This window comes from Pseudomonas sp. NPDC077649 (assembly GCF_044542855.1).
Lineage (GTDB): Bacteria > Pseudomonadota > Gammaproteobacteria > Pseudomonadales > Pseudomonadaceae > Aquipseudomonas.
In genome coordinates this window covers 1,462,647-1,517,576 of the sequence record NZ_JBITVF010000001.1, presented here as the reverse complement: position 1 = coordinate 1,517,576, position 54,930 = coordinate 1,462,647, and the positions used below count along the sequence as shown (strand labels likewise).

Below are 54,930 nucleotides of genomic sequence, written 5' to 3'. Positions count from 1 at the left end.
CCACTGGCCATCGACGCTGCCAGCCGGTACCTTTCGTCCATACTGGTCGAGGCCGAAGTCCTCGGCGCAGCCAGCCAGCAGCAGACCGGCGCAGATACCTATAACAGCCTTGCAGACCATCCGGAGCCGTAAGCCCATGTATTCGATCCTCGTCCACCCGGGGTTGATATGACGCTGGATGCCCTGCGCCTGGAAGTACCCGACATCCGCGAAGACGGCGCCGCCGCGCCGGCAGAAATCGCCGAACAGCTCGCCGCCGCCCGCCACCTGGAGCCCGAACACGGCCTGCAACAGGTGCTCGGCCTGCTGTTCACGCTCAACCGCAGCGGCCTGACCTTACTGGAAAGGCAACGCGCGCTGCAAAATTTCAGCGACGAATACCGCCACTATGCCGCCCTGCTGGGCCGTGGCCACACGCCGAGCGCGCTGTTCGTGCGCCTGTGCGGCGAGCTGGCGATCGGCTTCAAGCGCCTGCTGCTGCAGATCCTCCAGGGTCGCCAGCCGTCGCGCCCGCACCTGGCCTGGTGCCTGTACATGGCCCAGCACTTCCTCGCCCAGCAGCTGCTGCGCCACTTCCAGCTGTACCAGGAACCGCCGGCCGCGCTGTGGCGCGACAGCCACCTGCTGTACTGGATCGGCGAACACCAGCAGTGCCTGGACGAACCGGTCGCCGCCGCCTTCCAGCCCAGGCCGGCCAGCACCCTGCGCGGCCTGTACCAGCAGATGCTGCTGCTGGCCCAGAGCAACCCCTTCCACCTGGCCGAAGGCGAGTGCGCCACCCTGTTCGCCGCCCTCGCCCCCCTGGCCGGCCTGGCACGCTTGCTGCCCTGGGACGAGGAGGACGAGGCCGAGGGCCCGATAGTCGATCTCAGCGAGTCGCAGGCCTGCCTGGCGTTCGAGCAGCGCATCGAGGGCGACAAGGCCTACCTGCGCCGCTTCGAGCTGGGCGCCCTGCTGATCGCCCTGCACGAGCCGGCACCGCTGCAGAGCCAGGCCGAGCGCCAGTTGCTCGAGCAAGTGCGCCAGCACTGGCTGGGGCGCCAGCAACGCCGCCACGAACGCGCCGAACTCGACGGCCAGTGCAGCCTGGTGATCGGCCTGCCGGCCATCCACGCCCAGTTGCTGGACAAGCTACCGCAGCGCACCGAAGCCCATATCCTCGACGCCAGCCCCGGCGGCGCGCGCCTGCTGTGCAATGCCAATGAGGGCGGTCAGCTGCAGGTCGGCCAACTGGTGCTGCTGCTCACCAACGGCACCCCGACCCTGGCCCTGGTGCGCTGGCGCCACCTCAACAGCGAGGGTCTGCACCTGGGCCTGCGCTATCTAAAGGGCCTGCCGCGCCCGGTCTGGCTACGCCGCGCGCCCAATGCCCAGACCCACCCCGGCGTGCTGCAGAGCACCCCGGCGCCGGGCAACGGCTGGCACCACGGGGTGTGGCTGCCCAACGGCCAGTTCGCCGCCGGCGAGCACCTCTGGCTGCAGCTGGCCAGCGTGCACAACCAGGCGATCCTGCCGCTGCCGGCAAGCAACCTGGAGACGCCCTCAGTCAGCCGTCATCCCTTGAAACTGGCCTGAAAACCAACGCAAAGCCTGCTGCGTTAAAACAGGCTCGGACTGCTTACTCGTAAAGTCGAGCGCGACTCCGAGCGGTTCTCGCCTGTTCTTGCGGGGCCGCCATCGGTATTGCATGCCTCTGGCTCGCGAGCCTCTGAGCAGGTTCCGATACGCGAAACTGCGAGGCCAGTCACGCCGCCTGTCTGCAGAGTGCACAGTTTCGGCCGTGGCGGCCTGCTTATAATTCCTGGCACTGGTGTTTCATTTAATTCGCTATCAGCCTGGAATCCCGTCATGTCCCAAGCACAAGACAAGCTGATCGGCTCCGTGCCCTCGCGCATCGTCGACGTCGCCCGCCTGCAGGTCACGCCCTACGAGGGCCGGGTGGCCGAATACAATGTCGCGGCCTGGCTGCAACTGCCGGGCCTGGCCAACCTGCCGGTGTCGCTGCTGGTCAGCTACCGCGACGGCGACAAGCGCCGCGAGGTCAACGTCGACCACGGCAAGGTCAGCGCCCAGGGCAAGATCCTGCTGTCGGGCATCGCCCGCATGCCGGTCAAGCAGAAGATCGAGGACATGCAGGTACGCCTGCGCTCGGCGGTGCCGGCACAGAGCCTGGTGGTCGAGGAGTTCTTCGTCCAGGCCGTGGAACTGGCCAGCAGCGAGAGCCGCCAGGCCATGGCCTGAGCGCCTGGCGAATGGCTGCCGAACCCCGCGCTCAGTCGCGGGGTTTTCGTTTCAACCGGAGGAAACCCCGGGGCTGGCCGGTAACGGCGGCGACGCCTCGGCCGGTGGCTGCGCATCCTGCTCGGCATGCGCCAGCAGCGACTCCGGCCAGCGCGCGAAGTGCAGCCCGGTGATGCGGTTGAGCCGCGTCAGCGCCCCCTGCGGGTCACGCCGATGCAGATGGATTACCTTGTCTTTGCGACCAGTCATTACTGCCAATACCCTTAGCGACCCCTGCCCTGCTGGCAGTTCGATAGCAACTGATACTGCCGTAGCCAGAAGCGTGCCAGCCCATCCGTAGCCCCATCGCCTGGCGTCCAGGCCATCGCCATGACAGCGCTGCGGAAGACGGACGCCGCAAACTGACGTTTTTTGTCACCCCGGCCCTGCCAGCCAGTCCGCCAGGCTGGCGCCGAACAGCTCGGCGCGCTCGGCCTGCAAGCGCTCCAGCGCCTGACGCAACGCCGGGAACCAGGGCTCGTCGAGCTGCGCCGGCAACTGCGCCAGGCGCGGCAGCGGCCAGGGGCTGCGCTCCAGCAGCTGCTGCAGGCTGAAGCGATGCAGGTCGCGGCACAGCACCCAACCGCCGCTGGCGCGACAGGCCAGTTGCTCGCGCTCGAGAAAATCCAGCACCTCGCCCCATTCGTCTTCCGGCAAGCTCCAGCCGGCGCGTTGCATGTCCGCATGGCGCAGCGCCTCGCCGCGTTGCTGGCGCTGCAGCAACAGGCGCAGCACGCCCAGCAGCACCAGCGTGCGCGGCAACGGCTGACGCCGCCAGTGGCGCGGCTGCGACAGCCCGTAGACCAGCTCGGCACCGAGCAGCACGATCAACCAGGACAGGTAGATCCACAGCAGAAACAGCGGCACCGTGGCGAAGGCGCCGTAGATCAGCTGGTAGCCGGGGAACAGGCTGACATAGAGGCCGAACAGCGACTTGGCCAGCTCGAACAGCAGCGCGCTGAACAATCCGCCGAGCAGGGCATGGCGCAGCGGCACGCGGGTGTTGGGCACCGCCGCATAGAGCAGGGTGAAGGCCGCCACGCTGGACAGCAGCGGCATGAAGCCGAGCAGTGTCTTGGCGCCGAGCAGCGCATCCGGCCCGGAGATCAGCGACAGCGAGGTGATGTAGGTGCTGACGGCGAACCCGGCGCCGAGCAGCAGCGGGCCCAGGCTGAGAATCGCCCAGTACAGCAGGAAGCTGGACATGCCGCGGCGCGGCTGGCGCACCCGCCAGATGTGGTTGAAGGTCTTCTCGATGGTCACCAGCATGAGGAAGGCGGTCACCGCCAGCAGCCCCACGCCGAGCCAGGTCAACTGCCGCGCCTGCACGGTGAACTCGCGCAGGTACTGCTGCACCGTCTCGCCGGTGGAGGGCACGAAGTTGCGGAAGATAAAGCCCTGAATATCCTCGCCGACGTTCTGAAAGGCCGGAACGGCGGAGAGCATGGCGAAGGTCACGGTCATCATCGGCACCACCGCGAACAGCGTGGTGTAGGTCAACGCCGCGGCGCTGCCGGCACCGCGATTCTGGACGAAACGCCGAGACAGGGTCAGCCAGAACTCCAGCCAATCCTTCACGCGATGGTGCATGCCCTCTCCTTAGCTAACCACAGCCAACCGACCCGGTTAGAATAGCCGCCACTTCAAGCCGGATGCGACCCACCATGACCGACCTGACCCTCTATCACAACCCGCGCTGCTCGAAATCCCGCGGTGCCCTGGAGCTGCTCGAAGCCCGCGGCCTGCAGCCGACCGTGGTGCGCTACCTGGAAACCCCGCCCAGTGCCGAGCAGCTCAAGAGCCTGCTGGGCAAGCTGGGCATCTCCGCGCGCGAGCTGCTGCGCAGCGGCGAGGACGAATACAAGACCCTGGGTCTGGCCGATGCCAGCCTCAGCGAGGCACAGCTGATCGAGGCCATGGTGCGCCATCCGAAACTGATCGAGCGGCCGATCCTGGTGGCCGGCGACAAGGCGGTGATCGGCCGTCCGCCGGAGAAGGTGCTGGAGCTGCTGGCATGAGCGCGCCCTATATCCTGGTGCTCTACTACAGCCGCCACGGCGCTACCGCGCAGATGGCCCGGCAGATCGCCCGCGGCGTCGAGCTGGCCGGCCTGGAGGCACGCCTGCGCACGGTGCCGGCGGTGTCCAGCGAATGCGAGGCGGTGGCCCCGGCCATTCCCGACGAGGGCGCGCCCTATGCGACCCTGGACGACCTGAGGCACTGCGCCGGCCTGGCCCTGGGCAGCCCGACCCGTTTCGGCAACATGGCCGCCCCGCTGAAGTACTTCCTCGACGGCACCAGCAGCCTGTGGCTGACCGGCGAACTGGTGGGCAAGCCCGCCGGCGTATTCACCTCCACCGCCAGCCTGCACGGCGGCCAGGAAACCACCCTGCTGTCGATGCTGCTGCCGCTGCTGCACCACGGCATGCTGGTCTGCGGCCTGCCCTACAGCGAGTCGGCGCTGCTCGATACCCGCGGCGGCGGCACCCCCTACGGCCCCAGCCACCACGCCGGCGGCGACGGCAAGCGGCCGCTGGACGAACACGAGATCGCCCTGTGCCGCGCACTCGGCCAACGCCTGGCGCAAACCGCCGGCAAACTGGAGAACTGATGTGGCCCGCGCGAAGAAACCGCTGCCCAGCCTCGACTGGCTGCAACCCCGGCTGAAGCTCAGCCGCGCCCTCAGCCTGCTGAGCTTTTTCGCCCTGCTGGCGCTGCTGCTGGTGTGGAACCTGGCCTTCGCCGACCTGCACGGCGCCCGCATCGGCGTGGTCCTGGCGATCCAGCTGCTGCCGCTGGCGCTGCTCGCCCCCGGCCTGCTGCTGGGCAACGCCCGCACCCACGCCTGGGCCTGCTTCGTGGTCAATCTCTACTTCATCCAGGGCGTGCTGGCCGCCATCGACCCGGCCCGCGCAGTGTTCGGCGCCCTGGAAGCGGTGATCAGCCTCGGCCTGTTCTGCAGCGCCCTGCTCTACACCCGCTGGCGCTTCCAGTACGACCGCAAGCTGGCCGGGGAATAGGCGCAACTCGAGGCGTAGCCCGGATGCAATCCGGGAATGACGGGGCCCTGGCCGCGGAATGCATCCGGGCCAGGGCGTCTACCAGCCCAGGGTTTCCTTGAGGAAGGGAATGGTCAGCTTGCGCTGGGCCTGCAGCGAGGCCTGGTCGAGGCGTTCGAGCAGCTCGAACAGCGCGCTCATGCTGCGCTCACCGCGGGTGAGGATGAAGCGCCCGACCTCGTCGCTCAGCTGCAGGCCACGGCGCGAGGCGCGCAGTTGCAGGGCGCGCAGCTTGTCCTCGTCGGCCAGCTCGTGCAGCTGGAATACCAGCGCCAGGGTCAGCCGCGACTTCAGGTCCGGCAGTAGCACCGGCAGCTCGCGCGGCGACACGGTGCCGGCCAGCAGCAGGCGCCTGCCGCTGTCGCGCAGGCGGTTGAACAGGTGGAACAGGCCCTCCTCCCAGTCGCTGCGCCCGGCCACCGCGTCGAGATCGTCGAGGCAGACCAGCTCGCACAGTTCCAGGTTGTCGAGCAGCTCGGGCCCGTGCTGCACCACCTCGCCCAGCGGCAGGTAGACCACCGCCTCGCCGCGCTGCTCGAAGCGCAGGCAGGCGGCCTGCAGCAGATGGCTGCGGCCGACGCCCTCGGCGCCCCAGAGGTAGATCAGGCTTTCCGTCCAGCCGGCGTCGGCCTCGCACAGCCGCTCGACATAGCCCAGCGCCGCGGCATTGGCGCCGGGGTAGTAGTTGGCAAAGGTGGCGTCGTCGCGCAGGCGTACGCCGAGGGGAAGCTGGATTGGTTTCATGCCGGGCTCGGCGGTTCGTCGGAACCGCTGTTGGACTCTCCGTAAAGGCCGGAAAGTTTATACAAATCATGGGCATGGCGCAGCAGAACCATGATCACCGCCGCCACCGGCAGGGCCAGCAGCACGCCGGTGAAGCCGAACAGCTGGCCGCCGGCGAGGATGGCGAAGATCACCGCCACCGGATGCAGGCCGATGCGGTCGCCCACCAGCAGCGGGGTCAGCAGCATGCCTTCGAGCAACTGGCCGACCATGAACACGGCGGCGATGCCCAGCAACGGATAGGGCTCCAGGCCGAACTGGAACAGTGCCGCGGTGACCGCCGCACCGATGCCGACGATAAAGCCCATATAGGGCACGATGCTGGCCAGACCGGCCAGCACGCCGATCAGCAGGCCCAGTTCCAGACCCACCAGCATCAGCCCGGCGGCGTAGATGACGCTCAGCGCCAGCATCACCAGCAACTGACCGCGCAGGAAGGCGCCGAGCACCTCGTGGCACTCGCCCACCAGCCTGACCACCAGCGCCTCGCGCTGGCGCGGCAGCAGGCGGCGCAGGCGCTCGACCAGCAGGTCCCAGTCGCGCATCAGGTAGAAGCTCACCACCGGAATCAGCAGCAGGTTGCCCAGCCAGGCCAGCAGCGCCAGGCCCGAGGACGTGGCCTGGGCCAGCACCGTCTTGAGCACGTCGGTGGTCTTGCCCAGGTGCTCGGAGAAGGCCGCCTTGAGCTGGTCGAACTGCCAGAAGTCGTCGTTCAGGCCGAAATGTGCCTGCGTCCAGGGCAAGGCGGTGCCCTGCAGCCAGTCGAGTATTTCCGGCGCCAGCTGGTACAGCCGCGCCAGCTGGCGGCCGAGCATGGGCACCAGCACCAGCAGCAGCACCAGCAGCGCCAGGCCGAACAGGGCGAACACCACCGTCACCCCGGCGGTGCGCGACAGGCGCTGCCGTTCGAGACGGTCGACCAGCGGATCGCCCAGGTAGGCCAGCAGGATGCCGATCAGAAAGGGCGAGAGAATCGGTTGCAGCAGGTACAGCAGCCAAGCGAGCAGGAACAGCCCAGCCATCCATAGCCAGCGGGTGGAATCGGTCATGCTCGCGTCCTCGATGCGAAACGGCGCCCGACCGGCGCCGCGGATGGGGCCCTGGCGCGGCACATGGCCAGGGCGCTGCAGTTTACCAGCGGAAACGCAGTTGGTTGCTGCGCGGCAGCACCTGCGGCGCCGCTTCCGTGCCGGCGTCGGCGCTGTCGACCGGTGCAGCGGCGCCCTGCGGCTCGGCGACCTCCTGCAACTGGCCCAGGGCCAGTTGCGCACGCAGTTGTTCCGGGCTGGCGTTGACCTGGTAGGTCAGGCGCTGCCCGTCGATCGCCTGCAGGCGCGCGGCGAACGGCTCGAGCAGGCGCTCCAGGGCGGCGAAACGGCTCAGGTCGGCGCCTTCGATCACCAGGGTCAGGCTCTCGGCCGCGCCCGGCTTGACCAGAAAACGCGGGGCCAGGCGCTGGCTGACCGCCAGCAGCACGGCATCGGCCAGCGCTGCCGGATCGGCGGCCTCGGCCTTGCCCTGCTCGCGCTCGTCGCCCAGCCACAGGCGCCAGGTCGCCTGCCAGGTGCCGCCGCTCTCGCTCGCCTGCACCGCCAGCAGGGCGTCGGCGGCGTAGCGTTCGGAGGCCTCGCGCAGCGCCTGCGGATCGTTGGCCGCCAGGGCCTCCGGCGTGGCCAGCAGCTGCTCGCTGAGATCCGCCAGCGGCAGGCGCAGCGGCAGGCCGCGGTGCTGGGCGGCGTCGCGCAGCATCGTCGCGGGGCCCTGGCTCTCGCCGATCAACTGGCTGCCCTCGGCCGACTCGGCGAGCCACCAGGTGAGAATCGCCGGGCGATTGGCCCCCCACAGGGCCAGCCCGGCCTGGCGCAGCTGGCGCTCGGTGCTGGCCGGGTCGAACTCCACCAGCAGCACATCGCCCTCGTAGCCGTACTGGCTGACGATCTGTTGCGGATCCTGGCGCAGGCCCTCCAGCTTGGCGCTCTGCAGCGCCTCGGCATCGCCGGTCAGGCGCTGCACCAGGGTCTGCAGGGCACGCTGCATGGCCGCGTCGCGGGTCTCCGGCTGCTGGTCGGCCACCGCCTCGCGCACCTGATACAGGCCGGCGACCGGCGCGGCCAGGGCCGGCAGGCACAGCAGCGACAGACAGAACAGGATCGGGCGGACGGACAGGCGCATGGCGGGCTCTCGCAGACGGGTGATGGCACGGAGTCCGTGCGCAAAGGCGTATACCTTAAACAGCCGCTCCAGCCCCGGCAACCTGAGCGCTTGCCCGCGACGAAGCGCATGCACGCGAGTGGCCGCTACCGGGCAAGCCTGATAAAATCGCGCGCCTTCGCCAGCCGGTGCATGCGCCGGGCCCCTGCACGGGCCCCGCCACATCGGCGCCTACACGAACTCCCCATCCAAAGGCCCGGATCTATGAGCAAGCAACCCTCCATCAGCTACAAGGACGCAGGCGTCGACATCGATGCCGGCGAGGCCCTGGTCGAACGCATCAAAGGCGTGGCCAAGCGCACCGCGCGTCCGGAAGTCATGGGGGGCCTGGGTGGCTTCGGCGCCCTGTGCGAGATCCCGGCCGGCTACAAGCAGCCGGTGCTGGTGTCCGGCACCGACGGCGTCGGCACCAAGCTGCGCCTGGCGCTGAACCTGAACAAGCACGACAGCATCGGCCAGGACCTGGTCGCCATGTGCGTCAACGACCTGGTGGTGTGCGGCGCCGAGCCGCTGTTCTTCCTCGACTACTACGCCACCGGCAAGCTCAACGTCGACGTGGCCGCCACCGTGGTCACCGGCATCGGCGCCGGCTGCGAGCTGGCCGGCTGCTCCCTGGTCGGTGGTGAAACCGCCGAGATGCCGGGCATGTACGAAGGCGAAGACTACGACCTGGCCGGCTTCTGCGTCGGCGTGGTGGAGAAGAGCGAGATCATCGACGGCTCCAAGGTGGTCGCCGGCGACGCGCTGATCGCCCTGCCCTCCTCCGGCCCGCACTCCAACGGCTACTCGCTGATCCGCAAGATCATCGAAGTCTCCGGTGCCGACATCGAACAGGTGCAACTGGACGGCAAGGCCCTGGCCGACCTGCTGATGGCGCCGACGCGCATCTACGTCAAGCCGCTGCTCAAGCTGATCAAGGACACCGGCGCGGTCAAGGCCATGGCCCACATCACCGGCGGCGGCCTGCTCGACAACATCCCGCGCGTACTGCCGCAAGGCGCCCAGGCCGTGGTCGACGTGGCCAGCTGGCAGCGCCCGGCGGTGTTCGACTGGCTGCAGCAGCAAGGCAATGTCGACGAGCACGAGATGCACCGCGTGCTCAACTGCGGCGTCGGCATGGTCATCTGCGTCGCCCAGGACCAGGTCGAGACCGCCCTGGCCAGCCTGCGCGCCAGCGGCGAAGCGCCCTGGGTGATCGGCCAGATCGCCGTGGCGGGCGAAGGCGCGGCCCAGGTTCAGCTGAACAACCTGAAAGCCCACTGATGCCCTGCAACGTCGTCGTCCTGATCTCCGGATCGGGCAGCAACCTGCAGGCGCTGATCGACAGCAGCGCCGATGACGGCAACCCGGCACGCATCGCCGCGGTGATCTCCAACCGCGCCGATGCCTACGGCCTGCGGCGCGCGCAGGCCGCCGGGATCGCCACCGCGGTGCTCGATCACAAGCAGTTCGACGGCCGCGAGGCGTTCGACGCGGCGCTGATCCAGGCCATCGACGCCCACCAGCCCGAGCTGGTGGTGCTGGCCGGTTTCATGCGCATCCTCACCCCGGGCTTCGTCCAGCACTACGCCGGCCGCCTGCTGAATATCCATCCCTCGCTGCTACCCAAACACAAGGGCCTGCACACCCATCAGCGGGCGCTGGAGGCCGGCGACACCGAGCACGGCTGCAGCGTGCACTTCGTCACCGAGGAACTCGATGGCGGCCCTCTGGTCGTACAAGCTGTGCTGCCGGTTGCCGCAGACGACAGCGCCGACAGCCTGGCCCAACGCGTGCACCGCCAGGAGCACCAGATCTATCCGCTGGCCGTGCGCTGGTTCGCCGAGGGCCGCTTGCGTCTTGGCGCCCAAGGCGCAATGCTGGATGGCCAGCCGCTGCCCGCCAGCGGCCACCTGATTCGAACCTAGGAGACTCTATGCGTCGTGCCCTGCTGTTCGCCCTGACCCTGCTCAGCCTGCCCGCCCTCGCCAGCGAGCTGCAACCCTTCTCCGCCAGCTACACCGCGGACTGGAAGCAGCTTCCGGTCAGCGGCAGCGCCGAGCGCAGCCTCAAGCGCGAGGACGACGGCCGCTGGACCCTCAATTTCGAGGCCTCGATGCTGGTCGCCAGCCTCACCGAGCAAAGCACCTTCCGCGTCGACAACCAGGCCCTGCTGCCGCTGACCTACCGCTTCAACCGCAGCGGCCTGGGCAAGGGCAAGACCGTCGAGCAGGACTTCGACTGGGAACAGAAGCAGGTGCTCGGCAACGACCGCGGCGACGCGGTACGCTTCCCGCTCAACCGCGGTCTGCAGGACAAGTCGACCTACCAACTCGCCCTGCAGCAGGACGTCGCCGCCGGCAAGCAGAGCATGAGTTACCAGGTGGTGGACGGCGACGAGATCGAGACCTACGACTTCCGCGTGCTCGGCGAGGAAGTGGTGCGCACCAAGGCCGGACTGATCGACGCGATCAAGGTCGAGCGGGTGCGCGACCCCACCCAGAGCGCGCGCAAGACCGTGCTGTGGTTCGCCAAGGACTGGGGCCACCTGCTGGTGCGCCTGCACCAGGTGGAGAAGGACGGCAAGGAATACCAGATCATGCTCAAGGAAGGCACGGTCGACGGCAAGCCGGTCGAAGGCCGCCGCGACTGACTTCGAGCGAAACACGAGAGCCGGGCGCCTGCCCGGCTTTTTTCTGTCCGCACGACGGGCGCGTCGGAGCGCATCGGGGACAGGCTTTTAGCGCGCCTCGATCCGCACGCACGACGCCGCCTGCGCATAGGGCAGCATTTCGCCCGGCAATGATGCCTGCGTTCTGCCACGCGCGGCCCTAGGCTGGAGGCCCGATCAGCCAACTCCGAGGCCTCCTCCATGCATCGCTATTTCTCCCTTGCCGGGCGTACCGCCCTGGTCACCGGCGGCACCCGCGGCATCGGCCTGATGATCGCCAAGGCCTTCGTCGAGGCCGGCGCCCAGGTCTATATCTGCGCCCGCGACGGCGAGGCCTGCGCGCAGACTGCCGCCGAGCTGTCGGCGTTCGGCCACTGCCAGGGCCTCGCCGCCAACCTGGCCAGCGAGGAAGGCGTGCAGGCGCTGGCCCGCGAGCTGGGCGAACGCATCGAGCGCCTGGACATCCTGGTCAACAACGCCGGCACCACCTGGGGCGCACCGCTGGAAAGCTACCCGGCCAAGGGCTGGGAAAAGGTCATGCAGCTCAACGTCACCTCGGTGTTCGGCTGCATCCAGCAGTTGCTGCCGCTGCTGCGCAAGGCCGGCTCGACCGACTGCCCGGCGCGGGTGATCAATATCGGCTCGGTGGCCGGCATCAGCGCCATGGGCGAGCAGGCCTATGCCTACGGCCCGAGCAAGGCGGCGCTGCACCAGCTGTCGCGGATGCTGGCCAAGGAGCTGGTGGGCGATCACATCAACGTCAACGTGATCGCCCCCGGCCGCTTCCCGAGCAAGATGACCCGCTTTATCGCCGAGGACGAGGCGGCGCTGGCCGCCGATACCGCGGTCATTCCCATGCAACGCTGGGGCCGCGAGGACGAGATGGCGGCGCTGGCCCTGAGTCTGGCCGGCAGCGCCGGGGCCTATATGACCGGCGCCATCATCCCCATCGACGGCGGTTTTCATCTGGGTTGAGCCCGCCGGGGTCGGCGCGCGGCGCACCCGGCCGCCGCGCCGTCAGCGTGACGGATTGAGCGCCAGCAGGTCGGCCTCGATGGCGTCCTGGCGTTCGATCAGCGGTTCGACCAGCGGCCGGCTGGCGAGAAAATGCGGCGTGCGCATATGCGCCTCGAAGGCCGCCTCGTCGACGTAGACCTCGTACAGCCAGACCAGATCCGGGTCGCTGCGGTCGCGCAGCACATCGAAGGTCAGGCAGCCGGGCTCGTCGCGCACCGAGGCGGCGGCGTTGACGCGCATGGCGTCCATGAAGGCAGCGAAGCTACCCGGCTTGAGCTGGGTCTTGAGCAGCAGGCAGTACACAGCGAACTCCTTTATGTCTTATATTGAAAGACAAATTGTATACATATTGGAGTGCCCGCACATGCTCGAACGTCCTTCCCGCCTCAATGGCCTGCGCCACCTGGCGCTCCTGGTGCCCAATCTGGAGGAATGCGAGCGCTTCTACGTCGAGGTGCTGGGCATGCAGGTACTGCACCGTGCCAACCAGGACCTGGTCTACCTGACCTGCGGCAACGACAACCTATCGCTCGGCCGCGCCTACGCCGAAAGCCATGGCGTGCCGCTGGTCGATCATTACGGTTTCATCGTCGACAGCGTCGAGGAGCTGGACGCCTGGTACCAGTACCTCAGGGCCCGCGGCGTGACCCTGCTGGATCGCCCCTTCGACCATGGCGACGGGGCGCGCAGCTTCCATCTGCTCGATCCGGCCGGCAACAAGGTGCAGCCGCTGTACCACCCGGCGCTGTCCGGGCAGCGTTTCAGCCAGCCGCAAGGCTAGGCTCAGGTGCGGAACTGCCGCACCAGTTCCTGCAGCTCCACGCCCAGGCGCGCCAGTTCGGCGCTGGAGGCGGCGGTCTGTTCACTGGCGGTGGCGCTCTGCTCGCCGATGTCGCGCACGCGGGTGACGCTCTCGTTGATCGCCTCGGCCACCGCGCTCTGCTCCTCGGCGGCGGCGGCGATCTGCTGGTTCATCTGCTCGATGGTGCTCACCGCCTGGGTGATGCGGCCGAGGGCGTCGCCCGCCTCTCCCGCCAGCTCGACGGTGCGCCGGGTCAGCTCGCGGCTGCTGTCCATCTGCTCCACGGCGCCCTTGGCCATGCGCTGCAGGCCGGCGATCAGGCTCTCGATTTCCTCGGTACTGTCCTGCGCGCGCTTGGCCAGCGCGCGCACCTCGTCGGCGACCACGGCGAAACCGCGGCCCTGCTCGCCGGCGCGGGCGGCTTCGATGGCGGCATTGAGCGCCAGCAGGTTGGTCTGCTCGGCGACGTTGCGGATCACCTCGAGCACGCTGCCGATGCGCGCGCTTTCCTGATTGAGCGCGGCAATGGCCTCGGCGGACTGCTCCACCTCGCTGGCCAGGCCGTCGATCTGATCCACTGCCTGCTGCACCACGCGGTTGCCCTGCTGCGCCTCCCGGTCGGCGTCGCGCGCCGCCAGCGAGGCCTGCTCGGCGTTCTGCGCGACTTCCTGCACGGTGGCGGCCATCTGGTGCATGGCGGTGGCGGTCTGCTCGGTCTCCAGCTTCTGCGTCTGCACCCCGGCGCTGGTCTGCGCGGTGATGGCCGAGAGCTGTTCGGCGGCGGCGGCGATCTGCCCCACCCCGCCGCCGATGCGGCCGACCAGGTTGCGCAGGCTGAGGGTCATGCCCTGCATGGCGGCGAACAGCTGGCCGACCTCGTCGCGGCGTTGCTGGGGAATGTCCTGGCTCAGGTCGCCCGCGGCGATACGCTGGGCGAAACCCACGCTCTGGCGCAGCGGCACGACGATCAGGCGGGTGATCAGCAGCGCGGCGCACAGCCCCAGCACCACCGCGGCGGCGCCCATGATGCCGAGCATCGTCAGCGCACGCTGGCTGTCGTCGATCATCTCTTGCTCCGCGGCAGCCTGGGCGGCATCGGCCAGGTCCACCACCGAGCGCGCACGCTCGATCATGGCGTTTTCCGTCGCCAGGTTCTGCTCGCGCAGTTGCTGGTAGTAGAGGAAGGAGCGCTGATACAGGGTCAGCGCCTGCAGCGCGGTCTCGATCGCCGCCTTCTGCTCGTCGTCGAGCCAGATCATCAGGCTGCGGGCCACGGTCTGCAGGTCTTCGCTGACGTACTCCCACTCCTCCAGCGCCTCGGCGGAGCCGTCGATGATGTACAGGCTCTCGTGGCCGCGCAGATCGAGCATGCGCTTGCTCAGACCTGAGGCGGTCTCGGCCAGGGTCAGCGGATCGCTGCCGCGCAGCTTGTCGCCCTGCAGGCGCAATTCGCGCACCGCGTCGTACATGTCCAGCTCGATCACCTCGAACTGATCGCGCGCCTCAGTGGCGGCGTTGCGCATGTCCTGCCGCGCTTCGCGCGCCCGATCCTGCTGCTCGACGTAGTTGTCGAACTGCTTGAGGTACTCGGCGACCGCCTGCTGCATGGTCTGCAGGCGCGTGCCCTCGACCGCGGCGGCCCCTTGCGCCAGGCGCTCCAGCATGCCCTGCACCTGGGTCAGGCTGGCGCGCACCCGCTCGGCGCTCTGCGGGCTCAGCTCGATGGCGAAGCTGCGCTCCAGACGCCGCGCCTGGAGAATCTCCTGATTGACCTGCGCCAGCTGGCCGACCTGAGCATGCCCCTGCAACACCGCTTGCACGGCGAGAAAGCCGCTGCCGGTCATCGCCGCGGTGAGCAACAGCACCAGACCGAAGCCGATGAGTAATTTCTTGCCGACGGCAAGGTTGGCGAACAGACGTGCGGCAGGCTCGAACATACAGGGCAACTCCAGGTTCTTCTTATTAGGGTCGCACCTCGTGAGCGCGACCTGGTCGATAGCCTAGGCAACCCTTGTGCCAGGCCTGTGACAGCACATCGGCCGACACGGGCAGAGGCTTGAGTGCTGGCAGTTGGCCAAGAGCGGATTGCCGAACGGAGCCTGCCGTCGGCGGGCGCTCCGCCGATTCGGCAAGGATCCGCTTATTGACGCCGGACTATTGGCGGATTTTCGCCAGGTATGGGTATGCAGCAATTAGCCCTGGCGTCGGTGCGCACGGCGCCCCCCACCGCTTTGGCCAGACGCAAAAAGGCGCAGCCCCTTGCGGAGCTGCGCCTGGATGTGCGCAGAGGACTCAGCGCCCGGCCAGCACCGGCATCACCCGCGGTCGCAGCACCTCGCCGGCCACCGCCAGCAGACCGATGGCGCCGGCGATCCAATACCACTGCGCCACCGGGTCGAACAGCAGCCAGCCCAGCGCATGCAGAAACACCACCAGGATCAGCACCGGGCTGACGTAGCGCACCATGAACAGCCACAGCGCGTAGCCGGCCGGCGGCAGGTTCAGCTCGTCGCGCATGATCTCGCCGCGCAGCACATAGCCGGCGAGGATCACCATGCAGATGCCGCCCAAGGGCATCATCCAGCGCGAGGTCAGGTAGTCCAGCCAGTCGAAGAGGTTCTTGCCCAGCGGCGTCCAGCCGGCCAGCAGGTTGAACGAGAGCATCGCCAGCAGGCTGATCAGCAGCAGCACCGCGCCGGAAACCACGGCGGCGCGCAGACGGCTGATGCCGTGCTTCTCGTTCAGGTAGGCGACGGTGGCCTCGATCATGGAAATCGCCGAGGTCAGCGCGGCGATCGACACCATGGCGAAGAACAGCACGCCGAAGGCGGTACCCAGCGGCATCTGCTGGAAGGCCAGCGGCAGGCTCATGAAGATCAGCCCCGGCCCTGCGCTCGGGCTCATGCCGTTGGCGAAGATGATCGGGAAGATCGCCAGGCCGGCGAGCAGCGCCACGCAGGTGTCGCAGATCGCCACCATAAAGGTGGTGCGGGCGATGGACTGGCCGTCGGGAATGTAGGAGCCGTAGGTGAGGATGGCGCCCGAGGCCAGGCTGAGGGTGAAGAAGGCGTGACCCAATGCGGCCAGCAGCGCCTCGCCGGTGATCTTCGAGGCGTCGAAATGGAACAGGAAGTCGAAACCGGCGCTGAAACTGCCGCTGGTGAAGGCGTAGCCGACCAGCACGATGAGCATCAGGGCCAGGCCCGGCATCATCCAGCGCACCGCGTTCTCGATGCCCTGCTGCACGCCCTTGGCCACGATCCACAGGGTCAGCAGTGCCACCAGCAGGCTCCAGCCGCCGAGCTGCCAGGGGTTGGCGTTGTGCGCCGCGAACACCCCGCCGAGCGCCTCGACGCTGCTGGCGGCCAGCGAGCCGTCGAGCATCTTCCAGGTGTAGGCGAAGGCCCAGCCGGCGACGACCACGTAGAAACACAGGATCATGAAACCGGCCAGCATGGCCATGCCGCCGACCGCCTTCCACAGCGGGTTGCCGCCGTTCTCGCGGACCACCCGGCCGATGGCGTCGATGGGGCTGCCGCGGCCGCGGCGGCCGAGGGCGATCTCGGTCATCATCACCGGAATGCCGATGGCCAGGATGCAGGCCAGGTACATCAGCACGAAGGCGCCGCCGCCGTATTCGCCGGTGATGTAGGGGAATTTCCAGATATTGCCCAGGCCTACGGCCGAGCCGGTTGCAGCGAGGATGAAACCCCAGCGCGAGAGCCAGAGGTTCTTCGGTTTTTCACGGGTCATGCGTCACCTGTTTGTTTTTATCTGTGACGGAATCGGACCCGCCGCGCTTGTGGCGCAGCGGAATGCAAGGCTTTTATCGAGCCGGGTTCGCCTGGGCACGGCAGGCAAGGCCAGCCGGGCTCACTGGGCGTCGGGCTGCGCCTCCGGTGCGGCCTGTTGGAAGGCCTGCAGGGGTTCGCAGCGCGCCGCCAGGGCGAGAATGCGTGGGTACGCGGCAAGGTCACAGTTAAAACGCCGCGCATTATACAGCTGCGGGATCAGGCAGGCTTCCAGATAACCGGGCCGCGCGCCGAGCGACAGGCGCCCGTCGAACGGCGCCAGGCCCTCCTCCACCGCCGCCAGCCCCAGCGCGACCCAGTGCTGGTACCAGGCGTTCTTCGCCTCATCGGAGGCGCCCAGCTCGGCGGACAGGTACTGCAGCACGCGCAGGTTGTTCAGCGGATGCAGATCGCAGGCGATATGCAGCGCCAGCGCCCGCACCTGCGCCCGCTCGGCGGGGTCGGCCGGCAGCAGTGCCGGCACCGGGAATATTTCCTCCAGGTACTCGAGAATCGCCAGCGACTGGGCGATGCGCACCCCGCCGTTCTCCTCGTCCACCAGCAGCGGCAGCAGCTGCTGCGGGTTCAGCGCGCGGTAGTCGGCGCCGTGCTGCTGACCGCCGTCCTTGACCAGGTGCACCGGCACCTGCTCATAGGCCAGGCCCTTGAGGTTCAGGGCGATGCGCACGCGGTAGGCGGCGCTGGAGCGCCAGTAGCCATAGAGCTTCAACATCTCGGATTCCTCTCGAAACGCTCCAAGGGATCAGCGGGCGTCGTACTGTTCCACCATCTGATCGATGGCGCCGAAGAGGCTCTGGCCGCTGGCGTCGAACATCTCGATACGCACTCGGTCGCCGAACTTGAGAAACGGCGTCTTGGCCTCGCCCGACTCGACGATTTCCAGCATGCGCTTTTCCGCCAGGCAGGAAGAACCCGCACTGCGGTCGTAGTTCGACACGGTGCCCGAGCCGATGATGGTGCCAGCGCCCAGCGGGCGGGTCTTGGCGGCGTGAGCGACCAGGGTGGGGAAGTTGAAGGTCATGTCCACGCCGGCATCCGGCTGGCCGAACAGCGCGCCGTTGATATGCGAGACCAGCGGCCGATGCACCTTGCCGTCCTTCCAGCTTTCGCCCAGCTCGTCCGGGGTGATCGCCACCGGCGAGAAGCTCGACGACGGCTTGCTCTGGTAAAAGCCGAAGCCCTTGGCCAGCTCGCCGGGGATCAGGTTGCGTAGCGATACGTCGTTGACCAGCATCAGCAAACGGATATGCCCGCCCGCCTCGGCCGGCGTGGCGCCCATCGGCACGTCGTCGGTGATCACCGCCAGCTCGGCTTCCAGGTCGATGCCCCAGGCCTCATCGGCCAGTCGGATCGGGCTGTGCGGCGGGATAAAGCTGTCAGCGCCGCCCTGGTACATCAGCGGGTCGTGCCAGAAGGATTCCGGCATCTCGGCGCCGCGCGCCTTGCGCACCAGCTCGACATGGTTGACGTAGGCGCTGCCGTCGGCCCAGTGATAGGCGCGCGGCAGCGGGCTGTGGCAGGCGGCCTGATCGAAGGCGAAGGCGCCCTGCTCCAGACCGTCGTTGAGGCGCTGGTAGACCGCCTCCAGCTTGGGCCGGGCCACGGCCCAGTCGTCCAGCGCGGCCTGCAGGGTAGCGGCGATCTGCGGCACGCGCACGGCGCGGGCCAGGTCGCGGGAAACCACGACGAGCACGCCGTCGCGGCCCTGGTTCAGTGATGCGAGTTTCATATGCGATTTCCGTTCTTGGCATAGGAGCCGGCTTGCCGACTCCTACAGGTTCAACCTTGGGTACCCGGCGCGCGCCAGGAGTTGACGTACTCGGCCACATCCACCGCAGCGGCGGCATCGGCCACTTCCAGGGCGCGACGGGTGTCGATCATCACCGCCACCTCGTCGATGAAGGTCGCCGGATCCTCCTGGCTCTTCTTCAGCGCCTTGGGATGCGGCCCGTGGGGGAAGCCGCAGGGGTGCAAGGTGACCATGCCGGCCTCGATGTTGTCGCGGCTGAAGAAGTTGCCGCGGTGGTAGAACAGCACCTCGTCGTAGTCGTCGTTGTTGTGGAAGAACGGCACCTTGAGCGCGCCCGGGTCGGACTCGACCGGGCGCGGCGTGAAGGTGCAGACCACGAAACCGTTGGCGACGAAGGTGGTGTGCGCCGAAGGCGGCAAGTGATAGCGATGGCTGAGCAGCGGGCGAATGTCGCGCCAGTTCAGCCGCACCACGGTGTTGTCGCCGTGCCAGCCGACCACGTCCAGCGGGTTGTAGGGGTAGGTCACGGTGCTGATCTGATTGCGCCGCTTGATCCTGATCTGCCAGGTGTTCTCGTCCTGCTGCGCCTTGAACGCCTCATCGATATGCGGGTGCTCCAGCACCGCCGGATCGAAGATCGCCTGCGGGCCGAGCAGGCCCTTGTCCGGCAGCTGGTAGGCGCCATCGCTGTTCTCGATCAGCAGGAAGTAGCTCGGCGTGCTGGCCTCGATGCGCCAGGCGGTGCCGCGCGGAATCAGCAGGTAGTCGCCGTCGCGATATTCCAGATGGCCGAAGTCGCAGTACAGGTGCCCCGCTCCCTCGTGGACGAACAGCAGCTCGTCGCCGTCGGCGTTGCGCACCAGATGGCGCATGGCGCCGTGGGTGCGCCAGACGCGCAGCTTCACATCGGCGTTGTGCAAGGTCAGCGGCGCCGCCAGCGGGCAGTCGCGCTCGCTGGGGATGTCGTTGAAGTTGAACGCGTGCGGGCGCAGCGGGCCTTCCCAGTCGATCCAGCCGGTGGGCGGATGCTTGTGGTGCAGGTGTGCGGTGGGGCCGAAGAAGCCTTCGCGGCCCATCTCGCGCTCGTAGGTGCCCTGCGGCAGGTCGCAGTGCGCCTGACGCGAGCACTCGCCCTCGCGCAGGGGAAAGCTGATCCATTTACGGCTCATGGCATCACTCCTCGGAGATCACGCCGCGACGCAGCTGGTCTTCCTCGATGGATTCGAACAGCGCCTTGAAGTTGCCCTCGCCGAAGCCCTGATTGCCCTTGCGCTGGATGATCTCGAAGAAGATCGGGCCGATCACCGTGTTGGTGAAGATCTGCAGCAGGATGCCGTCGTCGCCCGGCGCACCATCGATCAGGATATTCAGCTCGCGCAGCAACTCGGTCGGCTCGCCATGGCCGGCGACGCGGCTGTCGACCTTTTCATAATAGGTGTCCGGGGTGGTCATGAAGTCCACGCCGTTGGCGCGCAGCTGGCGCACGGTGGCGTAGATGTCGTCGGTGGACAGGGCGATGTGCTGGATGCCCTCGCCGTGGTACTCGCGGATGAATTCCTCGATCTGCGACTTGTCGTCGGCCGACTCGTTGATCGGGATGCGGATCTTGCCGCAGGGCGCGGTCATGGCGCGGGAGAACAGGCCGGTGAGCTTGCCTTCGATGTCGAAGTAGCGGATCTCGCGGAAGTTGGCGATGCGCTCGTAGAAGCCGGACCAGACGTCCATCTGCCCGCGTTTGACGTTATGGGTCAGGTGGTCGATCTGCTGCAGGCCGACGGCGTTGTCGTTGGGGCTGCGGCCTTCGATGTACTCGAAGTCGACGTCGTAGATGGTCTTGTCGCCGTAGCGGTCGACCAGATACAGCAGCGAGCCGCCGATGCCTTCCACGCAGGGGATGTTCAGCTCGCCAAAGTTGGCGTGGCTGCCGACCAGCTTGGCGCCCTGCTGCTCGACGTAGGCCGCGGCCTGGGCCGCGTTCTTCACCCGGAAGGCCATGGCGCAGGCGCTGGGGCCGTGCTTCTCGCCGAAGGCGCGGACGTGCCCGGTGGGGCTGCCGTTGAGGACGAAATTGATGTCGTTCTGCTGGAACAGCCAGACCTGCTTGGAGCGGTGCTTGGCGGTTTCGGTGAAGCCCATGGCGGTGAACAGCTGGCGCAGCTGGGCAATGCCTTCTTCGTTGGGCGCGGTGAACTCGACGAACTCGAAGCCGTCGGTACCGATGGGGTTGTGCTGCTCGATCTTGGCCACGGCGGTCATTTCGCCTCCTCGTTGTTGTTGTGGGCTGCGCCGTGAGGCGCGTTTGAATGAACCCATGACAACCCGATGGCAGACGGCGAACAAGGCGGCGCAACCGCCCGGTTGGGGCGATCTCAGCGAGGTATTGGCAAGTTTTCCTTACACCCTGAAAAACCAGGGGATGCGGCCTGGCAAGACCTGCAAATGCGTAAGGTTTTCTTGCCAGAGCGGTTCGCCAGGCTGCCAGACGAGCTGCCGCGGCGAGGCCGAGGAAGAGCATGCGTAGTGGATCGGGGCGCCGCGCCGAGGCTGAAGCGCGCAACGGTGGATGGGTAAAGCCTCGGCCACGCACCCCGATCCCCCTGAATCAGCTGTGCCCTGCCGGGCGGACAACGCGCCGGCGCCTCAGCGCTGCAGATGCCCGTAGAGCTTGGCGTACAGGCCGCCGTCGGCGATCAGCTGCTGGTGGTCGCCGTCCTCGGCGACGCTGCCGCCGTCGAACACCAGCACGCGGTCGGCCTGCTTCACCGCGCTCAGGCGGTGGGCGATGATCAGCGTGGTGCGCCCGTTGAGGAACTGCGCCAGCGCCTCGTGCAGGGCGTATTCGGTGGCGGCGTCGAGCGCCGAGGTGGCCTCGTCGAGGATCACCACCTTGGGCTCGGCCAATACCATGCGGGCAATCGCCAGGCGCTGACGCTGGCCGCCGGACAGGCGCACACCGCTGCGCCCGACCACGCTGTCCAGGCCCTGCGGCAACGCCTGGATGGTCGGCGCCAGCTGGGCGATCTCCAGTGCGCGCCAGCAGGCCTGGTCGCTGCGCTCGCGGCCCATGCACAGGTTGGCGCGCACCGTGTCGTTGAACAGCGCCGGGTGCTGCAGCACCACCGCGACGTTGTCGCGCACGCAGTCCAGGCCGATCTCCTCCTGGCTGCTGCCGCCGAAGCGGATGCTGCCGGCCTGTGGCGTGTAGAGCCCCAGCAGCAGCTGCACCAGGGTGCTCTTGCCGCCACCCGAGGCGCCGACTATGGCCACCTTCTCGCCGGGGGCGATGGACAAATCGAGGCGATCCAGTACCGGCTCCTCGCCGTAGGCGAAGGTCAGCCCGCGCACCTCGATGCCGACGGTGTCGCGACCCTTGAACGGATCGACGCAGCCCGGGTACTGCGGCTCGTCGCGCCGCGCCAGCAGCTCGTTGATCCGCGTCAGTGCGCCGCCGGCGGCGTAGAAGGCGTATTGCAGGCTGAGCAGCTGCTCCACCGGGCCGATCATGAACCACAGGTAGCTGAACACCGCGAGCATCTGGCCGATGGACAGGTCGGAGAACAGCACGGTGAGCATGGCGGCGGCGCGGAACACGTCGATGCCGAACTGGAACAGCAGGCCGCTGGCGCGGTTCGACGCATCGCTCTTCCACTGCGAGGCCACGGCAAAGTCGCGCACCTCGCGTGCCCGCCCACCGAGGCGGCCGAGGAAATAGCCCTGGCGGTTGCCGGCGCGCACCTCCTGGATGGCGTCGAGGGTCTCCGTCAGCGCCTGGGTGAAGCGGCCGGTGCTGTCGTTCTCGAGCTTCTTCAGGTGCTTGACCTGCTTGCCCAGCTGCACCGTGGCGTAGATCACCAGCGGGTTGAACAGCAGGATCAGCAGCGCCAGCTGCCAGTGCATCCAGATCAGGATGGCCGAGGTGCCGACCAGGGTCAGCACCGCCACCAAGAAGCGGCTGAGGGTCTCGCCGACGAACTTGTCCAGGGTGTCCAGGTCGGTGACCAGATGGGTGGTGACCGTGCCGCCGCCGAGGCTCTCGTACTCGCCGAGGGAAATACGCTTGAGCCGCTCGATCAAACGCATGCGGATGCGGTAGACGATGTCCTTCGACAGCCGCGCGAACAGGCGTGCCTGCAGCACGTTGAACACCAGCGCCGAGCCGCGCAGCAGCAGGGTCAGCAGCAGCATCAGGCCGATATAGCCGGCGGCGGTCTCCCAACTGGCCGGCAGGAAGTTGTCCATCACCTTGAGCGCGGCGTCGCCGTCGTGCAGCAGCACTTCGTCGACCAGCAGCGGCAGCAGCAGCGGAATCGGCACGCTGCACAGGGTGGCCAGCACCGCGACCAGGTTGGCGAGGATCAGCGCTTTCTTGTGCTGCAGGGCCAGGCGACGGATTTCTGCCCAGCTCAACCGATCAGGCATGGGCGGCGCGCTCCAGCCAGCGGCCGAGCAGCGGCGCCAGCACCTCCAGCGGTTGATAGCCGTTGGTCAGCAGCGCCAGCTGGCCGTCGCGCTCGGCCAGCAGGGTGGGAAAGCCGGCGATGCCCAGATCCTGCACCCAGCTGAAATCGGCGGCGGTGGCATCAACCATGGCCTGGCTGTCGAAGGCCTCGGCGAACTCGATGCGCGGAATGCCGGCCTGCTCGGCCAGTTGCACCAGCACGCCGGCCTGGGTGACGTCGACGCCCTCGGTGTAGAAGGCCTGCTGGATCAGCTTGAGCAGCGGCCAGGCGCTGGCCGCGTCGAGGCTGCGCGCGGTGACCAGGGCGCGGCAGGCCGGCTCGGTGTCGTAGACCAGGCCCTCGGGCAGGCCGCGCTCGAAGTCGAACAGCTGCCCGGTGCTGGCGTTGACCGCCTGCCAGTAGCCCAGGTAACGCACCCGCGCCGCGGCATCGATGGCCACCTGGTCGCGGCGCAGGCCGCCGACCACCAGCTGCAGCGGCACGCCGGCCGCCGCGGCCTGCTCGGCGAGGGCCTCGGCCACCGGGGCGAAGCCCCAGCACCAGGAACACATCGGGTCCATCACGTAGAGCAGGCGGCTTGCCATGGTCAGGCCTCGTTCAGTTGGCGGGGGTCGCGTCCCAGAGGATGCGGCTGGTTGCGCGCGCGCGCCAGCTCGATCTGCTTCTGCCGCTCGCGGGCGCCTTCACGGGTCTTCTCCGGCAGCGAGTCCCAGCAATGCGGGCAGCTGACGCCGGGGCTGTAGCGCTCGGACTGGCGGTCTGCCACGGAAATCGGCGTGCGGCAGGCGTGGCACTGGTCGTAGTCGCCCTCCGTCAGGTCGTGGCGCACGGTCACCCGGTTGTCGAAGACGAAGCAGTCGCCCTGCCACTTGGTCTCTTCCTGCGGCACTTCCTCCAGGTATTTGAGGATGCCGCCCTTGAGGTGATAGACCTCCTCGAAGCCCTCGCCGAGCATGTAGCTGGAGGCCTTCTCGCAACGGATGCCGCCGGTGCAGAACATCGCCACCTTCTTGTGCTGGCGCGGGTCGAAGTGGGCTTTGATGTACTCGGGAAATTCGCGGAACGACTTGGTCTTGGGGTCGATGGCGCCCTCGAAGGTGCCGATGGCCACCTCGTAGTCGTTGCGGGTATCGATCAACAGCACCTCGGGGTCGCTGATCAGGGCGTTCCAGTCCTGCGGCTCGACGTAGGTGCCGACGCGCTGGTTGGGGTCGACGCCCGGCACGCCGAGGGTGACGATTTCCTTCTTCAGCTTGACCTTGGTGCGATAGAACGGCTGCTCATCGCAGTAGGACTCCTTGTGGTCGATATCGGCCAGACGGGCGTCCTCGGCGAACCAGGCAAGCAACGCATCGATGCCGGCGCGGCTGCCGGAGACGGTGCCGTTGATGCCCTCTTCGGCGAGCAGCAGGGTGCCCTTGATGCCGTTATCGAGCAGGGTGTGCAGCAGGGGTTCGCGCAGCGCCTGGTAGTCCGGCAGGGAGACGAACTTGTACAGCGCCGCGACGACGATCTTGTCGGTCATGGAATGTCCTTCAGTAGTCGCCCACGTAAAGGGCGGACTGGGGCTCGATCGGCGCGAACTCGCCGGATCGAGAAGCCAAACGAAAGCGCCGGCGTGGGCCGGCGCGAGGCGGATTGTAACAAAGCCGCGAAGCGCCGGGGCGAGTTGGCGACAAGGCGCGACAGCCTGTCGCCTGGCCCGGCTGCAACGCTCCGCAGCGCGGGTCGAGCGCAGCGATAGCCGGGGAGGCCCCGGCGTTCATCCGGCCTGGGTCAATGACCGCCGCGGCAGGTCGGCGAGGCCGGCGCCACGCCCTGCGCCGCCCACTCCTCGGGGGTGTAGGTGTGCAGGGCCAGGGCATGGATCTGCGCCATCAGCTCGCCGACCGTGGCATAGACCTTCTGATGCCGCTTGACCGCATTCAGGCCGGCGAACGCCGGGCTGACGATCACCGCCTTGTAGTGGGTCTCCAGGCCGCGGCTGTGCATATGGCTCTCGTCCAGCACCTCGAGGTGCTCGGGCCGCAGATCGGCCAGCGCGGCGACGATCAGGTCTTGCTTGGACATCGTGGGCTCCATCAGGGTTGTTTCACGCCGAGCTCGTCGCTCATCTCGGCCAGCAGCTTGTTCACCTCCGGCACGGCGGTTTCCAGCTTACTCTGGGTGATCTGTGCGGACTGCGCGGTGAGGGTCGGCATCTTCTGCAGCACCTTCTGCCCCAGCGGCGACTCGTAGAAGGCGATCAGCTGCTTGAGCTCCTGCTCGTCGAAGTTGCTGGTGTAGAGCTTGACCATGTCGGGCTTGAGCTTGTCCCAACCCACCGCCTTGTCCAGCGCGGCATTGGCCTTGGCCTGATAGCTTTCCAGCAGCGCCTGCTTGCCGCCCGGCGCCTGGGCGAAGCGCTGGGCGAACATCTGCTGCACCTGGCCATACACCGGCACGGTCAGCTTGTCGGCATGTGCCAGCTTGAGGAAACGCTCGGCATCGGCGGCATGGCTGGCGGCATCGGCCAGGGCCAGGGACGCCGAGGCGCTGAGCAGAACGGCGGTGCACAGCTTGAATAGATGAGGCATGGGAAGGCTTCCGGGGGTGACGGGTGAGTCTGGGTAGACTGCGCTGGGGGCATTTTGTGCCCAAGCCCGGTTTACCTCAAGTCGGCCGCATCGTGCGCCAGCGCACAAAATCCCTGCGCACTGCCGCACCCGCTGGTCAGTTGCCAAAATGCCAGCACTTGCCCATGCTTGAACGTGCTCGGCATGCTGTGCGCCCCCGATTCGAATGGCGTGCGCACTCCTCGCCCCGGCAATTGATCGCCAGCCTGCGCACACACATGGACGTGCCCGATGACCAGTTTCGCCAGCCCCGCCGAATTTCCCCCCCAGCCGCTGTGCGACAGCAAGGGTCGGCTACTGGCCGAAGCCATCGGCTGGTCGAGCCGACCGCAGGTGCACTGCGCCCTGCGCGGCCACCTGGGCCGGCGCAAGCGCTGGAACCACTGGTGCATCACCACCCCGCAGTGGATGCTCGCGCTGACCCTGGCCGACCTCGATTACCTGGGCTACGGCGCCGCCTACTTCCTCGACCTGGACAGCGGCCAGGCCGTCGCCCACACCCAGCTGCGCCCCTTCGCCTTCGGCTGCCAGCTGCCCGACCTGCCGCTGGAAAGCCACGCCTTCAACCACCCGCGCCTGCAACTGCGCATCGACGAGCATCCCGGCCGCCTGCGCCTGACCGCCGCCGCCCCGGATATCGGCGGCCAGCCGCTGCAGGTGGCGCTGGACATCCAGCGCCCCGCCCACCTGCAATCGGTCAACCTGGTGGCGCCGCTGCAGGGCGGCGGCTTCCACGCCACCAGCCGCCAGCTCGGCCTACCCGCCGCCGGCAGCCTGCAGCTGGGACGCAAGCAGTACAGCTGCGCCCCCGGGCAGAGCTTCGCCGCCCTGGATTTCGGCCGCGGCGTGTGGCCGCTGAACAGCCACTGGCAACGCGCCGCCTTCGCCGCACCGGGCGGCATCGCCGGCAACTTCGGCTCCGGCTGGCTGGAACACAGCGGCCAGTCGGAGAACGCCCTGTGGTTCGGCGGCGAACTGCAGCGCCTGGACAGCCCCCTGAGCATCGAACAGAGCGCCCACGCGCCGCTGGCACCCTGGCGCCTGGACAGCGCGGACGAGCGCGTGGCGCTGCGTTTCAGCCCGCGCCAGCTGCACCGCGCCTGCCCCAAGCTGGGCCCCTTCCATGCCGACACCCAGCAGTGGTTCGGTCGCTACGACGGCGTGCTGCGCGGTCCCAAGGGCGAGCGGGTACCGGTGGACGGCGCCCTCGGCTGGCTCGGCGCGACCCATGCCCGCTGGTAATGGTCGCGATAGAAAATCCGCGGAACCAGTGCCCGACGCAACGGCCTAAACTGCCAGCCGTCCTACTCCCGGAGATCGCCATGAGCCGCACCGAAACCGACAGCATCGGCCCCATCGAAGTCCCCAACGAGGCCTATTGGGGCGCGCAGACGCAGCGCTCGCTGATCAACTTCGCCATCGGCACCGAGCGCATGCCGCTGGCAGTGCTGCACGCCCTGGCGCTGATCAAGAAGGCCGCGGCGCGGGTCAACAGCCGCAGCGGCGAGCTGCCGGCGGATATCGCCCGGCTGATCGAACAGGCCGCCGACGAGGTGCTGGGTGGCGACCACGATGCGCAGTTCCCCCTGGTGGTGTGGCAGACCGGCAGCGGCACGCAGAGCAACATGAACGTCAACGAGGTGATCGCCGGCCGTGCCAACGAACTGGCCGGCGGCACGCGCGGCGGCAAGAGCCCGGTGCATCCCAACGATCACGTCAACCGCGCGCAGAGCTCCAACGACTGCTTCCCCAGCGCCATGCACATCGCCGCGGCGCAGGCGGTCAGGCACAGCCTGCTGCCGGCCATCGCCGAGCTGCGCGACGGCCTGCAGGAGCAGGCGCAGCGCCACGCCCACCTGGTCAAGACCGGGCGCACCCATATGATGGACGCCACCCCCATCACCTTCGGCCAGGAGCTGTCGGCCTTCGTCGCCCAGCTCGGCTACGCCGAGGCGGCCATCCGCGCCGCCCTGCCGGCGGTATGCGAACTGGCCCAGGGCGGCACCGCGGTGGGCACCGGACTCAACGCCCCACCCGGCTTCGCCGAGGCCATCGCTGCCGAGCTGGCCGCGCTGAGTGGCCTGCCACTGACCAGCGCGCCGAACAAGTTCGCCGCCCTCGCCGGCCACGAGCCGCTGGTGCAGCTCTCCGGCGCGCTGAAGACCCTGGCCGTGGCGCTGATGAAGCTGGCCAACGACCTGCGCCTGCTCGGCTCCGGCCCGCGCGCCGGCCTGGCCGAGGTGCGCCTGCCGGCCAACGAGCCGGGCAGCTCGATCATGCCCGGCAAGGTCAACCCGACCCAGTGCGAGGCGCTGTCGATGCTCGCCTGCCAGGTGCTGGGCAACGACGCCACCATCGGCTTCGCCGCCAGCCAGGGCCACCTGCAGCTGAACGTGTTCAAGCCGGTGATCATCCACAACCTGCTGCAGTCGATCCGCCTGCTCGCCGACGGCTGCCGCAACTTCCAGCAGCACTGCATCGCCGAGCTGCAGCCGGATGCCGTGCAAATGGCCGCGCACCTGGAGAATGGCCTGATGCTGGTCACCGCGCTGAACCCGCATATCGGCTACGACAAGGCCGCCGAGATCGCCAAGAAGGCCTACGCCGAGGGCAGCACCCTGCGCCAGGCGGCGCTGCAGCTGGGCTACCTGAACGACGCCCAGTTCGACCAGTGGGTGCGGCCGCAGGACATGCTCGGAGCCGGCAAACATGACTGAGGGCAAGAGCGGCGCCACGCCGCTGGAAGGCGACGGCAAACGCATCCTGATGATCTTCGGCACGCCCAAGCGCGAAAGCCTGTGCCATGCCCTCGGCGCCGCCTACGCCCAGGGCGCGCGCGACCAGGGCCATGTGGTGCGCCAGCTGAAGCTGGGCGAGCTGCAGTTCGACCCGATCCTGCGCGACGGCTACGACCAGAGCCAGAACCTGGAACCCGACCTGCTCGAGGCCCAGCGCCTGATCCACTGGGCCGAGCACCTGGTGTTCGTCTACCCGGTCTGGTGGGGCGGCCTGCCAGCGCTGCTCAAGGGCTTCTTCGACCGGGTGTTCCTGCCCGGCTTCGCCTTCAAGTACCGCCACCGCTCGCAGCTGTGGGACAAGCTGCTGAGCGGGCGCAGCGCCGACCTGCTGGTGACCCTGGACACCCCGCCCTGGTACTTCCGCTGGGTCTACGGCGCGCCGGCACACCGGCAGATGGTGCGCACCATCCTCGGTTTCTGCGGGATCAAGACCCGCCGCCTGGCCGAATTCGCCCCGGTGCGACCGTCCAGCGAGGAGCAGCGCCAGGCCTGGCTGCGCAAGGCCGAGGCGCTGGGAGTCAAGGCCTAGGCAGCGCGTAGCGCTGGCCTGGATTGCCGGCTGCTGGGGCGCGCGGCGCCTCTACGCCCTGGCCAACCGCCTTGCCTTGCGCGCGCGCAGCCCGGCCAGCAGCGACGGCCCCAATGCGGTCAGCGCCGAGCCCAGCACCACCAGCAGGGCGCCGCCGTAGGCGATCCAGTTGACCTGCTCGGGCTGCACGTGATCCGGCCACCAGCTCGCCGCCACGGCCACCGAGGCGAAGGTCACCAGCGGGGTGATGGCCAGGGTGGCGCTGACCCGCGAGGCCTCCCAGTGTGCCAGCGCCTCGGCGAAGGCGCCGTAGGCCACCAGGGTGTTGAGGCAGCAGGCCAACAGCAGCCAGCCCTGCAACGGGCTCAGCTCGAGCGCCTGCAGCGGCTGCGCCCAGGGCGTCAGCAGCAGGGCGCAGGCCAGGTAGATCACCATCATCACCTGCACCGAGTTCCACAGGGTCAGCAGCTGCTTCTGCGCCAGGCCATAGAAGGTCCAGACGAAGGCCGCCGCCAGGACGATCAGCACGCCGGCGGTGTAGGCGGTGAGCGAGGTCAGCAGCTCGCCCAGGCGCTGATTGAAGAACAGCACGAAGCCCAGCAGCAGGATCGCCAGGCCGATGCCCTGGCCCAGGCTGAAACGCTCGCGGAAGACGAACAGGCTGCTGACCAGCAGCAGGATCGGCGCCACCTGGATCACCAGCTGCGTCGTGCCGGGGCTGAGCAGATTGAGGCCGACCAGGTACAGCACGTAGTTGGCGGTCAGTCCGGCGATCGCCAGCACCAGCAGCCAGGCGCCCTTGCGCCCCAGCGGGCGAAAGCGCGGCAGCCGGCGGGACGCGGCCAGGTAGGCGAGCAGCAGCGAGCCGGCCACCAGCAGGCGGTACCAGGTGACAGTGACCGGGTCCATCACCTGCAGCACTTCTTTCAGCTTGATCGGCAGGATGCCCCAGAGCACGGACGTGGTCAGGGCGAGCAGCAGGCCGTAGAGCCAACGGCCGGAGGAGATATGCATGGCGACCTCGAAACGGGCGACCCGGCAAGTCGCTCGGGCCGCAAAGCGCCATTCTAGGAGGCGGACCGCAACCGGCACAGTAACAGTTAGGTGGCGTTGCACGGCGCAACTGTACCGCCCTCACCCCTGGAAATGCCAGGCTTCCGGCGCCAAAATCTTGGAAAACTCGACAAAAAGCACCAATCAGGCCGACAACCTCGACCACTGGTCGCTTCGCTCGGCAGGGCGCAAGGCGCGCAGTAGACTCAAATCATCCAGCCTTTGTAGATGGAGAGCTTTTTTATGTTCGGTCAACGCAGCCTCGACGCCCAACCTGGGACGCATTACCGCAGCTCGCGCCTGAGCGCCGTCAACGGCCAATATTTCTTTTCGACCCGAGAAGGCACCCTGGAAGGGCCGTTCGCGTCCCGCCACGACGCCGAATTGGCTGTGGCCCGCTATATCGATCGGGTGAACATGGCCGACAAGCTGCTGCGCCACAGCAACGACCATATCGACAACCTGCAGCGCCGTACAGTCCAGCGGGATCAGGAACTCTGAGCGTCTCGACGCCTGCCCCCGCTTATCCGCACCCTTGTCCCTTCGAGCCTGCTTGCCGTTGATTTGGCTTGCCGGCGATTTCCCCACCGGCTACGCGAATCGCCTCCTCAAATCGTGCAAACGAGTGGAAACTCTCGCCGAACTTCAAAGCCTTGCCAGCCCCAGATCCTGCCGGTGCGCGGCCAGATGCGGCAGCACCGCGGCCAGCAGCGGCTCCTTGAATGCCTCCTGAAAGCGATGGGCCAGCCCCGGAATCAGCTTGAGTTCGGCCCCCCGGATATGCGCCGCCACGTGCACGCCGTGCATCACCGGCAGCAGCGGGTCGGCGGTGCCGTGCACCACCAGGGTCGGCACCCGCAGGCGCCCCAGCAGCGCCACCCGGCTCGGTTCGGCGAGGATCGCCAGCAGCTGACGCTGCACACCCTCGGGGTTGAAGGCGCGGTCGTAGGCCAGCTGCGCCTGCTGCAGCAACAGCGCACGGTCGTCGCGCACCGCCGGGCTGCCCAGTGCGGCGAGCAGGTCGGCCTGCTGCTGCAGCGCCGCCTCGCGACTGCCCGCCTCTCGCCGCGCCAGCAGGCGCAGCAGCGACTCGTCCGGTGCCGGCAGGCCCTGGGCGCCGGAGCTGGTCATCACCAGGGTCAGGCTGAGCACCCGCGCTGGCGCCAGGTCGGCCAGGTGCTGGGCGATCATGCCGCCCATGCTCGCCCCCAGCACATGGAAAGCCGCAACGCCCAGAGCGTCCATCAGACCCAGGGCGTCGCCGGCCATGTCGCGCAACCGGTAAGGCGCGCCCGGCGCCAGGCCGAGGCGGTAGCGCAGCACCTCGTAGCCCAGGTTGATGGCCGGCGCCGGCTGCCGCCAGCTGCTCAGGCCGACATCGCGGTTGTCGAAACGTATCACCCGAAAACCCTGCTGGCACAGGCGCTCGACCACCTCGTCGGGCCAGTGGATCAGTTGCCCGCCCAGGCCCATGACCAGCAGCAACGCCGGGTCGCGCTGACTGCCGATGCTCTGGTAGGCCAGGCGCACGTCGCCGACGTCCACGTAACGGGTCGGTTGCTCGAGCTCGCAGCGAGTCGCCGCCCAGGACGGCAGGCCGCACAGCAGCGCCGCCAGGAAAATAAATAGACGCATGAAAACACCGGAAACGCAGAACCCCACTGAACCGCGAGTCTGGTGATAGTCGTTCGTGAGCGCTGCCACACAACGATGACAATTTGATGAAGGAAGACGAGCGGTCGCCCTGCGGCTCCGCGTTGGGCTTCGCTGCGCTCAGCGCCAACCTACGTCCGTAGGTTGGGTTGAGGAGCCTGCGACGAAGCCCAACGCCCCTGGCTCCCATCGAACGGCAACGCAGGCAAACCGACAGGGCGAAGCGCCGATCAGGCCAGTTCGGCGCGCAACTGCCTGGCGGCGGCGACCATATTGACCAGCGCCGCCTCGGTCTCCGGCCAGGCGCGGGTCTTCAGGCCGCAGTCCGGATTGACCCACAGCCGCTCGACGGGGATGCGCGTGGCTGCCTTGCGCAGCAAGCCGGCCATCTCGGCGCTGTCCGGCACGCGCGGCGAGTGGATGTCGTAGACGCCCGGGCCGATCTCGTTGGGATAGGCGAAACGCTCGAAGGCCTCCAGCAGCTGCATGTCCGAACGCGAGGTCTCGATGGTGATGACGTCGGCATCCATGGCGGCGATGGACTCGATCACATCGTTGAACTCGCTGTAGCACATGTGGGTATGGATCTGCGTCTCGTCGCGCACGCCGCTGGCGGTCAGACGGAAGGCCTCGGTCGCCCAGTCCAGATAGCCCTGCCAAGCGGCCCGACGCAGCGGCAGGCCCTCGCGGAAGGCCGCCTCGTCGATCTGGATGATCTTGACGCCGGCCGCCTCCAGGTCCAGCACTTCGTCGCGGATGGCCAGGGCCAGCTGGCGCGCCTGCACCTCGCGCGGCACGTCCTCACGCGGGAAGGACCACATCAGCATGGTCACCGGCCCGGTCAGCATGCCCTTCATCGGCTTGGCGGTCAGGCCCTGGGCATAGCGAATCCAGTCCACCGTCATCGCCCGCGGACGGCTCAGGTCGCCGACTATCACCGCCGGTTTGACGCAGCGCGAGCCATAGCTCTGCACCCAGCCGAAACGGGTGAAGGCGTAGCCGTCGAGCTGCTCGGCGAAGTATTCGACCATGTCGTTGCGCTCGGCCTCGCCATGCACCAGCACATCCAGACCGAGGTTTTCCTGCACCTCGACGGCGTGGCGGATCTCGCTGTGCATGGCCTCGGTGTACTCGGCCGCGCTCAGCGTGCCGGCCTTGAATGCCTGGCGCGCCAGGCGAATGGCGGCGGTCTGCGGGAAGGAGCCGATGCTGGTGGTCGGCAACGGCGGCAGCTGCAGGTGCGCGCGCTGCCGCTCGCTACGCGCGGCGAAGGGCGACTGACGCTGGGCGTGACGCGGGCCGATCGCCGCCAGGCGCGCCTGCACCTTGGCCTTGTGGATGCGCTTTGATGCGGCGCGGGCGGCCTGCACCGCGCGGCTCTGCGCCAGCGCGGCCTGCACCTCGGCATCCTCCGGCGCCTCCAGCGCCTGGCCGAGCAACGCGACCTCGCGGCATTTCTGCACGGCAAAGGCCAGCCAGCTCTTAAGTTCGGCGTCCAGCTGATCCTCGCGTCCCAGGTCCACCGGACTGTGCAGCAGCGAGCAGGACGGCGCCACCCACAGGCGCTCGCCCAGGCGTTCGTGGGCATGGCGCAGCAGCGCCAGCGTCTGCTCCAGGTCGCAGCGCCAGACGTTGCGACCGTTGACCACGCCCAGCGACAGCACCTTGTAGGCCGGCAGGCGATCGAGGATGGTCGGGTACTGCTCCGGCGCGCGCACCAGGTCGATATGCAGGCCGTCCACCGGCAGATTGGCGGCCAGGCCGAGGTTGTCCTCCAGGCCGCCGAAGTAGGTGGCGATCAGCTTCTTGCCCGGCTCGCGCTGCAGCAGGTTGTAGGCACGCTCGAAAGCGTTCTTCCAGTCCTGCGGCAGGTCCAGCGCGAGGATCGGCTCGTCGATCTGCACCCATTCCACGCCCTGGGCAGTCAGACGCCGGAGCATCTCGCCGTAGACCGGCAGCAGGCGTTCGAGCAGCTCCAGCTTGTCGAAGTCGCTGCCCTTGGTCTTGCCCAACCACAGGTAGGTCAACGGGCCGATCAGCACCGGCTTGACGGCGCGACCGAGGGCATGGGCTTCGTCCACTTCCTCGAACAACTGTCCCCAGCTCAGGGCGAACTGCTGGTCGACGGCAAACTCAGGCACCAGGTAGTGGTAGTTGGTATCGAACCACTTGGTCAGCTCCTGGGCGTGGGCGCCGCCGCAGCAACTGTGGCCGCTCTGGTTACCAACGGCGCCACGGGCCATGGCGAACAGGGTATCGAGGCCCGGCTTGCCGGCGGCCGGACGAAAGCGCTCGGGGATCACGCCCAGCGCCAGGGAATGGCCGAGCACCTGGTCGTACCAGGCGAAGTCGCCGACCGGCAGCAGCTCGATGCCGGCGTCCTTCTGCAGCTGCCAGTGCTCGGCGCGCAGGCGCTGACCGACCGCACGCAGACCGGTCTCGTCGAGCGTGCCTTGCCAATGGGCTTCGAGGGCTTTCTTCAGTTCGCGGTCGCGACCGATACGGGGAAAACCGAGGGAATGGGACAGGGCCATGTCAGAACGCTCCATAGGGAAATCGGGATGGCGCTATTCTCGGCAGCTGCATCGAGTGAGACAAACTCAAGATATTTGTATTGAACTATAGAATTACTCATGTAGCCTGGATGAGGCTTTACCCATCCACCATCGAGCGGCGCGCGCCGGCGGTGGATACACACAGTGTCATCCACTCTAGGTTCCGTGAGTCCGCCATGCTCGAACTACGCCATCTGAAAACCCTGCACGCCCTGCGCGAAACCGACAGCCTGGTGGAGGCCGCCGAGCGCCTGCACCTGACCCAGTCGGCGCTGTCGCACCAGTTCAAGGAGCTGGAGGAACGCCTCGGCCTGCAGCTGTTCGTGCGCAAGACCAAGCCGGTGCGCTTCACCAGCGCCGGCCTGCGCCTGCTGCAGCTGGCCGACGCCACCCTGCCGCTGCTGCGCGGCGCCGAGCGCGACCTGGCGCGCCTGGCCGGTGGCACCGCGGGCCGCCTGCATATGGCCATCGAATGTCACAGCTGCTTCCAGTGGCTGATGCCGACCATCGACCAGTTCCGCGATGCCTGGCCGGAGGTGGAGCTGGACCTGGCCTCGGGCTTCTCCTTCGCCCCGCTGCCGGCGCTGGCGCGTGGCGACCTGGATCTGGTGGTGACCTCGGATCCCATCGAGCTGGCCGGCATCACCTACGTGCCGCTGTTCACCTACGAGGCCATGCTCGCCGTGGCCAACCAGCATCGCCTGGCGAGCAAGGCCTATATCCAGCCGGAAGACCTGGCCAGCGAAACCCTGATCACCTACCCGGTGGAGCGCGACCGCCTGGATATCTTTACCCGCTTCCTCGAACCGGCCGATGTGGAGCCGGCGCAGGTGCGCACCTCGGAGCTGACGGTGATGATGATGCAGCTGGTGGCCAGCGGCCGCGGCGTCTGCGGCCTGCCCAACTGGGCGCTGCACGAGTACAGCTCGCGCGGCTATGTCAGCGCCAAGCGCCTTGGGGAAAAGGGCCTGTTCGCCACGCTCTATGCGGCGATCCGCAGCGACATGCTGGATGCGCCCTTTATGCGCGATTTCCTGCTGACCGCCAAGGACACCTCCTTCGCCAGCCTGGAAGGGGTCAGCGTGGCGCGCTGACGGCCAGCGGCGACATTGATCTGGATCAAGGCGCCTCGCACTCGGCGGGTCTTTACTGACAATACCTTCACCCACCTGCGGCCCGCGCCATGATCCAAGCCCTGCGCCAGCGCCATTCGAGGTTTGCCGACCCCCTGGCGGTGCTGTGGCTCGTGCTGTTTCTCGGCTGCTCCCTCGTCCATGTCGGCAGCCACGTCCATCTGGATGGGCAGCTGGGCGAGGAGTCGGCCAGCGTTCTCAATCTCGAGGAAGCGACCACGTTCCTGCAGACCACCCACGGCCATGGCGCGGCTGAGGCCGGCGCGCTGGACGACAGCTGCAGCGCCCTGCAGACCATCCTTTTCAACCAACTGCTGTCGCTGCTGGCACTGGCCGCGCTGATCGCCATGCCCGGCCTGCTCGCCCTGCCCGACAGGCTGCGCGGCCGCCTGCTGCGTCTCGTCCCCTGCGCGCACGCGCCCGGTTTCCCGCCGCCCCTGCACCTGCAACTGCAGCGCTTCAACGAGTAACCCCGCCTCTTCCAGTGCAATGCGCAGCCTGCCCGCGCCGGTCATTCGCCGTGCCGGCAAGCTCCCTCCGATTACTGGAGAGTCCGTCATGTCTCACGATCTGCGTCCGGCCCCCGCGGCCACTACCTGGCGGTTCTGGCCGGCCCTGCTGCTGTTCGGCGCCATCGCCCTGTTCCTCCTCTGGGAGGAACACGAAGCCCATCTGCTCGGTGCCCTGCCCTACCTGGTCCTGCTGCTCTGCCCGCTGCTGCATCTGTTTATGCACCGTGGGCACGATCGTCACTGAGGCGGGAGGCTGCCGCATATGGAAACTACGACCTCGGCCTACGGCCTGTGGGGCCTGGTGATAGTCAACTCACTGGTGTTCATCCTGTTCGCCTTCAGCTTCTTCAAGCCCAGCAGCGCGCGGGACTGGCGTACCTTCGGCAGCTTCGCGGCCTTTATCATCGCGCTGTTCGTCGAGATGTACGGCGCGCCGCTGACCCTCTACCTGCTGGCCGGCTGGCTGCAGAGCCGCTACCCGCAGCTCGACCCGCTGTCCCACGAGGCCGGCCATCTGTGGCACAGCCTGCTGGGCCTAGAGGGCGATCCGCACTTCGGCGCGCTGCATATCCTCGGCAACCTGCTGATCGTCGCCGGTTTCTGGCTGCTGGCCAGCGCCTGGCGCGTGCTGTATCGCGCGCAGCAGGCCGGCGAGCTGGCCGACAGCGGCCCCTACGCGCGCGTTCGCCATCCGCAATACCTGGCCTTCGCCCTGATCATGCTGGGCTTCCTGCTGCAGTGGCCGACCCTGCTGACCCTGCTGATGTTCCCCGTCCTGCTGCTGATGTACGTGCAGCTGGCCAGGCGCGAGGAGCAGGAGATGCTCGTGCACTTCGGCGACACCTATCGCCGCTACCGCGACGCCACCCCGGCGTTCCTGCCCTGGCCAACGGCCCGTCCGCACGCCGCCGCGGACACGAGGAAGCAACCATGAACCACTTGCCCATGCCGCAGCCCACGGCAGCGCCCGATGGCCAGGAACAGGTGCTCGACCCGGTGTGCGGGATGGCGGTCACCCCTACCGCGGCCAGTGCCAGCGCCGAGTTCGCCGGTACCCGCTACTGGTTCTGCTCGGCGCATTGCCGCGAGGAGTTCCTGCGCGATGCGCCGCGCTACGTCGCCGGCAGCGCCGCCCAGCCCTGCCAGCACAGCCATGCGCCGGCTGCCGCCACGCCGGCGAGCGCAGGCCGACAACTGGCCAAGGACCCGATCTGCGGGATGATGGTGGACAAGGCCACCGCGCTGTCGCGTGAGCGCGGTGGGCGCACCTACTACTTCTGCAGCGACAGCTGCGTGCGCACCTTCGAGTCGCCGGAGGCCGAACTCAAAGCCATGCAGACCCGCGTGGCCATCGCCCTGACCGGGGTGCTGGCCCTGGCCTTGCTGCGCGCCGGCGCCTTTATCGGCCTGGCCACCGGCGCCATGCTGATGAGCTGGGTGCCGTTCGACGCGCTGCCGTTCTTCACCTGGGGCATGTGGCTGTTCCTGCTGGTGACGCCGGTGCAGTTCATCGGCGGCTGGAGCTTCTACAAGGGCGCGTGGAATGCCATTCGCACGCGCAATATCAACATGGATTTCCTTATCGCCATGGGCACCTCGGTGGCCTACTTCTACAGCGTCGCGGTGCTGTTCTTTCCCGAGGTGCTGCCGGTCAAGGTGGGCGAGCGCGAGGTCTATTTCGAGGTCTCGGCGGTGATCATCGCCTTCGTCCTGCTGGGCCGCTACATGGAGGAGATCATCAAGAAGAAATCCTCGGCGGCGGTGCGCCGCCTGCTCGACCTCAAGCCGGCCATCGCTCACGTGATCCGCGACGGCGAGGAAGTCGACCTGCCGGTGGAGAACGTCATGGTCGGCGAGATGCTGGTGGTCAAACCCGGCGAGAAGGTCCCCACCGACGGCGAGGTCAGCGAAGGCCAGACGAGCGTCGACGAGTCGATGCTGACCGGCGAATCGATGCCGGTGGACAAGCATCCGGGCAGCGCGGTGATCGGCGGCACCCTCAACCGCAGCGGAGTGTTCCGCTTCAAGGCCAGCCGGATCGGCGCCGACACGGCGCTGGCGCAGATCATCAAGATGGTCGAAGAGGCGCAGGGCAGCACCGCGCAGATCCAGCGCCTGGCCGACCAGGTCACCGCCTACTTCGTCCCGGCGGTGGTCGGCGTGGCCTTTCTGGCGCTGTTCGGCTGGTGGCTGGCCGGCAGTTTTCCCCAGGGGCTGATGGCCTTTATCGCGGTGCTGATCATCTCCTGCCCCTGCGCGCTCGGCGTGGCCACCCCCGCCGCGCTGATGGTGGGGGTCGGCAAGGGCGCCGATAACGGCATCCTGATCCGCGGCGGCGAAGTGCTGGAGCGGGCGGAGAAGCTCTCCACCGTGGTGTTCGACAAGACCGGCACCATCACCCGCGGCGAACCCGAGCTGACCGACCTGCTGGCCTTCGGCGGCGCCTCGCAGGACGAGGTGCTGCAACTGGCCGCCGCCGTGGAATCCGGCTCCGAACATCCGCTGGGCGCGGCCATCGTCCGTGCCGCCCGTCAGCGCGGCATGCACCTGCCGAAGGCCAGTGGGATAGAGGGCATCGCCGGCCATGGCATCGCCGGGACGGTCGAAGGGCGCACCGTCTGGCTGGGCAACCGGCGCCTGTTCGCCCGCGAGGGGATCGCCAGCGCAGAGGCCGAGGCGACTCTGGTCGCCCTGGAAGCCGATGGCAAGACCGCCATGCTGGTCGGCGTCGAGCAGCGCCTGCTCGGGGTGATCGCCGTGGCCGACACGGTCAAGCCGGAGGCGGCCGAAGCGGTCGCGGCGCTGCTCGCCGACGGCATCCAGGTGGTGCTACTGAGCGGCGACAACAGGCGCACCGCCGAGGCGGTGGCGCGCCAGGTCGGCATCGGCCGGGTGATCGCCGAGGTGCTGCCGGACGACAAGGTCGCGGTGATCCGCCAGCTACAGGGCAAGGGCCAGGTGGTGGCCATGGTCGGCGACGGGGTCAACGACGCCCCGGCCCTGGCCACGGCCGAGATCGGCATCGCCATCGGCTCGGGCTCCGACGTGGCCAAGGAGACCGGCAGCATCATCCTGATCCGCGACGACGTGCGCGACGTGGTGGCCGCGATTCAGCTGTCGCGCGCGACCATGCGCAAGATCAAGCAGAACCTGTTCTGGGCCTTCGTCTACAACAGCATCGGCATTCCCATCGCAGCCTTCGGCCTGCTCAACCCGATCCTGGCGGCGGCCGCCATGGCCCTGTCATCGCTGTCGGTGATCGTCAATTCCGCGCTGCTCAAGCGTGTACGCCTGGGCAGCCTTCGCCACACCCCGTAACCAACGCAGGAGCATCACCATGAACACCACTTCACGCAACGCACTGACCGCTCTGGCTCTGGCCGGCACCCTGCTCACCGCCTCGGCCTTCGCCGAGCAGGCCCATCATCCGGAGCAGCGGGCGCAGAACCAGCAAGGCATGCCCATGGGACAAGGCATGGGCCAGGGCATGATGATGGACTGGTCGCAGATGCAGGACATGATGCGGCAGATGCACGGCACCACCGACCCTCAGCAGCGGCAGAAAATCCGCAGCGAACACCGCCAGGCCATGCGTTCGCAGATGGGCATGATGAACCAGCGCATGCAGCAGAGCCAATGCCCGATGGCCAAGGATGCGCCCATGCAGCAGCAGTGCCTGAAAGACATGCACCAGAACATGCAGGACATGCTGCAGATGATGGAGCAGATGCTGGAAAACCAGTCGACGGCAAACGGGCAGTGAGCCGACGCGGCGCCGGTTGGCCAGCGGAGCCGCGTTGCCCTGGGGTGCGCCGCGCGCACCACCTTTCACCAGCGGCCCCGCCTAGCGCACCTCGCGCAGGCGCAACAGCTGGTAGGCCGCCGGCAGCACCAGCAGCGACAGCAAGGGCGCGCTGAGCATGCCGCCGACCATGGGCGCGGCGATGCGGCTCATGATCTCGCTGCCGCTGCCACTGCCCAGCAGGATCGGCAGCAGGCCGGCGATGATGGTCGCCACCGTCATCGCCTTGGGCCGCACCCGCTGCACCGCGCCCTCGCGAATCGCCTCGAGCAGGGCCGCCGGTGTGCCCTGCCCGGCCGCCTGGCGCTCGGCCCAGGCGTTGCGCAGGTACAGGAGCATGATCACGCCGAACTCCGCCGCCACCCCGGCCAGGGCGATAAAGCCCACGCCGGTGGCCACCGACAGGTTGTAGTCCAGCCAGTAGAGGAACCAGATGCCGCCGGTCAGGGCGAACGGCAGGGTGACCATGATCAGCAGCGCCTCGTCCAGGCGCGAGAAGCACAGGTAGAGCAGCACGAAGATGATCAGCAGGGTCGCCGGCACCACCAGCTTGAGCCGCGCATTGGCCCGCTCGAGAAACTCGAACTGGCCGGAAAAGCTCAGGCTCATGCCGGGTTGCAGGCGTACCTGCTCGGCGATGGCCTGGCGCAGGTCATTGACCACCGAGGCCATGTCGCGGCCGCGGGTGTCGATATAGACCCAGCCGGAGGGCCGCGCATTCTCGCTTCTGAGCATGGGCGGGCCGTCGCTGATGGCGATGCGCGCCACCGTGCCGAGGGTGATCTGGCTGCCCACCGGCGTATAGATCGGCAGCTCGCGCAGGCGGCTCAGCGAATCGCGCCACTCGCGCGGATAACGCAGGTTGATGGGAAAGCGCGCCAGACCCTCCACGGTTTCACCGACGTTCATCCCGCCGATGGCGCCGGCCACCAGCGCCTGCACCTCGGCGATATTCAGGCCATGGCGGGCCGCGGCCACCCGGTCGATATCCACATCGATATAGCGCCCGCCGGTGAGGCGCTCGGCCAGCGCCGAGCTGACCCCGGGCACGGTGCGCGCCACCCGCTCCACCGCCTGGGTCACCGCGTCGATCTGCGCCAGGTCGCTGCCGGCCACCTTGACCCCGATCGGGCTCTTGATGCCGGTGGCGAGCATGTCGATGCGGTTGCGGATCGGCGGGATCCAAAGGTTGGCCAAGCCCGGCACCTGTACCGCGCGGTCCAGCTCCTCCACCAGCTTTTCCGCGGTCATGCCGGGGCGCCATTGCTCGCGCGGCTTGAACGCGATGGTGGTCTCGAACATCTCCAGCGGCGCCGGGTCGGTGGCGCTGTCGGCGCGCCCGGCCTTGCCGAATACCCGCGCCACCTCGGGCACCGTCTTGATCATGCGATTGCTCTGTTGCAGCAGCTGCGCGGCCTTCTGCGCGGACAAGCCGGGCAGCGCCGTGGGCATATACAGCAGGTCGCCCTCGTCCAGCGGCGGCAGGAACTCGCCGCCCAGCTGGCTGGCCGGCCACAGCGCGCTGAGAAACACCAGCAGGGCCAGCACCAGGGTCGCCTTGGGAAAGCGCAGCACCCATTCCAGGGCCGGCTGGTACAGGCGAATCAGCCCGCGGTTGAGCGGGTTGCGCCGCTCGTCGGGGATGCGCCCGCGAATCCAGTAGCCCATCAGCACCGGCACCAGGGTCACCGACAGCCCGGCGGCAGCGGCCATGGCGTAGGTCTTGGTAAAGGCCAGGGGGCCGAACAGGCGGCCCTCCTGGGCCTGCAGGGCGAACACCGGGATAAACGACAGGGTGATGATCATCAGGCTGAAGAACAGCGCCGGGCCCACCTCCAGCGCCGCCTGGCCGATCACCTGCCAGTGCCGCTCGCCCTTGAGCTCCTCGCCCGGGTGCTCGGCATGCCAGTGTTCGAGCTTCTTGTGCGCGTTCTCGATCATCACCAGGGCCGCGTCGACCATGGCGCCGATGGCGATGGCGATGCCGCCGAGGGACATGATGTTGGCGTTGATGCCCTGCTGCTGCATGACGATAAAGGCGATCAGCACCCCCAGCGGCAGCGAGACGATGGCCACCAGCGAGGAGCGCAGGTGCCAGAGAAAGGCCAGGCAGACCAGGGCCACGACGATAAATTCTTCTACCAACTTTTCGCCCAGGTTGCGCACCGCGCGGTCGATCAGCTGGCTGCGGTCGTAGGTGGTGACGATCTCCACACCCTCGGGCAGGCTGGCCTGCAGCTCACTGAGCTTGGCCTTGACCGCGGCGATGGTGCTGCGCGCGTTCGCCCCGCTGCGCAGGATCACCACGCCGCCGACCACCTCGCCCTCGCCGTCCAGTTCGGCGATGCCGCGGCGCATCTCCGGGCCGAGCTGGATATGCGCCACCTCGCCCAGGGTCACCGGCACGCCGCCGGCATCCAGGCGCAGGGGAATGGCGCGAAAGTCCGCGAGGCTCTGCAGGTAGCCGGAGGCGCGCAGCATATATTCGGCCTCGGCCAACTCCAGCACGCTGCCGCCGCTTTCCTGGTTGGCCTCACCGATGGCCGCTGCCACCTGCTGCTGGGTGATACCGCGGCTGGCCAGCTTGATCGGGTCGAGCAGCACCTGGTACTGCTTGACCATGCCGCCGATGCTCGCCACCTCGGCGACGTTGGCCAGGGCCTTGAGCTCGAAGTTGAGGAACCAGTCCTGCAGGGCGCGCAGCTGCGCCAGGTCGTGCTGGCCACTGCGGTCGACCAGGGCGTACTGGTAGATCCAGCCGACCCCGGTGGCATCCGGCCCCAGCGCCGGTTTGGCCCCGGCCGGCAGGCGCTCCTGGATCTGGCTGAGGTACTCCAGCACCCGCGAGCGCGCCCAGTACAGGTCAGTGCCGTCCTCGAACAGGACATAGACGAAGCTGTCGCCGAAGAAGGAGAAGCCGCGCACCGCACTGGCCCCCGGCACCGAGAGCATGGCGCTGGCCAGTGGATAGGTGACCTGGTTCTCGACGATCTGCGGCGCCTGGCCGACATAGGGCGTGCGGATGATCACCTGGGTGTCGGACAGATCCGGCAGGGCATCGATGGCGCTGTTCTGCACCGCCCAGACGCCCCAGGCAGTGGCGAACAGGCTGGCCAGCAGCACCAGCAGGCGGTTGGCCAGGGACCAGCGAATCAGCGCGGCGATCACGGCTGCACCTCGTCATGGCCGTGGTCGCCATGCTCGGCGGGTGCCAGCGGCTGAATCCGTTCGATCAGCAGCCCCTCGTCGCTTTCGCGAACCGCCACGCGTACCCGCTGCCCGGGCTGCAGGCCCTGCAGCAGGGTGGCATCGGCCACCGGGAAGAACATGCTCATGCCCGGCATGCCCAGGGTCTTGAACGGGCCATGGGTGAGCAGCAGACCATCGGCCTCGATGGCGTCGATCTGCCCTTCGGCCTCGTGCAGGGCCGGCTGTAGCTTGACCTCGGCCGCCGGTTGGCCCAGCTCCTGGGCCAGCAGGCCACGCAGGCTGGCCTCGGAATCCAGCAGGAACTGCCCGGAAACCACCACCTGCTGGCCCTCGCTCAGGCCTTCGAGGACCTCGACCTGGTCGCCCTGCTCGCGGCCGATGCGGATTTCCAGCGGCCGGTAGCGGCCCTCGCCCTCGGCCAGCAGCACCAGGTTGCGCCGACCGCTGCGGATCACCGCCTCGCTGGGCAGCAGCAGGGTCTCGCTGCCCTGGCTGTGCTGCAGGCGCACCCGCGCGCTCATGCCCGGGCGCAGGCGCCCCGCGGGATTGTCCAGCACCACCCGCAGGCGCAGGGTGCGGCTGTCCAGGTTGGCCTCGGGCAGCAGTGCCTCGATACGCCCGCCGATACTCTCCCCCGGCAACGCCGGCAGCAGCACCTCGACCGGCTGGCCGGGCTCAATCCCGCTGGCTTGCGCCTCGGGCAGCGCCACCTCCAACCAGACTCGATCCAGGCCGTTGATCCGCGCCAGGCTCTGCCCGGCACCCAGGGTCATGCCCTCGCGCACTTGCAACTCCTGCACCACCCCGGCAATCGGGCTGGTCACCGTCCAGACCCGCTGCACCTGGCCACTGCGCTCCAGGCGCGCGATCAGCGCCGCCGGCATGCCCACCAGTTGCAGGCGCTGGCGCGCCGCGGCCAGCAGCGGCGGCTGGTCGAGATCGCGCAGGGCCAGGTATTCCTCCTGCGCCGCCAGCCAGTCGGGCACCAGCAGATCGACCAGCGGCGCGCCGGCCGCCAGCAGGTCCTCGGGCGCCAGCGGGTAGACCCGCTCGACGAAGGCGGCGCTGCGCGTCTGCACCAGGGCCACGTCGCGCTGGTCGAAGCCCAGGCTGCCGACCACCTCCAGCTCGCCCTGCAGCGGCCCGCGCACCACCGGGGCCAGGCGCATGCCGAGGTTCTGGGTCAGGCGCGGGTCGATCTGCATGGCCGTGCTCGGCGCATCGCCGGCCTGCGTATCGGCGTAGCGCGGCACCAGGTCCATATCCATAAAGGGCGACTTGCCCGGCTGTTCGAAACGCTGCTGCGGGTACATGGGGTCGTACCAGTAGAGCACCGGGCGCTCGCTGTCGGCCGCCACGGGCGGCTGTGCAGGTTCCTGGCGGCCAAGCCAGTAGCCGCTGGCCGCGCCGACGGCAATCAGGACGACGAGGCCCAGGGCCTGGATCGGTGAGGGGCTCATTGGTCACGCTCCTGCTGGTTGGCGTAGGCGAAATGCAGACGGGCAGCGACCAGCGCCCGCTGTTCGAGAAAATCCAAATGGCGCAACTGCGCCTCCACCCGCTCGCGGCGGGCGGCGATCAGCTCGCCCAGCTCGCCGCGCCCGGCCTGGTAGTCGGCCAGGCTCAGGCGTACCCGCTGCTCGGCCAGGGGCAGCAACTGCTCGTGGCTGCGCTCCACGGCGCGCTGCAGACGCCGATGCTCGGCCAGTTCCACGGCCAGCTGCAGGGCGTGCTCGCGCAGCAGCGCCTCGCGCTCGGCCTCCAGGGCCAGCAGCTCGGCGCGCTGGGCGGCGATCCGCGGGTTCTGCCGGCTGCCGGCGAACACCGGCAGGTCGATGCTCAGCTGCAGCGAGAGCATGTCGCCGAAGGCACGATCACGCTGCTGGTAGGCCAGCTCCCAGCTCCAGTCGGGGCGCCTGTCGGCTTCGGCCAGCTTGACCCGGGCCTCGGCCTCGCGGGTCTGCGGCACGAAGGCCTGCAGTTCGGGGTGCTGGGACAAGGCATGGCGGTAGCGCACCTCGTCCACCGGCCAGTCGGGCAAGGGGCCGCGCAGCGACTCGTCGGCCGCCGCGCCGACCCAGCGACGCAGCACGGCGCGGGCCTGGCTGCGCTGCTGCTGCAGTTCATCCTCGCGTTCGGCCAGGGCCAGGGCCTCCTGGCGCGGCGCCAGGCTGTCGGCGCTCGGTCCGCGGCCGCCGGCCAGGCGCGCCTGCACCGCCCGCTCGAGCAGGCGGTTCTCCGCATAGAACTCCTGGAACAGCTGCAGGCGCTGCTCCAGGGCCTGGGCGACTATCCAGGCCTGGGCGGTCTGCCGCTGCACCTGCAGGCGCTCGACCTGCTCCTGGGCCGCGGCCGAGTCGATGCCCGCCCGCGCCAGCTCGACCCGGGCACTGCGCTTGGCGCGGTTGGGCACCTCCTGCATGACGCCGAGCATGCGCATGGTCATCGGCTCGGCATCCAGGCGCCAGCGCTCCTGCCCTTCGATGGGCAGGTTCTGCAGGCCCAGCAGCAGCTTCGGATCGGGCAGCTCGCCGGCGGGCACGGCGGCCTGGCGCGCCGCCTCCAGTTCGGCGGCGCGCGCCATCAGGTTGGGCGCTTCACGCCCGGCCAGGAGCAGGGCCTGCTCCAGGGTCAGGGCCAGACTCGGCATGCTGGCGAGGCTGGCCAACACGGCGCCGGCCAGCAGCGGACCGAGGCGCGAATAGGCAATGGACATCGGTTGATTCCTGTCGAAAACCAGCGTCCGCGGGACGCACAGCCCCCCGCCGGCAGCCGGGCTGCACGGAGGGCATCGAGGTTGGCGAGGGAATCAGGCCCGGGGCGGACGCCAGGGCGCGAGCAAGGGTCGTGACAGGGGATCGGCGAGAGCCTGCCAGGCAAGCCGCGAGGGAGCGAGCAGCCCGTCCATCCGCGGCGGCTGGCTACCGATCAGCGAGGCTCCGGCGCTGGAGCACTGCGACATCTCGGCGCACAGCTGATCGCCAGCGGCCATCGCCTCGTCGTCGCAGCAGTCGCCCGGCTGGCCGCTGCCCTGGCTCATCGGACAGGGATCGCCCTGCGGCAGGAGGCCCGCCAGGGACTGCAGGGGCAGCACCAGCGTCAGCAGCAAGACCAGAGATAGAGGCGGGCCATGGCGTTCATGCCAGGCAGTCTAGTGCGCCGCCAGGTCGGCGGCAATTGACCGAGCTCAAGGCTGCCTCAGCCCTCTGCGCCCTGCGACAACCGCTGGCCGAACGCCGCCTCGGCCAAGCCCGGTTACAACTCTCGACTTGTTCGACGTGACCAGCAGTCATAGCATGACCACTGGTCACGACTCGCCGCGGACAGTCCATGCGCTACCAGGATCACCTCTTCCAGCAACGCGAAAACGCCCTGCTCGAAGCCGCCCGCCAGCTGTTCCAGGAGCAGTCCTGGGATCGCGTCACCATCGCCGAGGTGGCCCGCCAAGCCGGCATCGGCAAGGGCACGGTGTACAAGCACTTCCCCAGCAAGGAGGCGCTCTATGCGCGCCTGGTGCTGGATCGCTCGCGCCAGCATCTGGGCGAACTGCGCGCCGTCGCCCAGCAGGCGCCGGCGTCGCAGGCCATGCGCCGGGTGATTCGCCGCGCCTTCGAGCAGTTGCTGGCCGACCCGCTGCAGGCCGAGCTGTGCCTGCTGTGCGACCGTCCGGCCTTTCAGGAACGCCTGGAGCCGCCCTACCGCGAGCAGTTTCTCGAACTGGAGGGCCAGTACCTGGCGCTGTTCAACCAGTTGCTGCAGGCCAGCTTCGCCGAGCTCGAGCTGTCGCCGGCCGACTGCCAGCACCTGCTGTGGGGCGTCGAGGCCTGCGTCAACGGGGTGATGGCACGCATCGCCTCCGGCGGCTTCGCCCATTGGGCCGAGCCGATTGCCCTGGACGCCTACTTCGAGCGCGTCACCGATTTCATCATTGCCGGCCTGCAGGGTCAGGCCGCCGCGCTGCATCCAGCGCCAGCATTCAGCGAGTAACCCGCCATGTTCGCCCAACTCAGCAAACGTCCCTGGATCATCGCCGTCCTCATCATCCTGGTGCTGCTGCTCTGGCTGCTCAGCGGCGAGCGCTTCGCCGCCCGCGACGAGGCCACGGCCGACCAACCGGCCGCGGCCGCCGAACTGCCGCGGGTCGAGGTGCAGTGGCTGCAGGCCGAGCCGATGCAACGCCAGCACGTGGTGCAGGGGCAGATCGAGGCCTGGCGCCGGGTCGAGCTGCGCGCCCAGGTCAGCGGCAGCGTGCAGCGCCTGGATCAGGACAAGGGCAACCGCGTCGCCGCCGAACAATTGCTGCTGAGCCTGTCGCCGGACGACCGCCCGGCCCAGGTGGCGCGCAGCGAGGCCGACGTGCGCCAGCGCGAGAGCGACGTGAGCGCGGCCAAGCGCCTGCGCGAACGCAGCCTGATCTCGGCCAACGAGCTGATGCGCCTGGAGAGCGAGCTGGCCAAGGCCCGCGCCGAACTCGACAGCGCCCGCCTGCAGCTGCGCAACACGCGCATAGTCGCGCCCTTCGCCGGCATCTACGACCAGCGCCAGGTCGAGCTGGGCGATTTCGTCCAGCCCGGGCAGAGCCTGCTGACCCTGGTGGACATCGACCGCCTCAAGGTCAGCGCGCAGATCGCCCAGCAGCAGGTGACCCAGCTGCAGCTGGGCCAGCCGGTCAAGGTCGAGCTGCTCGATGGCCGCACACTGGAAGGTGAGCTGCACTTTATCGCCGCCGCCGCCGACCCCGGCTCGCGCAGTTTCCGCATCGAGGTCAAGGTGGACAACCCCGCCGGCCTGCGCCTGGCCGGCGCCAGCGCCACCCTGCATATCCAGACCGGCGAGGCCCTGGCCCATCGCCTGTCCCCGGCCCTGCTCAGCCTCGACCAGACCGGCCGCCACGGGGTCAAGTGGGTCAACCAGGAGCAGCGCGTGGAGTTCACCCAGGTGCAGCTGATCAGCGTCGACAACCAGGGCGCCTGGGTCAGCGGCCTGCCGCCGAAGGTGGCGCTGATCACCCTCGGCCAGGGCTTCGTCGAGCCGGGCCAGCAGGTACGCACGCAACTCGCCGCAGAGGGCAGCTGAGATGCACGCCCTGATCGCCGCGGCACTGGATCGCAGCCGCACCAGCCTGCTGTTTCTGGCCTTCCTGATCCTCGGCGGGCTGGCCGCCTATATCGCCATTCCCAAGGAGTCCAACCCGGACGTGGCGATCCCGATCATCTACGTCTCGGTGACCCTGGAAGGCATCAGCCCGGAAGACGGCGAACGCCTGCTGGTGCGTCCTCTGGAACAGGAGCTGCGCAGCCTCGAGGGCGTCAAGGAAATGCGCTCGGTATCCAGCGAGGGGCATGCCTCGGTGACCCTGGAGTTCGACGCCGGCTTCGACGCCAAGGTGGCCCTGGCCGACGTGCGCGAGAAGGTCGATACCGCGCGCAGCAAGCTGCCCGAGGAGGCCGACGAGCCGACCGTCAACGAGGTCAACGTGGCGCTGTTCCCGGTGCTCTCGGTGGGCTTGTCCGGCCCGATCGCCGAGACCGAGCTGGTGTACATCGCCCGGCGCCTGAAGGAGAACATCGAAGGCATCGCCGAGGTGCTGTCGGTGGAGATCGGCGGCGACCGCGAAGACCTGCTGGAAATCGTCGTCGACCCGCAGGTGCTGGACAGCTATGGCATCGACTACAACGAGCTGTTCAACCTGGTCAGCCGCAACAATCGCCTGGTTGCCGCCGGCAGCCTGGACACCGGTGCCGGACGCATGAGCATGAAGGTGCCGGGGGTGATCGAGAACCTCGAAGACGTCATGAGCATGCCGATCAAGGTGGTGGCGGGCAGCGTGGTCACCTTCGCCGACGTCGCCAGCATCCGCCGCACCTTCAAGGACCCCACCGGCTTCGCCCGCATCAACGGCCAGCCGGCCATCGTCCTGGAGGTGTCCAAGCGCAGCGGCGCCAACATCATCGAGACCATCGAGCAGGTCAAGGCGCTGCTGGAGCAGGCCAAACCGCTGCTGCCGGCGGGCGTGGAAGTCAGCTACATCATGGATCAGTCGCAGGAAGTGCAGAGCATGCTCGGCGACCTGCTCAACAACGTGCTGACCGCCATCGTCCTGGTGCTGATCCTGGTAGTGGCGAGCATGGGCCTGCGTTCGGCGCTGCTGGTCGGCCTGACCATTCCCGGCGCCTTCCTGAGCGGCATCCTGCTGATCTGGATGCTCGGTTTCACCCTCAATATCGTCGTGCTGTTCAGCCTGATCCTGGTCGCCGGCATGCTGGTGGACGGCGCCATCGTCGTCTCCGAGCTGGCCGACCGCTACCTGCACCAGGGCCAGAACCCGCGCCAGGCCTGGGCCAATGCCGCCACGCGGATGGCCTGGCCGGTAATCGCCTCCACCGCCACCACATTGGTGGTGTTCCTGCCGCTGCTGTTCTGGCCCGGGGTGGTCGGCCAGTTCATGAAGTACCTGCCGGCCACCGTGATCCTCTGCCTGCTGGCCTCGCTGGCCATGGCCCTGGTGTTTCTGCCGGTGCTCGGCGCGGTCACCGGCGGCACGGCCCAACCGCAGGCTCAACACGCCAGCCGCGCCGGCAGCGCCTACCGCCGGCTGCTGGAAAAGCTGCTCCGGCGCCCCGGCCTGACCCTGCTCGGCATGCTCGCGCTGATCGCGCTGATCTACGTCGGCTACGGCCGCTTCAACCACGGCGTGGAATTCTTCCCCGAGGTCGAGCCGGAAAGCGCGCAGATCTGGCTGCGCGCCCGCGGCGACCTGTCGGTGCAGGAGAAGGACACCCTGCTCAAGCAGGTGGAACGCCAGGTGCTCGGCATGCGCGAGGTCAAGGCGCTGTACGCACGCTCCCTGGCCCAGCCGGACGGCCAGCTCGGCGCCGACGTGATCGGCACCCTGCAGTTCCAGTTCGTCGACTGGCACCAGCGTCGCCCGGCCAAGGACATCCTCGCCGAGATGAGCCGGCGCACCGCCGACATCCCCGGCGTGGTGCTGGAGTTCCGCAAGCAGGAACAGGGGCCCACCGACGGCAAGCCGGTCAAGCTGCAGATCAGCGCCATGGACCCGGCGCTGAGCGAGCAGTGGGTCGAGCGCATCCGCGGCGAAATGCACAGGCTCGGCGGTTTCGTCGACATCGAGGACGACCGCGCCCTGCCCGGCATCGAATGGCGGATCAAGGTCGACCGCGAGGCCGCCGCGCGCTTCGGCGCCGACGTGCTCAGCGTCGGCAACGCGGTGCAGATGATCACCAACGGCCTGAAGCTGGCCACCTACCGCCCCGAGGACGCCACCGACGAGGTGGACATCCGCGTGCGCCTGCCCGGCAACTGGCGCTCGCTCGACCAGCTCGGCCGCCTGACCCTGAGCACGCCGACCGGCCAGGTGCCGCTGAGCAACTTCGTCGACCTGCAGCCGGCGCCCAAGGTCGGCACCCTGCGCCGGGTCGACGGCGACCGCACCATCACCCTGCAGGCCGACCTGGCCGAGGGCGCACGCCTGGACGAAAGGCTCAAGGCGTTGCGCGAGGCGCTCGGCGAGGTACCGGCCGAGGTCAAGGTGCAGTTCGCCGGCGAGGACGCCGACCAGCGCGAGGCGGCCACCTTCCTGATGACCGCCTTCGTCGTCGCCATCTTCCTCATGGCGATCATCCTGGTCACCCAGTTCAACAGCCTCTACCAAGCGGCGCTGGTGCTGTCGGCCATCGTCCTGTCCACCGCCGGCGTGCTGATGGGCCTGCTGATCAACGGCCAGTCGTTCGGCATCGTCATGGTCGGCATGGGCCTGATCGCCCTGGCTGGCATCGTGGTCAACAACAACATCATCCTCATCGACACCTACAACCAGTTGCGCCGCCAGGGCCTGGAGCCGCGCGAGGCAGCGCTGGAAACCGGCAGCCTGCGCCTGCGTCCGGTGCTGCTGACCGCGGTGACCACCATCCTCGGCCTGATGCCCATGGTGCTCAGCGTCAACGTCGACCTGCTCAGCCCGAGCCTGGGCTTCGGCGCCCCCTCGACCCAGTGGTGGACCCAGCTGTCCAGCGCCATCGCCGGCGGCCTGGCCTTCGCCACCGCGCTGACCCTGCTGCTGACGCCCTGCCTGCTGGTGCTCGGCACCCGCTTCGAACTTCGCCCGCCGCCGCTGGAAACCTACGACACCGACCTGCTCGACCTGCCCGAACACCTGATCGCGGCCAAGCCCGACAAGGTGCAGCTGCAACGCACCGACTGAGCCAAGCGCCCCGCCGCACTGGCGGGGCGCCCAACCAAAGCATGGCGCGCGCCACTCGACTGGGTGGTCAGGCGCTTTGCCCCTACACTCGGCGACTCACTTGCAAGGAGCCGCCATGCGCACCCTCTACCAGTTCCCCATTTCCCACTACTGCGAGAAGACCCGCTGGCACCTGGAGCACAAGGGCCTCGACTACCGGGTCGACAACCTCTTCCCCGGCCTGCACCGGCTCAAGAGCCAGCGCCTGGCCGGCATCGCCACCCTGCCCATCCTGCAGGACGGCGAGCGCACCATCGGCGACTCCACCGCCATCGCCCTGTATCTGGAAGAGCGCTACCCCGAGCACGCCCTGCTGCCAAACGACGCCGAACAACGTCGCCAGGTGCTGGAGCTGGAAGAAGACTTCGACCGTCTCGGCGTGCACGTGCGCCGCTGGCTGTACGGACAGATTCGCCAGTGGGACTCGGTGATGCACGCCATGCTCAAGGTCTACCGCCCGCTGCTGGGCCTGCGCGACCTGATGAAGCCGGTGCTGATCAACGGCGTACAGAAGCTCTACGGCGTAACGCCCGAGCGCGTGGCCAAGTCCCAGGCCGAACTGCTCGCCGGGCTCGACCTGATCGAACGCCTGACCGACGGCGACCCAGCGCGCTACCTGGTGGGCGAGCGCCTGAGCCTGGCCGATGTCGCCGCCGCGGCGCTGTTCGCCCCGCTGTTCACCCCAGCCGGCACGCCCTGGGCCGACATCGCCGGCCACGACGCCGAGACCCAGGCCCTGCTCGAGCAACTGCACGCCCGCCCCGCCGGCCAGTGGGTGCTGCAACGCTATGCCCAGGACCGCCGCCGCGATGCCCAACAAAATAATGGCAAAGCGCCAGTTATCGCCTAGGCTAAGCAACAGATAGGACTAAGGGCGGGGATGGAGAGACGGCACGGACGCCTTTTATTCGACGGCCAACGCAACGCGCGCCGCAGCAAAACGACAAAGCCCTCCGAGCGAGGGCTTTGTCTTGTTCGTGCGCAGGCTGCACACGACGGGAAAATCGAATACCGAGCTAACGAAGTGTATGGGGTCAGCATCCTGCCTGTTGGCCACTTCGTTAGCCCGGTGACCGGAGAGTAGTGCAGACAGTGGCACTGTGCCAACCCTCGATTGCGCGGTTTGTTTCACAGAAATGGGCAGGCTGACAAATCAGGGCTAGGCGCTGAAAAGCAAAAACCCCTGAGGCTGAAAGCTTCAGGGGTTTTATATATGGCGGGAAGATAGGGATTTGAACCCGTTTCGACGGCTGCCCGTTGCTGCCCTTCCCTGCCCAAAGCTAGCAAAATCAAGGCTTCCAGCACGTTCCTTCTGCCCACTGCGAACCTTTGTCGCCCGCTGATTTCGACACATTTTCGACATTTTTCTGTTTCTGAAGTATCAGCGTGTGCTACGGGGCTTCCATCCGCTCTCGCCAGACCTTATCATCGGTTCTCGTCAAAAATGGCAGAAAAGCCAGACAAGGTAGGTTCAATGATTTATTCCTTTGGTGCATCAAACCTAAATTCCTTTAAGGATGGTTTTCAGGTTTCGTTTGAACTAGGTTCAAAAGTACCAAAATCTATCTCTCGCGGTAAGAAGCTTTCAAATGTAGTCGGCATTAAGGGGGCTAACGCTTCCGGCAAGACAAACATCTTAAAGGCTTTATCGTTGATTGTAGATGTTGCGGTAGATTCATTCTCCCTTAAGCCAAATGAAAACCTAGGTTTTTCGTCGCACTTCAGATCAGACAAAAACTCTAATTTCTATATAGACTTAGAGGCTGGGGGCGTACGATATACTTACGAACTAACCGCGAACAATTCAAGAATTGTTCGAGAGAAAATCTATAAAAAATTATCAAGAAAGACATTAATCCTTGACAGGCATGAAGACAAAATAGTTAGCCGCACTCAAGAATTCTCAGAACTTGATATTATAGAAATTAGAAGCAATGCATCCATTATATCCACCGCAGCTCAATATAAATTCAAAACCCCTCTTACCGACCTAACAAACATTCACACGCAACTTAGCCATGTTCGTGGGAATGTATTTTCCTTTGGGGTAAATGAAAACCCCTCAATGTTCAAAATTGACTCCGTTTCTAAGCTGTACTATCACACCCCGGAAGCACTTAGCTTTGCAATAAAACAGATTAGAGAAGCTGACCTAGGAATTGTCAACATAGAAGTCAGTGAAAGAACCGATGAAAGTGGGAACAAAATATACTTCCCTCTCTTCTTACACAAGACAGAGAATTTAACTCATTGGCTTACAATATTTGACCAGTCAAGCGGAACTGTTTCGCTTTACAAAAGGCTATGGGTTTACTGGTACGTCTTAAAAGTTGGAGGCACTCTTATACTGGATGAGTTCGATGCTAATTGCCATCCTATGCTACTGCCGAACTTGATTGACCTATTCGATGATCCCGAAACAAATCCACATGGCGCACAATTCATATTCACAGCACAGAATTCTGAAATACTAGACACCTTGGGCAAGTACAGAACAATCCTTGTAAATAAAGAGCAAGGCGAAAGCTATTGCTATCGTTTGGACGAAATACCCGGCGATCTGATTCGAAATGACCGACCGATATCCCCCTTGTACCGTGACGGTAAAATAGGGGGAGTGCCAAAGTTATGAGTAAATATGGACAAAGCCCCAGAAAAGAAAAATTTCTAAATAATCTTCCAACGACAGCTATTGATTCGGGAGACCTTGCGTCCAGGTGCAAATTTAATTTCTCCTATTTTCATCACGACCAAGAGTTTGCCTCCAATTTTTCCGACCTTGACAAAGACTCTCTTAGCGAATTGCTAGACAAGCTAAAAGAGTACTCAAAATTTTCGTTACAGCACTGGGCTCGCATGAGGATAGGCGGAGGTCGCTGTGTACTTGAGGTATACGGAAAATTCCCTGATCGATCTGAGTTCAAGCATCCCCCGCATGTTCCCCATGACGCCCTCTGGGCAAGATTTCGTATCGAGGGAGCTGTAAGGCTTGTTGGTTTTGTACTTCCTAATGAAATATCAGGAAAATCCGCCACAAACTGTGAAGGCATATACTGCTGCAACACTTTCTATATTGTTTTTATAGACACCCAGCATAAGTTTTACCTTACAAAAAAATAGTGGTCCGCCTCTATATGAATCAGGGACTGGATTGCCATGTTTTTCCCGTTAGCCATCTGCATGATATTTTTTGCTGATGCACTAACTGGTCTCATCTGTGGCGAACGGGTCTGATAGCGTCGATGACTTTGGACAGGGCTGTCTGTTCGTCTGCGTCAGCAGCAAGATTGACGATGGCCAGTGCCAAGTTGTTCCCTTCATTTTTTACCCACCTCCCTTCGGGCATACCAGCGCCTAGCTACTTCTTGCGTGATCGCTATCCCGCGTCTTGATTGGTCAAGTTTCGGTTGGCCTCGTCGTACTCGGGGCTGGTCTGTCCGCTCTCTGGAGCGATTTTCCCGCTGACCAGCCACAGGGCGTATTCGGGAGCAATGTCGACGATGACCTTGATGTCATCTTCGTTTACTCGACGCCCACCCTTTCTCAGCGCGTACCACTTCTCGCGGTCGATGCCACTCAGCTCCTCCAGCTTCTTAGCTGTGAGCTTCTTATACTCAAGAATAGCGACTATGCGCTCTCTCATATTCTTTAATCGTCTAAAATGCCGGCAATTATTGCTAGTCAACCATATCCGGCTATCTATAATCGTCACTATGAAACCGGCAAATATTGCCGACTAAAGGTTTCATCAACAAAGACCAACATAGTGCAATAAAGGCCACTGCGATGGAAGGAATCCCCCTAACGCTGAAAGACCTGCTGAACCCGCCCCCGCTGATGCCGTGGCGCGAGTTCGCAAACTGGATTCGCATGAGCAATGACCACGACACCGTTCGTGGCTGGATGCGCAACGGCTACATCCCCTATCGCAAGGTAGGCCGCCACGTGATGGTCAACGTCGCGCTGCTCACTCAGAAGCTGCT

The 54,930-nt window shown here is 67.1% G+C and carries 53 protein-coding genes and 1 pseudogene (2 of these 54 running past the window's edge); 27 read left to right on the top strand and 27 right to left on the bottom strand.

Annotated elements, in window-relative coordinates; translation table 11 throughout:
- On the bottom strand, window positions 1–120 hold the beginning of the coding sequence (locus ACIGFL_RS06990) for a TlpA disulfide reductase family protein (RefSeq protein WP_397496637.1). Its footprint begins 339 nt before the window's first position; 120 of the gene's 459 nt are visible here — the first part of the coding sequence; its start codon is at window positions 118–120; its stop codon lies off the left edge, out of view.
- 48 nt (window positions 121–168) lie between these two features.
- On the opposite strand from ACIGFL_RS06990, the gene ACIGFL_RS06985 reads away from it, so the two are divergent.
- Window positions 169–1,575, top strand: a complete 1,407-nt coding sequence (locus ACIGFL_RS06985) for a PilZ domain-containing protein (protein WP_397496594.1) — start codon at window positions 169–171, stop codon at window positions 1,573–1,575.
- A 273-nt stretch (window positions 1,576–1,848) separates the two neighbouring features.
- Window positions 1,849–2,241, top strand: a complete 393-nt coding sequence (locus ACIGFL_RS06980) for a hypothetical protein (protein WP_397496593.1) — start codon at window positions 1,849–1,851, stop codon at window positions 2,239–2,241.
- 51 nt (window positions 2,242–2,292) lie between these two features.
- On the opposite strand, the gene ACIGFL_RS06975 is transcribed toward ACIGFL_RS06980, so the two are convergent.
- Both ACIGFL_RS06975 and ACIGFL_RS06970 read right to left on the bottom strand, forming a co-directional pair.
- Window positions 2,293–2,490: a hypothetical protein gene (locus ACIGFL_RS06975; protein WP_021446432.1), complete on the bottom strand. Its 198-nt coding sequence runs from the start codon at window positions 2,488–2,490 to the stop codon at window positions 2,293–2,295.
- Window positions 2,491–2,655: 165 nt separating this feature from the next.
- On the bottom strand, window positions 2,656–3,870 hold the full coding sequence (locus ACIGFL_RS06970) for a virulence factor BrkB family protein (protein WP_122108617.1): 1,215 nt from the start codon (window positions 3,868–3,870) through the stop codon (window positions 2,656–2,658).
- Between the two features lie 74 nt (window positions 3,871–3,944).
- Here ACIGFL_RS06970 and arsC point away from each other — a divergent pair, with 74 nt between their 5' ends.
- From arsC to ACIGFL_RS06955, 3 genes are read left to right on the top strand one after another with little or no spacing between them, the layout of a single operon-like run.
- Window positions 3,945–4,298: an arsenate reductase (glutaredoxin) gene (arsC, locus tag ACIGFL_RS06965; protein ID WP_021446434.1), complete on the top strand. Its 354-nt coding sequence runs from the start codon at window positions 3,945–3,947 to the stop codon at window positions 4,296–4,298.
- Window positions 4,295–4,891: an NAD(P)H:quinone oxidoreductase gene (gene wrbA, locus ACIGFL_RS06960; RefSeq protein WP_021446435.1), complete on the top strand. Its 597-nt coding sequence runs from the start codon at window positions 4,295–4,297 to the stop codon at window positions 4,889–4,891. Before arsC ends, wrbA begins: the two co-directional genes overlap by 4 nt.
- 1 nt (window position 4,892) lies before the next feature.
- Window positions 4,893–5,300: a DUF2069 domain-containing protein gene (locus ACIGFL_RS06955; protein ID WP_122108619.1), complete on the top strand. Its 408-nt coding sequence runs from the start codon at window positions 4,893–4,895 to the stop codon at window positions 5,298–5,300.
- Window positions 5,301–5,378: 78 nt separating this feature from the next.
- Here the strand turns inward: ACIGFL_RS06955 and hda are convergent, their stop codons facing one another.
- The 3 genes from hda to ACIGFL_RS06940 form a co-directional block, all read right to left on the bottom strand.
- Window positions 5,379–6,083, bottom strand: coding sequence for a DnaA regulatory inactivator Hda (gene hda / locus ACIGFL_RS06950; protein WP_397496592.1), 705 nt, complete (start codon window positions 6,081–6,083; stop codon window positions 5,379–5,381).
- Window positions 6,080–7,171, bottom strand: coding sequence for an AI-2E family transporter (locus ACIGFL_RS06945; RefSeq protein ID WP_021446438.1), 1,092 nt, complete (start codon window positions 7,169–7,171; stop codon window positions 6,080–6,082). Before ACIGFL_RS06945 ends, hda begins: the two co-directional genes overlap by 4 nt.
- 82 nt (window positions 7,172–7,253) lie before the next feature.
- Window positions 7,254–8,294 carry a DUF2066 domain-containing protein gene (locus ACIGFL_RS06940; RefSeq protein WP_397496591.1) on the bottom strand — a complete coding sequence of 347 codons (1,041 nt, stop codon included), beginning with the start codon at window positions 8,292–8,294 and terminating at the stop codon, window positions 7,254–7,256.
- Window positions 8,295–8,537: 243 nt separating this feature from the next.
- Between ACIGFL_RS06940 and purM the strand changes: the two genes are divergently transcribed.
- The 4 genes from purM to ACIGFL_RS06920 all read left to right on the top strand — a co-directional run bounded on the left by purM (window position 8,538) and on the right by ACIGFL_RS06920 (window position 11,958).
- Window positions 8,538–9,596 (top strand): phosphoribosylformylglycinamidine cyclo-ligase, encoded by a 1,059-nt coding sequence (gene purM / locus ACIGFL_RS06935; RefSeq protein ID WP_021441843.1) that lies wholly within the window; start codon window positions 8,538–8,540, stop codon window positions 9,594–9,596.
- Entirely contained in the window at window positions 9,596–10,240 is a 645-nt protein-coding gene (purN, locus tag ACIGFL_RS06930; RefSeq protein ID WP_397496590.1) for a phosphoribosylglycinamide formyltransferase, read from the top strand. Before purM ends, purN begins: the two co-directional genes overlap by 1 nt.
- Before the next feature lie 8 nt (window positions 10,241–10,248).
- Window positions 10,249–10,965 carry a DUF3108 domain-containing protein gene (locus ACIGFL_RS06925; protein WP_122108623.1) on the top strand — a complete coding sequence of 239 codons (717 nt, stop codon included), beginning with the start codon at window positions 10,249–10,251 and terminating at the stop codon, window positions 10,963–10,965.
- Window positions 10,966–11,184: 219 nt separating this feature from the next.
- Entirely contained in the window at window positions 11,185–11,958 is a 774-nt protein-coding gene (locus tag ACIGFL_RS06920; protein ID WP_397496589.1) for an SDR family oxidoreductase, read from the top strand.
- A gap of 42 nt (window positions 11,959–12,000) precedes the next feature.
- Here the strand turns inward: ACIGFL_RS06920 and ACIGFL_RS06915 are convergent, their stop codons facing one another.
- Complete coding sequence (locus tag ACIGFL_RS06915; RefSeq protein WP_021441847.1) at window positions 12,001–12,303, bottom strand: putative quinol monooxygenase; 303 nt, start codon at window positions 12,301–12,303, stop codon at window positions 12,001–12,003.
- 61 nt (window positions 12,304–12,364) lie between these two features.
- On the opposite strand from ACIGFL_RS06915, the gene ACIGFL_RS06910 reads away from it, so the two are divergent.
- Window positions 12,365–12,781 carry a VOC family protein gene (locus ACIGFL_RS06910; RefSeq protein WP_397496588.1) on the top strand — a complete coding sequence of 139 codons (417 nt, stop codon included), beginning with the start codon at window positions 12,365–12,367 and terminating at the stop codon, window positions 12,779–12,781.
- Window positions 12,782–12,783: 2 nt separating this feature from the next.
- Here ACIGFL_RS06910 and ACIGFL_RS06905 read toward each other — a convergent pair whose 3' ends face one another.
- The 12 genes and pseudogenes from ACIGFL_RS06905 to ACIGFL_RS06850 all read right to left on the bottom strand — a co-directional run bounded on the left by ACIGFL_RS06905 (window position 12,784) and on the right by ACIGFL_RS06850 (window position 25,400).
- Complete coding sequence (locus ACIGFL_RS06905) at window positions 12,784–13,647, bottom strand: methyl-accepting chemotaxis protein (RefSeq protein ID WP_397496636.1); 864 nt, start codon at window positions 13,645–13,647, stop codon at window positions 12,784–12,786.
- Window positions 13,642–13,827 (bottom strand): annotated as a pseudogene (locus ACIGFL_RS06900) (HAMP domain-containing protein); the annotation flags it as partial. The gene ACIGFL_RS06905 and the pseudogene ACIGFL_RS06900, both read right to left, overlap by 6 nt.
- Before the next feature lie 1,267 nt (window positions 13,828–15,094).
- Window positions 15,095–16,555, bottom strand: coding sequence for a sodium-dependent transporter (locus tag ACIGFL_RS06895; RefSeq protein WP_122107335.1), 1,461 nt, complete (start codon window positions 16,553–16,555; stop codon window positions 15,095–15,097).
- Between the two features lie 120 nt (window positions 16,556–16,675).
- Complete coding sequence (gene maiA, locus ACIGFL_RS06890) at window positions 16,676–17,326, bottom strand: maleylacetoacetate isomerase (protein WP_397496587.1); 651 nt, start codon at window positions 17,324–17,326, stop codon at window positions 16,676–16,678.
- A 30-nt stretch (window positions 17,327–17,356) separates the two neighbouring features.
- Complete coding sequence (locus tag ACIGFL_RS06885) at window positions 17,357–18,343, bottom strand: fumarylacetoacetate hydrolase family protein (RefSeq protein ID WP_397496586.1); 987 nt, start codon at window positions 18,341–18,343, stop codon at window positions 17,357–17,359.
- A gap of 50 nt (window positions 18,344–18,393) precedes the next feature.
- Entirely contained in the window at window positions 18,394–19,533 is a 1,140-nt protein-coding gene (locus tag ACIGFL_RS06880) for a homogentisate 1,2-dioxygenase (protein WP_397496585.1), read from the bottom strand.
- Window positions 19,534–19,537: 4 nt separating this feature from the next.
- Window positions 19,538–20,620: a 4-hydroxyphenylpyruvate dioxygenase gene (gene hppD, locus ACIGFL_RS06875; protein ID WP_397496584.1), complete on the bottom strand. Its 1,083-nt coding sequence runs from the start codon at window positions 20,618–20,620 to the stop codon at window positions 19,538–19,540.
- A gap of 384 nt (window positions 20,621–21,004) precedes the next feature.
- Window positions 21,005–22,783, bottom strand: a complete 1,779-nt coding sequence (locus tag ACIGFL_RS06870) for an ABC transporter ATP-binding protein (protein WP_397496583.1) — start codon at window positions 22,781–22,783, stop codon at window positions 21,005–21,007.
- Window positions 22,776–23,408 (bottom strand): DsbA family protein, encoded by a 633-nt coding sequence (locus ACIGFL_RS06865; RefSeq protein WP_397496582.1) that lies wholly within the window; start codon window positions 23,406–23,408, stop codon window positions 22,776–22,778. Before ACIGFL_RS06865 ends, ACIGFL_RS06870 begins: the two co-directional genes overlap by 8 nt.
- A 2-nt stretch (window positions 23,409–23,410) precedes the next feature.
- Entirely contained in the window at window positions 23,411–24,349 is a 939-nt protein-coding gene (locus ACIGFL_RS06860; protein WP_397496581.1) for a rhodanese-related sulfurtransferase, read from the bottom strand.
- A 251-nt stretch (window positions 24,350–24,600) separates the two neighbouring features.
- Complete coding sequence (locus ACIGFL_RS06855) at window positions 24,601–24,894, bottom strand: BolA family protein (protein WP_397496580.1); 294 nt, start codon at window positions 24,892–24,894, stop codon at window positions 24,601–24,603.
- Window positions 24,895–24,905: 11 nt separating this feature from the next.
- Window positions 24,906–25,400 (bottom strand): DUF2059 domain-containing protein, encoded by a 495-nt coding sequence (locus tag ACIGFL_RS06850; protein WP_021443246.1) that lies wholly within the window; start codon window positions 25,398–25,400, stop codon window positions 24,906–24,908.
- A gap of 270 nt (window positions 25,401–25,670) precedes the next feature.
- Here ACIGFL_RS06850 and ACIGFL_RS06845 point away from each other — a divergent pair, with 270 nt between their 5' ends.
- The 3 genes from ACIGFL_RS06845 (at window position 25,671) to ACIGFL_RS06835 (ending at window position 28,766) form a co-directional block, all read left to right on the top strand.
- Entirely contained in the window at window positions 25,671–26,681 is a 1,011-nt protein-coding gene (locus ACIGFL_RS06845) for a DUF2804 domain-containing protein (protein ID WP_397496578.1), read from the top strand.
- 80 nt (window positions 26,682–26,761) lie between these two features.
- Window positions 26,762–28,156: a class II fumarate hydratase gene (locus ACIGFL_RS06840; protein WP_397496577.1), complete on the top strand. Its 1,395-nt coding sequence runs from the start codon at window positions 26,762–26,764 to the stop codon at window positions 28,154–28,156.
- The gene (locus ACIGFL_RS06835) at window positions 28,149–28,766 is read left to right on the top strand and encodes an NAD(P)H-dependent oxidoreductase (protein ID WP_021443243.1); all 618 of its coding nucleotides are present in this window, start codon (window positions 28,149–28,151) and stop codon (window positions 28,764–28,766) included. The genes ACIGFL_RS06840 and ACIGFL_RS06835 overlap by 8 nt, the downstream gene beginning before the upstream one ends.
- A gap of 51 nt (window positions 28,767–28,817) precedes the next feature.
- Here ACIGFL_RS06835 and ACIGFL_RS06830 read toward each other — a convergent pair whose 3' ends face one another.
- Window positions 28,818–29,780, bottom strand: coding sequence for a DMT family transporter (locus ACIGFL_RS06830; RefSeq protein ID WP_021443242.1), 963 nt, complete (start codon window positions 29,778–29,780; stop codon window positions 28,818–28,820).
- 282 nt (window positions 29,781–30,062) lie between these two features.
- Between ACIGFL_RS06830 and ACIGFL_RS06825 the strand changes: the two genes are divergently transcribed.
- On the top strand, window positions 30,063–30,320 hold the full coding sequence (locus ACIGFL_RS06825) for a DUF6316 family protein (protein ID WP_021443241.1): 258 nt from the start codon (window positions 30,063–30,065) through the stop codon (window positions 30,318–30,320).
- A gap of 144 nt (window positions 30,321–30,464) precedes the next feature.
- On the opposite strand, the gene ACIGFL_RS06820 is transcribed toward ACIGFL_RS06825, so the two are convergent.
- On the bottom strand, window positions 30,465–31,454 hold the full coding sequence (locus tag ACIGFL_RS06820) for an alpha/beta fold hydrolase (RefSeq protein WP_397496576.1): 990 nt from the start codon (window positions 31,452–31,454) through the stop codon (window positions 30,465–30,467).
- A gap of 248 nt (window positions 31,455–31,702) precedes the next feature.
- Window positions 31,703–34,006 (bottom strand): 5-methyltetrahydropteroyltriglutamate--homocysteine S-methyltransferase, encoded by a 2,304-nt coding sequence (metE, locus tag ACIGFL_RS06815; protein ID WP_397496575.1) that lies wholly within the window; start codon window positions 34,004–34,006, stop codon window positions 31,703–31,705.
- A gap of 197 nt (window positions 34,007–34,203) precedes the next feature.
- On the opposite strand from metE, the gene metR reads away from it, so the two are divergent.
- From metR to ACIGFL_RS06785, 6 genes are all read left to right on the top strand, one after another.
- Window positions 34,204–35,121 carry a transcriptional regulator MetR gene (gene metR / locus ACIGFL_RS06810; RefSeq protein ID WP_122107348.1) on the top strand — a complete coding sequence of 306 codons (918 nt, stop codon included), beginning with the start codon at window positions 34,204–34,206 and terminating at the stop codon, window positions 35,119–35,121.
- Between the two features lie 89 nt (window positions 35,122–35,210).
- Window positions 35,211–35,630, top strand: a complete 420-nt coding sequence (locus ACIGFL_RS06805; RefSeq protein ID WP_397496574.1) for a hypothetical protein — start codon at window positions 35,211–35,213, stop codon at window positions 35,628–35,630.
- A gap of 88 nt (window positions 35,631–35,718) precedes the next feature.
- A complete protein-coding gene (locus ACIGFL_RS06800) occupies window positions 35,719–35,916 on the top strand; it encodes a DUF2933 domain-containing protein (protein ID WP_397496573.1) in 198 nt (65 codons plus the stop codon).
- A gap of 18 nt (window positions 35,917–35,934) precedes the next feature.
- The gene (locus ACIGFL_RS06795) at window positions 35,935–36,606 is read left to right on the top strand and encodes a methyltransferase family protein (protein ID WP_397496572.1); all 672 of its coding nucleotides are present in this window, start codon (window positions 35,935–35,937) and stop codon (window positions 36,604–36,606) included.
- Window positions 36,603–38,990 carry a heavy metal translocating P-type ATPase gene (locus ACIGFL_RS06790; protein WP_397496571.1) on the top strand — a complete coding sequence of 796 codons (2,388 nt, stop codon included), beginning with the start codon at window positions 36,603–36,605 and terminating at the stop codon, window positions 38,988–38,990. Before ACIGFL_RS06795 ends, ACIGFL_RS06790 begins: the two co-directional genes overlap by 4 nt.
- A 19-nt stretch (window positions 38,991–39,009) precedes the next feature.
- Window positions 39,010–39,435, top strand: a complete 426-nt coding sequence (locus tag ACIGFL_RS06785; protein ID WP_397496570.1) for a hypothetical protein — start codon at window positions 39,010–39,012, stop codon at window positions 39,433–39,435.
- A gap of 81 nt (window positions 39,436–39,516) precedes the next feature.
- On the opposite strand, the gene ACIGFL_RS06780 is transcribed toward ACIGFL_RS06785, so the two are convergent.
- The 4 genes from ACIGFL_RS06780 to ACIGFL_RS06765 form a co-directional block, all read right to left on the bottom strand.
- Window positions 39,517–42,642, bottom strand: coding sequence for an efflux RND transporter permease subunit (locus ACIGFL_RS06780; protein ID WP_397496569.1), 3,126 nt, complete (start codon window positions 42,640–42,642; stop codon window positions 39,517–39,519).
- Complete coding sequence (locus ACIGFL_RS06775; protein WP_397496568.1) at window positions 42,639–44,144, bottom strand: efflux RND transporter periplasmic adaptor subunit; 1,506 nt, start codon at window positions 44,142–44,144, stop codon at window positions 42,639–42,641. Before ACIGFL_RS06775 ends, ACIGFL_RS06780 begins: the two co-directional genes overlap by 4 nt.
- Entirely contained in the window at window positions 44,141–45,400 is a 1,260-nt protein-coding gene (locus ACIGFL_RS06770; protein ID WP_397496566.1) for a TolC family protein, read from the bottom strand. The genes ACIGFL_RS06775 and ACIGFL_RS06770 overlap by 4 nt, the downstream gene beginning before the upstream one ends.
- Before the next feature lie 93 nt (window positions 45,401–45,493).
- Window positions 45,494–45,793: a hypothetical protein gene (locus ACIGFL_RS06765; RefSeq protein ID WP_397496565.1), complete on the bottom strand. Its 300-nt coding sequence runs from the start codon at window positions 45,791–45,793 to the stop codon at window positions 45,494–45,496.
- Between the two features lie 221 nt (window positions 45,794–46,014).
- Here ACIGFL_RS06765 and ACIGFL_RS06760 point away from each other — a divergent pair, with 221 nt between their 5' ends.
- The 6 genes from ACIGFL_RS06760 to ACIGFL_RS06735 all read left to right on the top strand — a co-directional run bounded on the left by ACIGFL_RS06760 (window position 46,015) and on the right by ACIGFL_RS06735 (window position 54,067).
- Window positions 46,015–46,671, top strand: a complete 657-nt coding sequence (locus ACIGFL_RS06760; RefSeq protein ID WP_397496564.1) for a TetR/AcrR family transcriptional regulator — start codon at window positions 46,015–46,017, stop codon at window positions 46,669–46,671.
- Window positions 46,672–46,677: 6 nt separating this feature from the next.
- Window positions 46,678–47,760: an efflux RND transporter periplasmic adaptor subunit gene (locus tag ACIGFL_RS06755; protein WP_397496563.1), complete on the top strand. Its 1,083-nt coding sequence runs from the start codon at window positions 46,678–46,680 to the stop codon at window positions 47,758–47,760.
- Window position 47,761: 1 nt separating this feature from the next.
- The gene (locus ACIGFL_RS06750) at window positions 47,762–50,908 is read left to right on the top strand and encodes an efflux RND transporter permease subunit (RefSeq protein WP_397496562.1); all 3,147 of its coding nucleotides are present in this window, start codon (window positions 47,762–47,764) and stop codon (window positions 50,906–50,908) included.
- A 115-nt stretch (window positions 50,909–51,023) separates the two neighbouring features.
- Window positions 51,024–51,797: a glutathione S-transferase family protein gene (locus ACIGFL_RS06745; protein ID WP_397496561.1), complete on the top strand. Its 774-nt coding sequence runs from the start codon at window positions 51,024–51,026 to the stop codon at window positions 51,795–51,797.
- A 624-nt stretch (window positions 51,798–52,421) separates the two neighbouring features.
- Complete coding sequence (locus ACIGFL_RS06740) at window positions 52,422–53,579, top strand: ATP/GTP-binding protein (RefSeq protein WP_397496560.1); 1,158 nt, start codon at window positions 52,422–52,424, stop codon at window positions 53,577–53,579.
- Window positions 53,576–54,067, top strand: coding sequence for a hypothetical protein (locus ACIGFL_RS06735; RefSeq protein WP_397496559.1), 492 nt, complete (start codon window positions 53,576–53,578; stop codon window positions 54,065–54,067). The genes ACIGFL_RS06740 and ACIGFL_RS06735 overlap by 4 nt, the downstream gene beginning before the upstream one ends.
- A 256-nt stretch (window positions 54,068–54,323) precedes the next feature.
- On the opposite strand, the gene ACIGFL_RS06730 is transcribed toward ACIGFL_RS06735, so the two are convergent.
- Entirely contained in the window at window positions 54,324–54,590 is a 267-nt protein-coding gene (locus tag ACIGFL_RS06730) for a DNA-binding protein (protein ID WP_397496558.1), read from the bottom strand.
- A gap of 143 nt (window positions 54,591–54,733) precedes the next feature.
- On the opposite strand from ACIGFL_RS06730, the gene ACIGFL_RS06725 reads away from it, so the two are divergent.
- Window positions 54,734–54,930, top strand: the 5' portion of a protein-coding gene (locus tag ACIGFL_RS06725) for a DNA-binding protein (protein ID WP_397496557.1). It continues 22 nt past the right edge of the window; 197 of the gene's 219 nt are visible here — the first part of the coding sequence; the start codon lies at window positions 54,734–54,736; its stop codon lies off the right edge, out of view.

Bases quoted from the DNA above. Each gene is read 5' to 3' on its own strand.
- ACIGFL_RS06985 (WP_397496594.1), top strand. From the start codon at position 169: ATGACGCTGGATGCCCTGCGCCTGGAAGTACCCGACATCCGCGAAGAC.
- ACIGFL_RS06980 (WP_397496593.1), top strand. From the start codon at position 1,849: ATGTCCCAAGCACAAGACAAGCTGATCGGCTCCGTGCCCTCGCGCATC.
- ACIGFL_RS06975 (WP_021446432.1), bottom strand. From the start codon at position 2,490: ATGACTGGTCGCAAAGACAAGGTAATCCATCTGCATCGGCGTGACCCG.
- ACIGFL_RS06970 (WP_122108617.1), bottom strand. From the start codon at position 3,870: ATGCACCATCGCGTGAAGGATTGGCTGGAGTTCTGGCTGACCCTGTCT.
- arsC (WP_021446434.1), top strand. From the start codon at position 3,945: ATGACCGACCTGACCCTCTATCACAACCCGCGCTGCTCGAAATCCCGC.
- wrbA (WP_021446435.1), top strand. From the start codon at position 4,295: ATGAGCGCGCCCTATATCCTGGTGCTCTACTACAGCCGCCACGGCGCT.
- hda (WP_397496592.1), bottom strand. From the start codon at position 6,083: ATGAAACCAATCCAGCTTCCCCTCGGCGTACGCCTGCGCGACGACGCC.
- ACIGFL_RS06945 (WP_021446438.1), bottom strand. From the start codon at position 7,171: ATGACCGATTCCACCCGCTGGCTATGGATGGCTGGGCTGTTCCTGCTC.
- ACIGFL_RS06940 (WP_397496591.1), bottom strand. From the start codon at position 8,294: ATGCGCCTGTCCGTCCGCCCGATCCTGTTCTGTCTGTCGCTGCTGTGC.
- purM (WP_021441843.1), top strand. From the start codon at position 8,538: ATGAGCAAGCAACCCTCCATCAGCTACAAGGACGCAGGCGTCGACATC.
- purN (WP_397496590.1), top strand. From the start codon at position 9,596: ATGCCCTGCAACGTCGTCGTCCTGATCTCCGGATCGGGCAGCAACCTG.
- ACIGFL_RS06925 (WP_122108623.1), top strand. From the start codon at position 10,249: ATGCGTCGTGCCCTGCTGTTCGCCCTGACCCTGCTCAGCCTGCCCGCC.
- ACIGFL_RS06920 (WP_397496589.1), top strand. From the start codon at position 11,185: ATGCATCGCTATTTCTCCCTTGCCGGGCGTACCGCCCTGGTCACCGGC.
- ACIGFL_RS06910 (WP_397496588.1), top strand. From the start codon at position 12,365: ATGCTCGAACGTCCTTCCCGCCTCAATGGCCTGCGCCACCTGGCGCTC.
- ACIGFL_RS06905 (WP_397496636.1), bottom strand. From the start codon at position 13,647: ATGACCCTCAGCCTGCGCAACCTGGTCGGCCGCATCGGCGGCGGGGTG.
- ACIGFL_RS06895 (WP_122107335.1), bottom strand. From the start codon at position 16,555: ATGACCCGTGAAAAACCGAAGAACCTCTGGCTCTCGCGCTGGGGTTTC.
- maiA (WP_397496587.1), bottom strand. From the start codon at position 17,326: ATGTTGAAGCTCTATGGCTACTGGCGCTCCAGCGCCGCCTACCGCGTG.
- ACIGFL_RS06885 (WP_397496586.1), bottom strand. From the start codon at position 18,343: ATGAAACTCGCATCACTGAACCAGGGCCGCGACGGCGTGCTCGTCGTG.
- ACIGFL_RS06880 (WP_397496585.1), bottom strand. From the start codon at position 19,533: ATGAGCCGTAAATGGATCAGCTTTCCCCTGCGCGAGGGCGAGTGCTCG.
- hppD (WP_397496584.1), bottom strand. From the start codon at position 20,620: ATGACCGCCGTGGCCAAGATCGAGCAGCACAACCCCATCGGTACCGAC.
- ACIGFL_RS06870 (WP_397496583.1), bottom strand. From the start codon at position 22,783: ATGCCTGATCGGTTGAGCTGGGCAGAAATCCGTCGCCTGGCCCTGCAG.
- ACIGFL_RS06865 (WP_397496582.1), bottom strand. From the start codon at position 23,408: ATGGCAAGCCGCCTGCTCTACGTGATGGACCCGATGTGTTCCTGGTGC.
- ACIGFL_RS06860 (WP_397496581.1), bottom strand. From the start codon at position 24,349: ATGACCGACAAGATCGTCGTCGCGGCGCTGTACAAGTTCGTCTCCCTG.
- ACIGFL_RS06855 (WP_397496580.1), bottom strand. From the start codon at position 24,894: ATGTCCAAGCAAGACCTGATCGTCGCCGCGCTGGCCGATCTGCGGCCC.
- ACIGFL_RS06850 (WP_021443246.1), bottom strand. From the start codon at position 25,400: ATGCCTCATCTATTCAAGCTGTGCACCGCCGTTCTGCTCAGCGCCTCG.
- ACIGFL_RS06845 (WP_397496578.1), top strand. From the start codon at position 25,671: ATGACCAGTTTCGCCAGCCCCGCCGAATTTCCCCCCCAGCCGCTGTGC.
- ACIGFL_RS06840 (WP_397496577.1), top strand. From the start codon at position 26,762: ATGAGCCGCACCGAAACCGACAGCATCGGCCCCATCGAAGTCCCCAAC.
- ACIGFL_RS06835 (WP_021443243.1), top strand. From the start codon at position 28,149: ATGACTGAGGGCAAGAGCGGCGCCACGCCGCTGGAAGGCGACGGCAAA.
- ACIGFL_RS06830 (WP_021443242.1), bottom strand. From the start codon at position 29,780: ATGCATATCTCCTCCGGCCGTTGGCTCTACGGCCTGCTGCTCGCCCTG.
- ACIGFL_RS06825 (WP_021443241.1), top strand. From the start codon at position 30,063: ATGTTCGGTCAACGCAGCCTCGACGCCCAACCTGGGACGCATTACCGC.
- ACIGFL_RS06820 (WP_397496576.1), bottom strand. From the start codon at position 31,454: ATGCGTCTATTTATTTTCCTGGCGGCGCTGCTGTGCGGCCTGCCGTCC.
- metE (WP_397496575.1), bottom strand. From the start codon at position 34,006: ATGGCCCTGTCCCATTCCCTCGGTTTTCCCCGTATCGGTCGCGACCGC.
- metR (WP_122107348.1), top strand. From the start codon at position 34,204: ATGCTCGAACTACGCCATCTGAAAACCCTGCACGCCCTGCGCGAAACC.
- ACIGFL_RS06805 (WP_397496574.1), top strand. From the start codon at position 35,211: ATGATCCAAGCCCTGCGCCAGCGCCATTCGAGGTTTGCCGACCCCCTG.
- ACIGFL_RS06800 (WP_397496573.1), top strand. From the start codon at position 35,719: ATGTCTCACGATCTGCGTCCGGCCCCCGCGGCCACTACCTGGCGGTTC.
- ACIGFL_RS06795 (WP_397496572.1), top strand. From the start codon at position 35,935: ATGGAAACTACGACCTCGGCCTACGGCCTGTGGGGCCTGGTGATAGTC.
- ACIGFL_RS06790 (WP_397496571.1), top strand. From the start codon at position 36,603: ATGAACCACTTGCCCATGCCGCAGCCCACGGCAGCGCCCGATGGCCAG.
- ACIGFL_RS06785 (WP_397496570.1), top strand. From the start codon at position 39,010: ATGAACACCACTTCACGCAACGCACTGACCGCTCTGGCTCTGGCCGGC.
- ACIGFL_RS06775 (WP_397496568.1), bottom strand. From the start codon at position 44,144: ATGAGCCCCTCACCGATCCAGGCCCTGGGCCTCGTCGTCCTGATTGCC.
- ACIGFL_RS06770 (WP_397496566.1), bottom strand. From the start codon at position 45,400: ATGTCCATTGCCTATTCGCGCCTCGGTCCGCTGCTGGCCGGCGCCGTG.
- ACIGFL_RS06760 (WP_397496564.1), top strand. From the start codon at position 46,015: ATGCGCTACCAGGATCACCTCTTCCAGCAACGCGAAAACGCCCTGCTC.
- ACIGFL_RS06755 (WP_397496563.1), top strand. From the start codon at position 46,678: ATGTTCGCCCAACTCAGCAAACGTCCCTGGATCATCGCCGTCCTCATC.
- ACIGFL_RS06750 (WP_397496562.1), top strand. From the start codon at position 47,762: ATGCACGCCCTGATCGCCGCGGCACTGGATCGCAGCCGCACCAGCCTG.
- ACIGFL_RS06745 (WP_397496561.1), top strand. From the start codon at position 51,024: ATGCGCACCCTCTACCAGTTCCCCATTTCCCACTACTGCGAGAAGACC.
- ACIGFL_RS06740 (WP_397496560.1), top strand. From the start codon at position 52,422: ATGATTTATTCCTTTGGTGCATCAAACCTAAATTCCTTTAAGGATGGT.
- ACIGFL_RS06735 (WP_397496559.1), top strand. From the start codon at position 53,576: ATGAGTAAATATGGACAAAGCCCCAGAAAAGAAAAATTTCTAAATAAT.
- ACIGFL_RS06730 (WP_397496558.1), bottom strand. From the start codon at position 54,590: ATGAGAGAGCGCATAGTCGCTATTCTTGAGTATAAGAAGCTCACAGCT.